This window comes from Pseudohaliea sp. (assembly GCF_040217025.1).
In the GTDB taxonomy this organism is placed as follows: Bacteria; Pseudomonadota; Gammaproteobacteria; order Pseudomonadales; family Halieaceae; genus Pseudohaliea.
The window spans coordinates 507,314-564,644 of sequence record NZ_JAVJOA010000010.1 but is presented as its reverse complement, the minus strand read 5'-3'; the positions used below and the strand labels follow the sequence as shown (position 1 = coordinate 564,644).

Below are 57,331 nucleotides of genomic sequence, written 5' to 3'. Positions count from 1 at the left end.
GCCTGAGGCCCTAGATGCGCTGCTGCTCGTGCAGCTCGCCGTAGTGGTTCCAGTAGTCCTCCTCGGCGGCCGCGATAACCTTGAGGGCTTCTTCCCGCCCGTACACGTGGTCGACCTTGATGTCGATTTCCTTGCCGGGGACCATCTTGTAGGTGGCGAAGTAGTGCTGCAGGCGCTCGACCTTGATCGGCGGCAGGTCGGAGATATCCTGGGCGTTGCCCCAGATGTTGTCGCCTTCGAGGATGGCGATGATCTTGTCGTCGGCCTCGCCGCCGTCGATCATCTGGATGCCGCCGACGACGCGCGCGTTGAGCACGATGTCGGCGCGGTTGATGTGCCGCTCCGAGTAGACGCAGATGTCCAGGGGGTCGTGATCGGCCTCAGTCACGCCGGGACAGCGCTTGGCCACTTCCTCGGCGCAGTAGGTGCGCGGGATGAACCCGTAGAGTGCCGGCGGGCTGGAGGTGGTGCGCTGGGGCCGGTCCACCACGAGAAAGCCGGAGCTCTTGTCGAGCTCGTACTTGACCACGTCCGTGGGCAGCATCTCGACGTAAACCTGCACGACGTCCTCCGGCGCCTCTTCCATGCGCGCATAGAGTCCGTGCCAGGGGTGGCGGCGCCAGCGGTTGAATTTCTCGTTCCTGTACATGCGTGCCTCGTCAGCGGTCGTCGGAAAAGGCGCGGATTGTACCGGGTGCCTGCGGAAAAATCTCCCTGCTCAGGCGTCGAAGCGCGCTTTCAGCCGCCGCGGCGCGAGCTTGAGCTTCAGCTTCGGGTAACGGGGCAGTCCGCCGGCATAGGGCGGGTAGGCCTCGCCCTGGATGAGCGGCGCGAGGTAGTCCCGGGCGGCGGCGGTGATACCGAAGCCATCGCGGCTGATATAGCTGCGGGGCATCTTCTTCTCGCGGTTGGCGACCTTCGCCAGCGGCGCCTCGCCGATGGACCAGCGGTAGCGCTTGCCCGTGCCGCGGACGATCGCCGGCATCACCGCGTTGTGGCCGGCGAGCGCGAATTCCACGGCGGCCTTGCCCACGGCGTAGGCCTGGTCGAGGTCGGTCTGCGAGGCGATATGGCGGGCGGCCCGCTGCAGGTAGTCCGCGACGGCCCAGTGGTGCTTGTAGCCGAGCTGGCTGCGGACCATGTCGGCGAGGGTCGGTGCGACGCCGCCGAGCTGGGCGTGACCGAAGGCGTCGCGGGTGCCGGCATCGGCCAGGAACGTGCCGTCGGCGTACTGGGCGCCCTCGGAGGCGACCACGACGCAGTAGCCTACTTTCTTCACCGTCGCGTCCACCTTCGCCAGGAAGCGCTCGCGGTCGAAGGCGATCTCGGGGAACAGGATCACGTGCGGTGCTTCCGCCGGGCCCTCGCCCGCCAGCCCCGCCGCAGCGGCTATCCACCCTGCGTGGCGGCCCATGACCTCGAGGATGAAGACCTTGGTCGAGGTCTCGCACATGGAGGCGACGTCCATGGCGGCTTCGCGGGTAGAGACGGCCACGTACTTGGCGACGGAGCCGAAGCCCGGGCTGTTGTCAGTCAGCGGCAGGTCGTTGTCGATGGTCTTGGGGACATGGATGGCCTGGACCGGGTAGCCCATCGCCTCGCCGAGCTGTGACACCTTGAGGCAGGTGTCCGCGGAATCGCCGCCACCGTTGTAGAAAAAGTAGCCGATGTCGTGGGCGTGAAAGACCTCGATCAGGCGCTCGTACTCGGCGCGGTTCTCCTCGATGGACTTCATCTTGTGGCGGCAGGAGCCGAAGGCGCCGGCCGGTGTATGCATGAGGCCGCGGATCGCCGCCGCGGTCTCGGCGCCCGTGTCGATGAGTTCTTCCCGCAGGGCGCCGATGATGCCGTTGCGGCCGGCGTAGACCTTGCCGATCGCGCCGCGGTTGGCGCGGGCCGTCTCGATGACCCCGCAGGCGGAGGCATTGATGACCGGCGTGACACCGCCGGACTGGGCATAGAAGGCGTTCCGGCGAGGCGCTTTCCCCGCCCCGGACCGGGTCTGTTTTCGGGGTTTCTTCTGAGCCTTGCTCTGGGCCTTGGTCTGGGCCTTGCTCTGGGCCATGGGACACTCCCGACGCTGCGCGAGGCAACGAGGATACGCCATTCGCGGGGACCTGTGCACCGCGCCGTGCGTGCTACCATGCGCCGCATTTCCCGGAGACCCTCCCGTGGCGCAGCACCTCCACATTCTCGGCATTTGCGGTACCTTCATGGGCGGGCTCGCACAGCTCGCCGCGGCCCGCGGTTTCCGCGTGACCGGGTCCGACGGCAATGTCTATCCGCCGATGAGCACCCAGCTCGAGGCGGCGGGGATCGGTCTCATGGAGGGCTATGCGCCCGGGCACCTCGACCCGGCGCCCGACCTCGTGGTGATCGGCAATGCCCTGTCCCGGGGTAACCCGGCCGTGGAAGCGGTGCTTGCCCGCGGCCTCGACTACTGCTCCGGCCCGGAGTGGCTCGCCCGCGAGGTGCTCCGCGGGCGCTGGGTCCTGGGCGTCGCGGGGACGCACGGCAAGACCACGACCAGCAGCCTCCTCGCCTGGATCCTCGAGGACGCGGGGCTTTCCCCGGGTTTTCTCATCGGCGGCGTACCCGGCAATTTCGGTGTCTCCGCCCGCGAGGGCGCCGGCGACTGCTTCGTGGTCGAGGCCGACGAGTACGACACGGCGTTCTTCGACAAGCGCTCCAAGTTCGTTCACTACCGGCCGAAGACCCTGGTGCTCGGCAATCTCGAGTTCGACCACGCGGATATCTTCCCGGACCTGGCCGCTATCCAGCGCCAGTTCCACCACCTCGTGCGCTGCGTGCCCGGCAACGGGCGTATCCTGCGGCCGACGGACTCGGCCGCGCTCGACGCGGTGGAGGCCATGGGCTGCTGGACCCCGGTAGAGCGCTGGTCCCTTGCCGGCCCGGGGGAAGAGCCGGCGGCGGCCGACTGGCAGGGGCGGATGCAGACGGCGGACGGGACGCGCTTCTCCCTGCGCGGCCCCGCGGGCGAGGCGGGCGCCGCCGACTGGGTGCTGCCGGGGCGGCACAACGCGAACAACGCGCTGGCGGCGGTCGCCGCCGCGGCCCACGCGGGCGTGACACCCGAGCGGGCCCTGGCCGCCCTGGCCCGCTTCCGGGGTGTAAAGCGCCGCCTGGAGCTGCTCGGGGAGGTCGCCGGCGTGAAGCTCTACGATGATTTCGCTCACCACCCGACGGCAATCGCTGCGACCCTCGGCGCCCTGCGTGCCCGCGGCTGCACCGGCCGGGTGCTTGCACTCGTGGAACCGCGCTCGAATACCATGCGTATGGGAAGACACCGGGAAGCGCTCGCCGCTTCCGTCGCGGGGGCCGATCGCGTCTACTGGTACCAGCCGCCGGGCATGGACTGGTCCCTGGAGGACGTGGCCGCCGCGGGCACTGCACCGGCTTCCGTCTGCGACGACGTGGAACGCCTCGTGGCGACCGTTGTCGGAGAAGCCCAGCAAGGAGACCAGATCGTGATCATGAGCAACGGCAGCTTTGCCGGCATCCACCAGCGCCTGCTCGGCGCCCTGCGCGCGGCGCGCGGCGAATGAGCCAGCTTCTCCTGGCGCTTTACGAGCGTCTCGTCCTGCGCCACCCGGTCATCGTGATGCTGCTGCTCGCGCTGCTCACGGCCGGCGCCGTCTCGCAGCTCGGCAAGCTGCGCATCGACGCGTCCGCCGACTCGCTGCTGCTGCAGGGCGATCCGTCCCTGGAGTTCTTCCGCGAGGTGTCGAAGCGCTATTCGTCGGAGGACTTCCTGCTCCTGACCTGGCAGCCCGATGCGCCGCTGTTCGCCGACGCCTCCCTCGACCCCTTGAAGCGCATGGCCGACGAGCTTCGCGAGCTGCCCGGCGTTTCGTCCGTGGTCACGGTCTGGGACGTGCCCCTGCTCGAGACGCGTCCCCTCAGCCTCTCGGCGGTGACCTCTGGTGATCCGCTGCCCAGCCTGCGGGACCCGACCGTCGACCGAGAGGCGGCGCTGGCGGAGTTCACCAGCAGCCCCATCTACGCGGATCTCCTTGTCGGCCGCGACGGGGAGGTTACGGCGGTGCAGGTCAATCTCGAGCGCGATGAGCGCTATTTCGAGCTGCTCCGGGAGCGCGAGGCGCTGCGCGAGAAGAAAGACGCGCTCACGGCGCAGGAAGCCGCGCGCCTTGCCGAGGTCGAGGCAGCGTTCAAGGCACACAGTGCGCTGCTCCTCGAGCAGCAGAGCGAGCTGGTCGCCTCGGTCCGCGCCATTGCCGACCGCTACCGCGAGCACGCCCGCATCTTCGTGGGCGGTGTGCCCATGATCGCCGCGGACATGGTCGACTTCGTGCGCAGCGACCTCGTCGTGTTCGGCAGCGCGATCATCGTGGTGATGCTGTTCGTCCTCGCCGTCGTTTTCCGCCGCGTGCGCTGGACCCTCATTCCGCTGCTGACCTGCAGCGTCACCGTGACGTTCATGCTCGGCCTGCTCGCTGTGCTCGACTGGCGCATGACCGTGATCTCCTCCAACTTCGTCGCGGTGCTGCTCATCGTCACCCTCGCCATCGCCATCCACCTGGTGGTGCGCTACCGGGAGCTGCACGCGCTGCAGCCCGAGGGCGACCCGCGCCAGCGCGTCCGCGACACCGTGCGCCTGATGTTCGTGCCCTGCGCCTACACGGCGCTCACGACCATGGTCGCCTTCGTGTCGCTGGTCGTTTCCGACATCAAGCCGGTCATCGATTTCGGCTGGATGATGACCCTCGGCATCGCCGTGGCCTTCCTCGTTTGCTTCACGCTGCTGCCGTCGCTGGTGCTGCTCTGGCCGAAGGGCCGCCCGGTGCGCCACACCGGCGCCGACGCGCCGCTCACGCTGCACTTCGCGCGCTTTGCGGACCGGCACGGGCGCTCGGTGCTGTGGACCAGCGCCGCGCTCATCCTGGTCGTCGTGGCCGGGGTGTCCCAGCTGCGGGTGGAGAACCGCTTCATCGACTACTTCAAGGAAACCACCGAGATCTACCAGGGCATGGAGCTGCTGGACTCCCGGCTCGGCGGCACGATTCCCCTGGACATCGTGCTCTCCGCGCCCGATGCGACCGCACCTCTGCCCGGCCTTGCCGCGGGCGGCGAAGGCGGGGGTGACCCGGTGGCGGCAGACGATCCCTTCGCCGAGGATGCGCCCGGCTTCGACAGCGCGCCGCAGGCGCGCAGGGCCGCCGAAGCCCTCGCGGCGGACGACCCGTTTGCCCAGGACGACCCGTTCGCCGCGGAAGACCCCTTTGCCAGCGACGGCGACCCCTTCGCGGGGGGCGGCGAGTCGTTCGAACCGAGCTACTGGTTCAGCCTCGAGGGCATGCGCACCATCGATGCCGCGCATGAGCTGGTGGCGTCGCGGGAGGAGACCGGGAAGGTCCTGTCCCTGGCGACCACCTTCAGCGTCGTGCGCGATCTCCTTGGCGAGGACATCGGCAGCGTCGAGCTGGCCCTCGTGCAGCGCAGTTTCCCGGACGACGTGGCCCGCCAGCTCGTCGACCCCTACTTCGACGCGGAGCGGGAGGAAGCGCGGATCACGGTGCGGGTGAAGGAAACCAGCAAGACACTGCGCCGGGACCAGCTGCTGCGCGAGCTGTCGGCGGACCTCGCGGACCTCGATGCGCTGTCCGCTGACGATGTCCGCCTGACCGGCATGCTGGTGCTCTACAACAACGTGCTGCAGAGCCTGTTCCGCTCGCAGATCCTCACCCTCGGCGCGGTGTTCCTCGCCATCCTGGTGATGTTCTGGGTACTGTTCCGCTCTTTCTCACTGGCCATGGTGGCACTCGCGCCGAACCTGCTGGCGGCCACGCTGGTGCTCGGTATCATGGGGTTAGTGGGTATCCCGCTGGACATCATGACCATCACCATCGCGGCGATCGTTGTCGGTATCGGGGTGGACGACTGTGTGCACTACGTCTACCGCTTCCGGGAAGAGTTCAACCAGGACCGGGACTACCTCGCCGCCATGTACCGCAGCCACGGCAGTATCGGCCGTGCCATGTACTACACGACCATCACCATCGTCATCGGTTTCTCCATGCTGACCCTGTCGAATTTCACGCCCAGTATCTACTTCGGCCTGCTCACGGTCTTGGCGATGACCGCGGCGGTGCTCGGTGCACTGCTGCTCCTGCCGCGGCTGATCATCCTCTTCCGCCCCCTCGGGCCGGAGGGGCAGTGATGGAGTGCCGTCCCCGCTGCGGCGCCTGCTGTATCGCACCGGCGATCACGCAGCCCTTCCACGGCATGCCGGCGGGCAAGCCTGCCGGCGTGCGCTGCGTGCACCTGCAGGCGGATCTGCGCTGTGCGCTGTTCGGCCGGCCGGAGCGGCCGGCCTGCTGCGAGCGCTTCCTGGCCGAGCCGGCGTTCTGCGGCGAAACCCGCGAGGAGGCACTGCTGATCCTCGCCGAGCTGGAAGCCGAGAGCCTCCCCGCATGAGCGAGCGCACGGAAATCCCCCTCTTTCCCCTGTCGTCGGTGCTGGTCCCCTACGGCCGCATGGCGCTGCAGATCTTCGAGCAGCGCTATCTCGACCTCGTGCGCAGCTGCATGCGCGAGGGCACGGGTTTCGGGGTGGTCTGGCTGCGCGCCGGCCGCGAGGTCGCCGGCGGCGCCGCGGAACTGGGTGCCTACGGCACCTACGCCCGCATCGTCGACTGGGACCAGCTCCCGAACGGGCTCCTCGGCCTCACCATCGAGGGCGGTGAACGCTTCGACCTGCACCGGCACTGGCGCCTGGCCAACGAGTTGAACATGGGTGAGGTCACGCTCGGTCCGCCGCCGCAGCCGGTGCCCATGAGCGGGCGCTGGGAGGGGCTCGCGCGGCTCCTCGCAGGGCTGGAGGCGCACCCCCACGTCCAGCGCCTCGCCCTGCCCGTGGACCCTGGCAACGCGGCGCAGGTCGCGGGCACGCTGCTGCAGCTGCTGCCGGTGGAGGAGAGAGAGAAGTACCGCCTGCTGGGTCTCGCGTCGGCGGAGGACCTGCTGGCGGAACTCGACCGCCTGCTCAACGAGATCAGCGGCGAGGACTGACTACTCGCCGGGCCCCGGCGGCGGCCAGCCGCCGAGCGCCTGCCAGCGGTTGACGATCGTGCAGAACAGTTCCGCGGTGCGCTCCGCGTCGTAGGCGGCGGAGTGCGCTTCGCTGTTGTCGAAGGCGATGCCGGCGCCGGCGCAGGCCTTGGCGAGCACCGTCTGCCCGAAGGCCAGGCCCGCCAGGGTCGCCGTGTCGAAGTAGGAGAAGGGGTGGAAGGGGTTGCGCTTGAGCTCGCAGCGCTCGACGGCGGCGTTGACGAAACCGGCGTCGAAGTGCGCGTTGTGGGCGACGAGAATCGCCCGGTTGCAGCCCTGCTCGCGCAGCTCCCGGCGGACAGCCAGGAACAGGTCGCCGAGGGCCTCGCGCTCGTCGATGGCCTCCCGGAACGGGTGCCAGGGATCGATGCCCGTGAAGTCGAGGGAGGCCTGCTCGATGTTGGCGCCTTCGAAGGGCTTCACGTGGTGGCTGATGGTGCGGTGAGCGGTGAGCGTCCCATCCGGCGCCATGCGCAGCAGCGTCGCCGCGAGTTCCAGGATCGCATCGGTGGCGGCGTTGAAGCCGCCGGTCTCGATATCGACGACGACAGGCAGGAAACCGCGGAACCGGCGAGCGATGGGCGAGGCCGTCTCGTCGCTCATGCGACCTGCCAGGGCAGGGTTTCCCCGGCCCGCAGCGGGACCAGGACATCCTCACCGAGGGGCAGCGACGCGGGCACCGGCCGCTCGCCACGGGTGAGCGTGACCGTTTCCTCGTTCACCGGCAGCCCGTAGAACGCCGGTCCGTGCAGCGAGGCAAAACCCTCGAGGCGCTCCAGCGCACCGAGGCTGTCAAAGACCTCGGCATAGAGCTCCAGGGCCGCATGGGCCGTGTAGACACCGGCGCAGCCACAGGGCGATTCCTTCGCCGCGCGCGTGTGCGGGGCCGAGTCCGTGCCCAGGAAAAAGCGCGGGTTGCCGCTGGTGGCCGCCTTGCGCAGCGCTTCCTGGTGCCGGGCGCGCTTGAGGATCGGCAGGCAGTAGTAGTGGGGGCGGATGCCGCCCACCAGCATGTCGTTGCGATTAAGGAGCAGGTGGTGCGCCGTGATGGTGGCCGCCACCCCGTCGCGGGCCTCGCTCACGAAAGCGACCGAGTCCGCGGTGGTGATGTGCTCCAGGACGACCCTGAGGGCCGGGAAGCGGTCGACGATCGGCGCCAGGTGCCGGTCGATGAAGACCCGTTCACGGTCGAAGATGTCGATGTCCGGGTCGGTGACCTCCCCGTGCACCAGCAGCGGCAGGTCCGCCGTCTCCATGGCCTCGAGCACCGGGTAGAGTGCGTCGAGGGCTGCGACGCCCGCGTCGGAGTTCGTGGTGGCGCCGGCGGGGTAGAGCTTCACCCCGTGGACGATGGGGCTGTCCGCGGCGCGGCGGATCTCGTCGCTGCTCGTGCCATCGGTCAGGTAGAGCGTCATGAGCGGCTCGAAACGCCGCGGCAGCTCCGCCATCGCGGCCTCGATACGCCCGCGATAGGCCTCGGCGAGGGCTACCGTGGTGACCGGCGGCGTCAGGTTGGGCATGACGATGGCGCGGCCCATGTAGCGGGCCATGTCCCGGCAGGTTTGCGGCAGGGCATCGTCGTCGCGGAGATGGACGTGCCAGTCGTCCGGGCGGCGGAGGGTGAGGGTGGTCACAGCAGGGGCTTCGCGGTCTGGGGACACAGCGCGATGCTACCGCAAAGGTCACGGGTCGGAAACTCGCGACCGCCGTGCTCACTGGGCATGAAACCTCCGCGGCGGTACACTGCGCGCGGTTTTTCGAGGAAGGACGGGGCGCATGGCAGACATCAACAAGGTAGTGCTCGCCTATTCCGGGGGGCTGGACACCTCCGTGATCGTGCGCTGGCTGCAGGAGCACTACGGCTGCGAGGTGGTGACCTTCACCGCCGACATCGGCCAGGGCGAGGAGGTCTCGCCGGCCCGGGCCAAGGCCGAGGCCCTGGGCGTCAGGGAGATCTACATTGACGACCTGCGCGAGGAGTTCGCCCGCGACTTCGTCTTCCCCATGTTCCGCGCCAACACCGTCTACGAGGGCGAGTACCTGCTGGGCACGTCCATCGCCCGGCCGCTCATCGCCAAGCGCCTCATCGAGATCGCCAACGACACCGGCGCCGATGCCATCTCCCACGGCGCAACGGGCAAGGGCAACGACCAGGTCCGCTTCGAGCTCGGTGCCTACGCACTCAAGCCGGGCATCCGCGTTATCGCCCCCTGGCGGGAGTGGGACCTGGGCTCCCGCGAATCGCTCATGGCCTACTGCCAACAGCACGACATCCCCGTCGACTTCGCCAGCCAGAAAAAGAAGTCGCCGTACTCCATGGACGCCAACCTCCTGCACATCTCCTACGAGGGTGGTGTGCTCGAAGACCCCTGGACCGAGTGCGAGGAGGACATGTGGCGCTGGAGCGTCAGCCCCGAGGCCGCCCCGGACGAGCCTACCTACCTCGAGCTCGGCTACCGCGGCGGTGACATCGTCGCCATCGACGGCGAGGAACTCACCCCGGCGCAGGTCATCGAGCGCCTCAATGCCGTCGGCGGCGCCAACGGTATCGGCCGCCTCGACATCGTTGAGAACCGCTACGTGGGCATGAAGTCGCGCGGCTGCTACGAGACGCCCGGCGGCACGATCATGCTGCGCGCGCACCGGGCCATCGAATCCCTGACCCTGGACCGGGAAGTGGCGCACCTGAAGGACGAGCTGATGCCACGCTACGCCGAGCTGATCTACAACGGCTACTGGTGGTCGCCGGAGCGGCAGATGCTGCAGGCGGCGATCGACCAGTCCCAGGCCCATGTCAACGGCGTGGTGCGCCTGAAGCTCTACAAGGGCAACGTCATCGTCGTCGGCCGACAGTCGGCGACCGACAGCCTCTTCGACGAGCACATCGCCACCTTCGAGGAGGACGCGGGTGCCTACGACCAGGGCGACGCCGAGGGCTTCATCAAGCTCAACGCGCTGCGCCTGCGCATCGCCGCGGGCAAGGGGCGTGGCCTTGGCGGGAAGTGAGGCGGTAACTGAGTCGGTACCGGGCGCCGGCACGGAAGCGGGGGCCGAGACCGGCAGCGCCCCCGCGGAGCGCGTCGATATTGTCATCGTCGGCGCCGGCCTGTCCGGCATCGGCGCCGCGTGGCACCTGCAGGATCAGTGCCCGGGGCTCGACTACCGGATCCTGGAGGCCCGGGACGCCATCGGCGGCACCTGGGATCTCTTCCGCTACCCGGGCATCCGTTCCGACAGCGACATGCACACCCTGGGCTACAAGTTCCGGCCCTGGCGCGATGGCAAAGCCATTGCCGACGGCCCGGCCATCCGCGCCTATGTGCGCGACACCGCGCGCGAGGGCGGTATCGACCGCCATATCCGCTTCCGCCAGCGCCTGCGGGAAGCCCACTGGGACAGCGCGGCCGCCGAGTGGCGCCTGGTCATCGAGGACGGCGAGGCCGGCAGCACGCGGGAACTGCGCACGGGGTTCCTGCTCATGTGCGCCGGCTACTACCGCTACGATCGCGCCCACACTCCGGCGTACCCCGGGCGCGAAGCCTATCGCGGCACCTTCATCCACCCGCAGTTCTGGCCCGAGGATCTCGACTACCGAGGCAAGCGCGTGGTGGTGATCGGCTCCGGTGCCACGGCCATGACCCTGGTGCCCGCGCTCGCGGAGCAGGCCCGGGAGGTAGTGATGCTGCAGCGTTCGCCAACCTGGGTGATCTCGCGCCCCGCGCGCGACCGCCTGGCGAACGCGCTGCGCGCGCTGCTGCCGGATACCTGGGCCTACGCCCTTACGCGCTGGAAGAATACCGCCCTGCAGCAGTGGTTCTATCACCGCACCCGGGTCGCGCCGGGGAAGGTCGGGCGCGTGCTTCTGCGCCGCGTCCGCCGGGCCCTCGGGCCCGACTACGACGTGGAGCGTCACTTCACGCCCAGCTACGACCCGTGGGACCAGCGCCTCTGCCTGGTGCCGGACGGCGACCTGTTCGACGCCCTCAGGGGCGGGCGCGCCCGGGTGGTAACGGACACGATCGAGCGCCTCACGGAGCACGGCATCCGGCTCGCGTCCGGCGAAGAACTCCCGGCGGACATCATCGTGAGTGCCACCGGCCTGGAAGTGGAGGTGCTGGGCGGCGTGGCCTTCAGCGTCGACGGTGACCCGGTGGACTTCGCCCGCAGCTGGACCTACAAGGGCATCATGTGCAGCGGCGTGCCCAACCTGGTCTCCGTCTTCGGCTACATCAATGCCTCCTGGACGCTGCGGGCCGATCTCACCGCCGAGTGGACCTGCCGCCTGCTCAACTACCTGCGGGAGCACGACCTCGCGGCGGCGACCCCGACCGTGCCGGCGGCGCTCGCCGACATGCCGGACCGGGACTGGATCGATGACTTCTCACCGGGCTACCTGCGCCGGGTGATGCACCGCTTCCCGCGCCAGGGTGACCGCGCGCCGTGGGTCAACCCGCAGGACTACCGGGCGGACCGGAAGCTTTTCCTCGAGGCGCCCATCGACGACGGCGCGCTGGTGTTCAGCTTCGCGAAGGCGGGGCACCGCCGGGCAGCCTGACCGGGCCTTTACCGCCGCCTGCAGCATGCTTGCGGCATCGACCGCTAGCCCCGGGCCTCAGGGCCCGTCAGGGTCATCGTCCTCGATATCGTCGTCCTCGATGCCGTCGTCGTCCTCGATATCGTCATCATCCTCTACATCGTCGTCTTCGATATCATCATCATCCTCTACATCGTCGTCTTCGAGGTCATCCTCGTCTTCGCCGATGTCGTCGTCGCCGTCGTCCACGCCACCCTCGTCATCGATGGTGTCGTCGTCATCCATACCCGGGTCGTCTCCATCCTCGACCGTATCATCGCCGTCGTCCTCGCTGTCGTCGTCATCGGCCTCCAGCAGGTTGCCGTCGAGGTCGAAGGTCAGCTCGATGCCATTCACCAGGATGACGGTGTACTCGTCCTCCTCGCGGAAGGCTGCCGCGATGTCCTTGCCGGGGTAGTTTGCGCTGATGAAGTCGACGATGACGGGCGGCAGCTCGCCGGGGGCCACCGGCGCCTCGTCGTCGTCGCGGAAGTCGCGGTCCCCGTCGAGGACCGCGGCGAACTCGAACTCGACTTCCTCGGCATTGCCGTCGTTGTCCTCGTCGTCGACTTTCACCAGGGCGCCGGTGTCCAGGTTGGCGTAGAAGGCCGCCGGCTCGATGTCGTCATCCACCGCGTTCTCGAAGTCGGCGCCGGCCGTGGTGAAGGTCACCCCGAGCAGGGTCAGGCTGCTGCCCTCCACGAAAGCTTCGACCGGGGCCTGCAGCAGGCGCTCGTCGTCGTCCTCGTCGCGGTCGATGCGGGTGGCCAGGAGGCGGGCGCCATCCTGCACCGCCTCGGCCTCGATGTAGTCGCCACTGCGCAGGTCGCCGATCGTGAGGAAAGGCAGGTCGTCGCGGTCGTCGTCGAACAGCGTGCGGCTGTCGGTGCTGAGCTCGACGGTTCCGCCGGCAAAGCCCAGGGTCACGGTGCCCGCCGTTGCATCGACGGCTGTTGCCGGTGCCTCGAGCTTGATGCGGCCGCGCCGTGCCTGGACCTGGCCCGCGATCAGCGTGCTGCCGTCCCAGTCGCCGTCGATCTCGACCACGGCGCCGTCGCGGAGGACCAGCCCGGACGGTTCACGCGCCGCGCCCGTTGCATCGACGGGCACGCCGCCGACGCTGAAGCTGCCGTCGTCGACGTAGGCGGTGATCGCACCCTCTACGCGCGCGGCCTCGCCGGCGGTAAAACGCGCGCCGGGGTCGTCCTCGCCACTGACGCGCTGCGCGACCAGCGTGCCGCCCTCGAGCGTGCCGCGGACCTCGACGCGCTGGCCGTTGGCGAGCGCGCCGCCGGGCAGGTCTTCCAGGGTCGCATTGCCCGCATCCACGGCGCGATCGCCGAGGAAGAACGCGCTGCCCGAGAGGCCGGAAACCACCCCTTTCAGCGTGACCGTGTCCTGCCCCGGGAGGAAGTCGTCGTCGCGATCGATGCGCGTTGCCCGGAGGCGGCCGTCGGCCTCCTCGTAGCCGGAGACCTCCACCACGTCGCCGACGGCGAGGGTAGCGAAGGAGACGTCTTCGAAGACCGTGCCCGTGCGCTCGGCGATGACCCGGCGGCCGAGGATCGTCAGCTGCAGCGTGGTGCCGTCAGCGTTGGCCTCGAGGCTGTCCACCGGCCCCTTCAGCTCGGCCTCGAACACGACGCGCTCGGCCGTGCCGTTGCTGCCATCGTCGTCCACGGTGCCCGTGACCGTGACCACCATGCCGAGGCCGAGGTCGGTCTCGCCGGCGCTCTCGCCGTTGACGGTGATCTCCGCCTCGTCGACCTCGAAGCGCACGCCGTTGACGAAGATGCTGCCCGTGCCGCTGATCGTGCCGCTGCTGGTGAGGCCGGTACCGCCGATGCCGCCGCCCCCGCCCCCACCCGAGGGCGGTGGGTCGGCCGCGGCGAAATCACCGCCACCGCCGCCTCCACCGCCACCGCAGGCGGTAACCAGGACAAGGAAGGTCGCATAGGCGGCCAGGCGCAGGGGGGCGGCGATCATCGTTCCGGATCCTCGTCGATCTCGTCGTCGTAGTAATAAATGCCGACGGCGACGTAGCGGGCGCGCTCGTCCTCGTCGGCGTCGGGGTCCACCTGGTGCTCGGAAAGCCATTTGTGATACGTCTCCAGCAGCCCCTGGGATTGCTCGGCGGACAGGGCCCGGAAGGCGGGCAGGGCACTTTCGCGGACGCTGCTGTTGGAGACCTTGCGCTGAAAGACGCGCCGGGCCTTATCGCTGCGGATGTTGTGGCCGATGGTACTCACCAGTTCGCCGACGTCCTTGCCCAGGATCTCGATGTGCTCCACTGGCGTCTGCGTCGGTAGGTAGGCACGCTCCCGGAGGATCACGCGGTCCCCCTCCACGGCGGCGGTATTGCTGGCCTCGAGGATCGTCAGCATGGCGCCGGGGGGGATGTCGCCGCTGTAGTCCTTCACCAGGGCGGCGAAGCTGTGCAGTCCCTCCTGCGGCAGGGCCGCCGGTTCGCCGCGCTCATCCAGGAAGCGAGGGTCCACCAGCCAGCCGCTGACCACGCGGATCGCGCGGTTGTAGCGGCGGGCCCGGTCGCTGCCGCCCGCCAGGTCGAGCTCGTGGACCCGCTTCGCCTCCTTGCGCGTGAGCCCCGTGAGCGCGGATACGGCGGAAATGCTGGGGCGCTTGCCCAAGGCCTCGAGGTGGCGCAGCCCCTCGTCGGTGTAGGCCTTGCGCGCGAGCTCGGCGAAGGTACCGTAGGCCATGCCGTGGCGCAGCAGGATGCGGACCAGGGGTCTGAGCATCCGGTAGACGGCATGTCGCAGCGCACTTGTGAGTTCATCAGACATGTTGGGAATTTAATCCCAATCACTGCGGTCGTCAAGCGGTCCTTCACCGGTCGTCCCGATGCCACCGGGGCAGCAGCAACGGGCCTGCGCGGGGCGATTTCCGGGCCTGTGTCGGTGTCTGATCGACGCGCCCGATCAATATTATCACTATTTACCGTTTCACCGATGCAGCCGGCGGCCGTATTTTATAAAGGTATCGGGCAGTCGCCCCCACCTGCGCCACGCAAGTCATTCAAACGCTGTTAAAGGAGGATTTACCCATGAGCACGCAAACGCGCGTCCCGGAAGTCACTTTCAAGTGTCGCGTCCGCGATGAGTCCATCGGCGGCGACAACCCCTACCGCTGGGAAGACAAGACCACGGCGGACATTTTCGGCGGCAAGAAGGTGGTCCTGTTCGCCCTCCCGGGCGCCTTCACGCCCACCTGTTCCTCGAACCACCTGCCGCGCTACGACGAACTGTACGATGAGTTCAAGGCGCAGGGTGTCGACGAGGTGGTGTGCCTGTCCGTGAACGACGCTTTCGTCATGTTCAAGTGGGGCAAGGAGCAGGGCAACAAGAATATCTTCCTGCTGCCCGACGGTAACGGCGAGTTCTCGCGGAAGATGGGCATGCTGGTCGACAAGTCCAACCTGGGCTTCGGCATGCGCTCCTGGCGCTATTCCATGCTGGTCAACGACGGCACGATCGAGAAGCTGTTCGTCGAGCCGGACTTCGGCGACAACTGCCCGACGGACCCCTTCGAGGTCTCCGATGCGGATACGATGCTCGCCTACCTCAAGGGCACGGAAGCCGAGGGCGTCAGCGAGCCGCGCAAGGCCTTCGTCGGCTGAGCCGACAGCGCACAAACCCCTGAAAGGTCCTTGAAGCCCCGGGGCGCGCTGGCGCCCCGGGGTTTTTTTGTGCGCGCCTCCACCCCCGGGCGTGGCTTTTACTCTGACGCGAGGATGCTACCATTCGCCCCTTCCCCGAATCCGGAACAACAGCATGATTCGACGTTTCGCCACCGCCTTTTCGCTCACCTGCCTGGTCGCGGCTTCGCCGATATCCGGCGCGGCTGAAGCTAAAGAAGCGACAGGCGAGGCTGCCGAGAAGAATCCCTTCGCCGGCCTCGCCTGGCGCAACATCGGCCCGGCCTTCATGTCCGGCCGCATCGCCGATGTCGCCTGGGACCCGACGGACCACAGCGTGTGGTACGTGGGCGTGGGCTCCGGCGGTGTGTGGAAGACGACCAATGCGGGCACCACCTGGACGCCGGTGTTTGACGACCAGCCCGTCTATTCCATCGGTTCCGTCGCTGTCGACCCGGGCAACCCGAGCCGGGTCTGGGTCGGCACCGGCGAGAACGTCGGCGGCCGTCACGTCGGCTTCGGTGACGGCATCTACCGCTCCGATGACGGCGGCAAGAGCTGGCAGAACATGGGCCTGGCCGAGTCCGAGCACATCTCTACCATCGTCGTGCACCCGGAAGACCCGGCTACGGTCTGGGTCGCCGTGCAGGGGCCGCTCTGGTCCCCCGGCGGCGAACGTGGCCTCTACATGACCACGGACGGTGGCGAGACCTGGGAGAAGACCCTGGGCGGGGGCGAGTGGACCGGGGTCACCGACTTGGTCATCGACCCGCGCAACCCGGACGTGCTCTACGCCGCTACCTGGCAGCATCACCGCACGGTGGCCGCCTACATGGGCGGCGGGCCGGAGAGCGGGCTGCATCGCTCCGAGGACGGCGGCCGCAGCTGGACGCGCCTCGCTAAGGGCCTGCCGGAAGGCAACATGGGCAAGATCGGCCTCGCCATCTCGCCCCAGGATCCGGACGTTGTCTATGCCGCCATCGAGCTCGACCGCCGCACCGGGGGTGTCTGGCGCTCCGCCGACCGCGGCGCATCCTGGGAGAAGGGCGCCGATGCGGTCGCCGGCGGCACCGGCCCGCACTACTACCAGGAGCTCTATGCCAGCCCGCACCGTTTCGACGAGCTCTACCTCGTCGGCGTGCGCGTGCAGAAGTCCACGGATGGTGGCAAGACCTTCGAGACCATGGCGACGCAGACGCAGCACAGCGATATCCACGCCATCAATTTCCACCCCGAGGATCCGGAGTACCTGATGATGGGTACGGACGGCGGCCTCTACGAGAGCTGGGACCGCGGCGAGACCTGGCGCTTCGTGGCCAACCTGCCTGTCACCCAGTACTACAAGCTGGCGCTCGATGACAGCGAGCCCTTCTACAATATCTATGGTGGCACTCAGGACAACAACACCCAGGGCGGCCCCGCGCGCACCGACAACGTGCACGGCATCCGCAATGCAGACTGGAAAGTCGTGCTCGGCGCGGACGGCCACCAGCCGGCCACGGAGCCCGGCAATCCGGACATTCTCTACGCCGAGTGGCAGCAGGGGAACCTGAACCGCGTCGACCTCACTACCGGCGAAACGGTCTACATCCAGCCGCAGCCGGCGCCCGGCGACCCGCCGGAGCGTTTCAACTGGGACTCGCCGATCCTGGTCAGCCCGCACAAGCCGACCCGTCTCTACTACGCCTCGCAGCGCGTCTGGCGCTCGGAGGACCGCGGCGACAGCTGGACGGCGGTTTCCGGCGACCTCACCCGCGACGAGAAGCGGGTCGACCTGCCGCTCATGGAGCAGACCTGGGGCTGGGATGCGCCCTGGGACCTGTTTGCCATGTCCATGTACAACACCATCACGTCCCTGGCCGAGTCGCCGCTCGTCGAGGGGCTGCTCTACGCGGGCACCGACGACGGCCTGATTGCCGTTTCCGAAGACGGTGGTGAAAACTGGCGGCGGCTGGAGGTCAGCAAGCTCCCCGGGGTACCGGAACGCGCCTTCGTCAACGATATCCGCGCCGACCTGCACGACCCGGACACGGTCTACGTCGCCCTCGACAACCACAAGTACGGGGACTTCGCGCCCTACCTGCTGGTGAGCCGGGACCGCGGCAAGAGCTGGAAGAGCATTGCCGGCGACCTCCCCGACAAGCATCTCGTCTGGCGCCTGGTGCAGGACCACGTGCGCCCGGAGCTGCTGTTCGCGGCCACGGAGTTCGGCGTTTTCTTCACCATCGACGCGGGCGGCAGCTGGCACGAGCTCGACGGCAACATGCCGACGATCCCGCTGCGTGACATCCAGATCCAGCGCCGCGAGAACGACCTGGTGGCAGCGAGCTTCGGCCGCGGCTTCTTCGTGCTCGACGACTACACGCCGCTGCGCGAGCTGAGCCCGGAGATGCTCGAGGCCGAGGCGACCCTGTTCACGCCGCGCGATGCGGACTGGTACCACGAGCGCGGTGTGCTCGGTTCCACCCGCCGGGGCAGCCAGGGCGATGCGCTCTACGTCGCCGACAACCCGCCCTTCGGCGCGGTGCTGACCTACCACCTCGCGGAGGGTTTCAAGAGCCGCGAGGCGAAGCGCCAGGCCGCGGAGAAGGCCCGCCGGGAGGCCGGCAAGGCGATCACCTTCCCCGCCTGGGAGGCGCTCGAGGCCGAGCGCCGCGAGGCGGCCCCCGCGCTCGAACTGGTTATCCGCGACGCCGGCGGTACGGTGATCCGCCGGGTGCCGGCGCCCGCGGAGAAAGGCTTCCACCGCGTGGCCTGGGACCTCCGCCACCCCTACCGGGGTTCCATCGAGACCCCGGAGAACTGGCAGGGGCTGCCGCCGAAGGGCTTCCTGGTGGCGCCCGGCGAGTACAGCGCCGAGCTGGTCCTCGAGGAAAACGGGGAGACCCGCGCGCTGGCCGGACCGGTCAGCTTCGCCGTGGAGCGGCTCTACGAGGGGGCGCTCGAGGGCGCGCCCATGGCGGAAGTGCACGCGTTCTGGCAGGAGGTTGCCGCCGTGGAAGGCCAGCTGAGCGCCGCGCGCTACGCTCTCGAAGATGCCGTCGAGACCGTCGAGGCGATGCAGACCGCGCTGGCGAAGACGCCCGCGGCCCCCGGCGAACTCGACGCGAAGCTGCACGACCTGCGCCGGCGTCTCTACGACCTCGACCAGGGGCTCAACGGCCATCGTTCGAAGCAGGCCATCGGCGCCGACGAGGTGCACCGGGTCGGCAACTGGCTGTCCCACGCCAAGATGGGTGTGAGCGGCTCCAGCTACGGGCCGACACCGGCGCACCGGCAGTCCCTCGGCTACGCCCGCGAGGCCCTGGCGCCGCTGCGCGAGCAGCTCAACGGCATCCTCGACACGGAGCTGCCCGCCCTGCGCGCGGCGCTCCTGGAGGCCGGCGCTCCCTGGAGCACCGGCCAGGTCGTCCCGGCCGGGGAGTGACCGGTAACCGCCGCCGCCGGCACGCCAGCGGGGTGCGCTGGCTGGCCCTTGCCGGTCTCTGCGCGGCGGCGGCTTCCCCGGTTGCCGCGAAGAGCGCACCGGCAGCGCCGGTGCTCGAGGTCGTGGCGGTGACCGCGCAGCGCCTCGCCTCCCCGGCCCGCAGCGCCAGCGTTGCGGTGAGCCGCCGGGTTCCGGCCGCCGCCAGCGAAACCGCCCCGGTGCTGCCGTCGGACCTGTTCCGCGGCATGCCCGGTACCTTCGTCCAGCAGACCACCCCGGGGCAGGGGATTCCCATCGTCCGCGGCCTCAAGGGCAGCCAGGTACTGCACCTCGTGGACGGCTTCCGCCTGAACAATGCGTTCTACCGCAGTTCGCCGAACCAGTACCTGGGCCTGGTGCCGACGGCCGGCATCGCCAGCGTCGAGGTGGCCCGCGGCGCCGTGGCGACGCTCTACGGCAGTGACGCCATGGGCGGCGCGGTGCAGGTCGTGACCCGCCCGCCGGCTTTCGACCGGCCCCTGACGGCCTTCGGCCGTGCCGCCTGGGTGTCCAGCGACAACGGCCGCCAGGGCACCGGCGGTGTCGCCTGGGGCGACGGAGACAACGCCGTGGAACTGGCGGCGCAGTGGGTGGACATCGACGACCGGGAGACCGGGGGCGGCGAAACGGTCGTGCCCAGCGGCTACGAGAGCCGGGGCATCAATCTCATGACCCGCCACCGGCTGGCGGGTGACGGCGAGTGGCGCCTGCTGGCCCAGCACCTGGAGCAGCCCTCGACACCGCGCGTCGACGAGCTGGTGCCGGGCTACGGGCAGGACGACCCCTCGTCCTCCCTGTTCGAGTTCTCGCCGAATGTTCGCTCCTTCCTCGGCCTCGTGCTGGAACCCGCCGTGGACCGGCCCTGGGCCGACCAGGCGCGGCTGCAGGTGGGCTGGCAGCGTATCGACGATGACCGCAAGACCCGCGATTTCGGCAGCCCGCTCACGTTCACGGAGCAGAACCGCAGCGATCTGTACAGTGCGTCGCTGGTGCTGGCGAAGCGCTGGTCCGGCGCGCACCGTACCCGCTACGGGATGGACCTGACCCATGACCGGGTGCACAGCGCGCGGCAGGTTGCGGCGGGCGATCGTGAGCCGGCGGTTGTCGGCGCGCGCTTCCCGGACGGGTCGACGCTGTCGAGTGGCGCGCTATTCCTCACCCACGCCTGGACACCCGCGCCGGGGACGAGCATCGAGCTCGGCGGCCGCTACAGCCGCTACCGCGTGGAGCTCGCCGCGACGGCCGTGGATCCGGGCGCACGGCTCGAGCCCGACGACCTCAGCCTGCAGCTGGGCCTGCGCCAGGAACTGGGCGGGGGTTTCGCCCTGCTGGCGAATGTCGCCGAGGGCTTCCGCGTGCCCAACATCTTCGACCTCGGCACCCTCGGCCCGCGGCCGGGCAATCGTTTCAATGTCGCCAACAGCGGCCTCGGGCCGGAAACGGTGCTCAGTTCGGATATCGGCCTGCGCTGGGAGGGCGGGGCCGCCCGTGCGGAGCTGGTTTTCTTTCGCCTCGACTACGAGAACCGCATCACCAGCGTCGAGACCGGCGAGCTGACCCCCACGGGCCGCATCGTCGTCACCAGCGAGAACATCGGCCGCTCCCGGCTCCACGGCGCCGAGCTGGGCCTGCGCGCGCAGCTGTCGCCGCGTCTCGCCCTGGACGCCACGGCGAACTGGACCCGCGGCGAGGACCGGCCCGGTGACGGCACCACGGTACCCGGCGACCGCATTCCCCCGCTCAATGGCCGCCTCGCCCTGGCCTGGGATCCAGCGGGTCCCTGGCGCGGCCGCGCGGTACTGCAGTTCGCGGCAGAGCAGGACCGGCTCAGCCCGCGCGACGTCAGCGACCCGCGCATCGACCCGAACGGCACCGACGGCTGGGCCGCCTGGCACCTGCGCGCGGAGCGAGACCTGGGTGAGCGCTGGACCGTGACCGTCGGCCTCGACAACGTGCTCGATACCCGTTACCGGGAGCACGGCTCGGGTCTGGACGCGCCGGGCCGGGGGCTTGCCCTCGCCGTTGAAGCAGCCCTGCCGTGAGTGCAAGGTCCGCGCCGCCGACCGGGCGGGCGCTCCTCCTCGCCTGCCTGGCTGCGGTCGCCGCCGGCGGAGCGCCGCGGGCCGCCGACGACGAGGGCGCCTGGGGGCTCGTGGTCGAAAACGATGTCTTCAGCGACACCGACCGCCACTACACCAACGGCATCCGCCTCGGGCGGATCCTGCCGCGCAACGTCACGCCGGACTGGCTGCGCGATACGTCGGACCGCACCGGGCTGTTTCCGGCGGAAGCCGAGTACCGCACGGTGCTCAGCGTCGGCCAGAACATGTACACACCGCGCGACATCACCCTGGACCCGCCGGACCCGGCGGACCGGCCCTACGCCGGCTGGCTCTACGCCACCGCCGGCATCAGCGGACGCAGCGAGCGCCAGCTGAACAGCCTGGAGCTGTCCCTGGGCGTCGTCGGCCCCGCTTCCCTCGCCGGGCCGACGCAGGACTGGTTCCACCAGCTCATCGGCTCGGATGACCCGCAGGGCTGGGAGTACCAGCTCGAGAACGAACCGGCGGTGATGGCGACCTACCAGCGGCGCTGGAACATGACGCCGAGACCCGTGGGACCCTTCGAGGTCACGCTGTCGCCGCACGGCGGCTTTGCCCTGGGCAACGTGTTCACCTACGCGAACTTCGGCGCGAGCCTGCTGTTCGGGGACGATATCGCCGACCAGTTCGGTCCGCCGCGGATACAGCCGTCAGTGCCCGGGGCGGGCCTGGTGGAGGCGAGTGACCGGGGCTGGTATCTCTACGCCAGCATCGAGGCACGCGCGGTCGCGCAGAATATCTTTCTCGATGGCAATACCTTCCACGATAGCGCGAGCGTCGAGAAGCTGCCGCTGGTCGGTGACCTCCAGGTCGGTGCCGTGGCCAGCTTCCGCGGCTTCCAGCTGGCCTACACGCACGTGTTCCGCAGCGATGAGTTCGAGGGACAGCGGGACAACGCGAGCTTCGGCGCTTTCAGCGTCCTGGTGGCGTTCTAGCCGCCGTCGGCGGGAGAGCGCGGCCTCCACCGGGAGGCCGCGGCAGGGGTGGGGCGCAACGCGCTACTTCGAGGGCAGCAGGACCGCATCGATGACGTGGATCACGCCGTTCTCCGCTTCGATGTCGGTCTTGATGACTTCCGCGCCGTCGATCATTACGCGGCCGTCTTCGGTGCTGATGCTGACATCACCGCCCTGGACGGTCGTGGCGCTGGACAGCTCCACCACGTCGCTGGCGTAGACCGCGCCGGGGATGACGTGATAGGTCAGCACGGCGGTCAGCTGCGCCTTGTTGGCGGGCGCGAGGAGGCTCTCGACCGTGCCGTCGGGCAGCGCGGCGAAGGCCGCGTTCGTGGGCGCGAAGACCGTGAACGGGCCCTCGCCCTGGAGCGTCTCGACCAGGCCGGCCGCTTTCAGGGCTGCGACCAGCGTGCTGAAGTCCTCGTTGCCGGCGGCGATCTCGACGATGTCGGGGGTGGCTTCGTCGGTCGTGCCCGCGTGGTGGTCGGCAAGGGCGGGACCTGCTGCGACCAGCGCCAGCGCGGCGGCCGGTGCAAGGAGAATCCGTTTCGCGATGTTCATGGCTGTTCCTCCGATAGGTTTTTCGATGTGCGTGCGCTGCGTGTTTCGCGACACTGCCTGAAGTGGTACTCCCCGGGTGGCGCTTCGGCCCACCCGCCGGTTGCGACAAAAGATGGTCACTATTGCCGGTGCCGCAGCCACAGCGGGGTTCGCGGTAATAATCGGCGTATATACTGGGCGCCATGAACGAAGACGAACTCAGCCCGCCGCCCGGCACCGCCCCGCGTGTGGTGCGCGCTTCCGTGCGCCCCCTGCAGACGCTCGACCTGCTGTCCCGGCGCGAGATGGCCAGCCTCGCCAACGCCGACGCGTCCAGCCACGAGCTGTTCCGCCGCTGCGCCCTGGCCATCCTCAACACGGACGGCGGCACGGACGATGCCCGCGCCGTCTACGATGCCTACCGCGACTTCGCCATCGAGGTGGTGCCGGAGCCGCGGGGCCTCCAGCTGGTGCTGAGCAACGCACCGGCGCAGGCCTTTGTCGACGGCCGCATGATTGCCGGTATCCGCAGTCACCTGTTCGCGGCGCTGCGCGACATCATTTTCACGGAGCACAAGCTCGCCGAGCAGCAGGCCTTCGACCTAGCGACCCCCGACGGCATCACCGACGCCGTGTTCCGGATCCTGCGCAATGCCAACGTGGTGCGCAGCAACCTGCAGCCGCGCCTCGTGGTGTGCTGGGGCGGGCACTCGATTCCCCGGGGGGAATACGATTATTCGAAGACTGTCGGCTACTCCCTCGGGCTGCGCGGCTTCGATATCTGCACCGGTTGCGGTGCCGGCGCCATGAAGGGGCCCATGAAAGGGGCCGCCATCGCCCACGCGAAGCAGCTGAACCGCGATGGCCGCTTCATCGGTGTTTCCGAGCCGGGGATCATCGCCGCGGAATCGCCCAACGCGATCGTCAACGAGCTGGTGATCCTGCCGGACATCGAAAAACGGCTGGAAGCCTTCGTGCGCATCGCCCACGGCCTCGTCGTCTTTCCCGGTGGCGTCGGCACCGCCGAGGAAATCCTGTTCCTCCTCGGCATCAAGCTGCACCCGGACAACGCCGGCGTCGAGCTGCCGCTCATCTTCACCGGGCCCGCCGAGAGCGCCAGCTATTTCCGCGACATCGACCGCTTCCTGCGCGCCACGCTGGGGGACGAGGTCGCCGAGCACTACGAGATCATCACCGGCGATGCGCCGGCGGTGGCGCGGGCCATGAAGCGCGCCGTGAAAGAGGTGCGCCGCCAGCGCATCGAGCGCAGCGAGTCCTTCAGTTTCCACTGGAAGCTGCACATCCCGCAGGAACTGCAGCAGCCCTTCGTGCCCAGCCACGAGAACATGGCGGCCCTGGCCCTGCACCGGGACCAGCCGCGGCACGTGCTCATCGCCGAGCTGCGCCGGGCCTTCTCGGGCATCGTCGCCGGCAACGTCAAGGACTTCGGCGTGCGCGCCGTAGAGCATTACGGGCCCTTCTGCCTGTACGGCGAGGGCGACGTGGTGGCGGGACTGGGCCAGCTGCTCGAGGCCTTCGTGAGCCAGGGGCGCATGCGCATCGACCCGTCCACCTACCGGCCCTGCTTCCGCTTCGGCGGGCCGCGCCCGGAGGAAGCGGCGTCGTGACTGCCCGCCCCACCGTGGGCGTGCTCGGCGGCCTGGGTCCTGCGGCAACGGTGGATTTCATGGCCCGGCTGATCGCGTCGACGCCGGCACCGTCGGACCAGGAGCACCTCCGCCTCCTCGTCGACCACAACCCGGCTGTGCCCAACCGTCACGGTACCATCGCCGGCCGAGCGGCCGGCGTCGGCCCGGCGCTCGCGGCCATGGCCCGGGGCCTTGAGCGCGCGGGAGCCGACGTGCTGGTGATGGTGTGCAACACGGCGCACGCCTGGGAAGATGACATCCGCGCCGCGGTGACGGTGCCCTTCCTGTCCATCATCGACGCGACCGTCGATGCGCTTGACGCCGGCGGGCCCCGCCGGATCGGGGTGATGGCCGCGGACGGCTGTCTCGAGGCCGGCCTCTACCAGCGCGCGCTCGCCGCCCGGGGCTGCGAACCCGTGCTCTGGCGACCGCCCGAGCAGGCGGCGTTCATGGCCCTGGTCTACCGCATCAAGGCCGGGGAGCGCGGCGCTGAACTGACCGCTGCCATGGCGGCGCTGGCCGACAGCCTGGCGGTGCAGGGTGCCGAGGCGCTGATTGCCGCCTGCACGGAGATACCGCTGGTGCTCACCCCGGACGACGCGCCGCTCCCCGTCTTCGTGTCCACGGACCTCCTGGTGTCGCGCACCCTGGCGTTCGCCGGCATTGCGCAGGGCGCCGGCGACGGGGCGCTGGAGGAGAGCGAGAGAGACCGCTAGGCGGGTTTTGCAGCGACCGATGGATCGATGACGGACACGTCGAGGATCGGCACGGGGTGTTTCAGGAGCCCGCCGGCCTCGGCGAGGTCGTGGGCACGGCGTATCACCGCCCGGCCCGCAACGACTCGGCCGAAGGGGGCAAAGCCCTCCCCGTCCGGGTGCCGCGCTCCCCCGTAATCGAGCGACGGCTCCGCCTGCACACACACGAAGAAGCTGCCGTAGAGCTCGCCCGGCGCAAAGCGCGCGGCGGACACGGTCCAGGGTTCGTGGCGGAGGCCGCTGACCGCCGTGCTCTCGTGGACGATCCGCTGCCGCTCCTCGTCGAGGCCGCGCGCGGTCCCGAACTGCACGGCATCGATCATCGCGCCGGCGTCGGTGGCGCTTAGCTCGCTGGACAGAACGCGGAAGATGCTGCCGCCGCTGAGCCGGCCGCGGCACACCTGGTCCAGGAAATAGGCGGTGGTGACGGGGGCCTGTGCGGTGGCCAGGGCGATGCGAACGGTGCCGAGCGCCGTCTCGATGCGGAGCTCAGACACCGGCGTCAGCTCTCGTCCGACCTTTCCGGGGGCAGCAGCGCGGGTGTTCCCACCCACAGCAGCGTGGCCTCCTCGCTGCCACTGTTGCGCATGCTGTGGTCCAGCTGCGTGTTGATGTGGGTCGAATCGCCGGCGCCCAGGGTGAAGTGCTTGCCGTCGATATCCAGCTCGATTTCCCCGCTCAGGATGAAGAACAGGTCCTCCCCCTCGTCCCGGTGCACGGCCGGGAGCTCGATACCCGGCGGCACGGTCATGAGCAGGGCGCCCAGGCGCTGGTTCGGAATGTTCGCATTCATCACCCGGTACTGCACCGGCGAATCCAGTTCCAGGTAGCGCGGCTCGTCGGCCCGGCTGACCAGCGTCGCGGCAGCGGGGGGCGAGATGAAGTAGTGGATATCCGTGTCCAGCGCGCGGGCGATATTGATCAGGGAGACGATCGACGGTGTCGCCTTGCCGCGCTCGGCCTGCGACAGGAAAGCGGCGGACAATTCTGCCCGCTGCGCCAGCTCCTGCAGCGTCAGACCCTGCTCGAGGCGCTTCGCCTTGAGCAGGCCGCCGATGGAGCGGCGCACGTGGCGGCCCGTTTTCTCCGGGGTTGCCTTGTCCGCTTTCGTTTTTCCGGCTTGTCGCACGGTGGCTCCTTGGCGCCGGGGGCGCGATTCAATGTTTATAGCATATCAAAAAAGATTGACATGGTTAAAAATTTAACTCACCTTTCGAAGCAAGGGGGCCAGGCCTCCGGCGCGGGCACCGGTGCCGCCGTCGCCCGGAAAGCGAGCCCGCGACACGACAAAGCGAACGGCTTCCAGGGGAGCAAAAACCATGCACAAGCAGAGCAGCAACAGGCAGCGCCGCCTCATCGTCAGTGCCCTCGCGGCGGTGCTGACCCCGCCGGCCCTGGCCCAGGGTGCGGCCAGTGATGAACCGGTCATGCTTGAAGAGGTCATCGTCACCGCGCGGCGTCGCGAGGAAACACTGCAGGCCGCGCCCTACGCGGTGACCGCGTTTTCCGCGGAAACGCTGCAGGATGCCAACATCCAGCGCATGGAGGACTTCGTCTCCCTGACGCCCAACGTCACGCTCGCCACCTCCCAGGGCATCGGCACCAGCTTCCTCAGCATCCGCGGCCTGACCCAGGTACGCAACGGTGAGGCGCCGGTCGCCACGGTTATCGACGGCGTGCTGCAGTTCAGCGGCATCCAGTTCCGCCAGGAACTCTTCGACCTCGAGAGCGTGCAGGTGGTGAAGGGTCCCCAGGGGGCGATCTACGGCCGCAACGCCACGGGCGGCGCCATCATCATCAACACCAAGCGCCCTACCAACGAGGCGGACGGCTATGTCAGCGTGGGTACGGGGGCCGGTGACGAGTACCTCGTGGAGGGCTCCTACGGCGGTGCCATCGTCGAGAACCAGCTCTACGGACAGCTCTCCGGCCGCTACATCGACCGCGAGGGTTACCTCTACAACATCACCCGCCAGGAGAAGGCCGACCGCTTCGAGGACACGGTGGTGCGCGGCCGCCTGATCTGGGAGCCCAGCGACACGCTGAGCCTCGACTTCCGCGCCAGCATGGCACGCCACAAGGGTCGCGGCATCGGCTTCCAGTTCCAGGGCGTGGATCTCGCCGACGACAATATCACGGCCATCGGTTTCGGCACGGACACGGGTCCGATCGATGCGGACAACGTGCTGCCGGTGCGCGACAACAACCTCGACTACGGCGAGCGCGACATGGACGATTTCGCGCTCAAGGTGGACTGGGTCACCGACCTCGGTACGCTGACCGCCACCACCAGCTACACCGACCTCGAGGAGTGGTCCGATTCCGACCAGTTCCCCTACACGGCCGCGATGAGCCCGCCGGAACTGTTCGGCAATGACGGCACCCAGACCGGCTGGTTCGACATCGAGGCCTGGAGCCAGGAGGTGCGCTTCCGCTCGCCCGACGACCAGGCGCTTCGCTGGGAGATCGGCGCCTACTACCTCGACTGGGACCGCTTCGTGTCGCTGTCGACGGGTGTCGATACCGGCGCCGGCATCATCCGCCTCGAGCGCGAGCCGACCAGCGATCCCAGCAACCCGACGACCTCCTTCCTCGCCGACGACAACAGCAACGAGGCCATGGCGGTGTTCGGCCAGGTGAATGCGGACCTCGGCGAGCACTTCGAGCTCTCGACTGCGCTCCGCTACGACGAGGAAAAGCGCCAGCAGGACGTTTCGCCGCTGCAGTTCCCGGCGGGTGAGCCGGGGGCGCGCAACGAGGAAACCTTCGACATGTGGCAGCCCAAGGTCACGCTGCGCTACCGGCCCACGGACCAGCACAACCTCTATGCCACCTGGGGCCGCGGCTTCCGCAGCGGCCAGTTCAACCAGAACGGTATCTCGGACGTGGCCGAGTCCGTCGGCCTGGTCGGCATCACCGACGTGGTCGACCAGGAGGAGTCCGAGTCCTTCGAGGTCGGCTACAAGGGGCTGTTCCTGGACGACCGGCTGCGCCTCGTGGCGGCGGCCTTCAGCACCAAGGTGGAGGGGCAGCACTTTTTCTCCTTCATCGGCGCCGTGAGCGCGCAGATCCTGACCAGCATCGACGAGGTGCAGCTCTACGGCGGCGAGCTCGAGCTCAATTACCGCGTCAACCAGTACCTCGACCTGTACGCCGCCTACGGTTTCACGGACAGCGAGATCGAGGAATACGCGGTCGACCCCTCCGTGGAGGGCAATGACGCGCCCTACATCGCCGACGAGACGATCAACATCGGCGGCCAGCTGGTGGCACCGTCGCCGCTCCCGGGCATCGACCTGTTCGCGCGGGTCGACTACGAGCGCCGCGGCAGCCAGTACTGGGACGTGCAGAATTCCACCGACCGCAGCCCGCTGGACTTCCTCAGCGTGCGGCTCGGTATCGAGGATGCCGACGAGAAATGGTCCGTCCTCTGGCAGCTGCAGAATGCGCTCGACGAGGAATACAACTCCGAGTGGGTCGCCGGCGGCTTCTCGGCGGCCGCACCGGGCCGGATCTGGAACCTTCGCCTGAGGTACAACTTCTGACATGACGCGCTACCAAGTCTCTGCAGATATCGGCGGCACCTTTACCGATATCGTCATCCAGCCCTCCGACGGGCCGGCCTTCGTGAACAAGGTGCCCACGACCCGGGAAAATCCCGCCGAAGGGGTGATCAACGGCATCTCCGGTGTGATCCCGGACCTGTCGGCCATCGACTACTTCGTTCACGGGACGACGGTCGGTCTCAACGCTTTCCTCGAGCGTCGCGGGGAGCGGGTGCTGCTGCTGACCACCCGCGGCGCGCGCGACAGCTACGTGATTGCCCGGGGCAACCGCGATGCGCTGTACGACCTGCGTTACCAGAAGCCCGGGCAGCTGGTGCCACGGCGCGATGTGCACGAGATCGGCGGTCGCCTGGCCTGGGACGGCAGCGAGCTCGAGCCGCTCTGCGAGGCGGACTTCGCGCCGATCGTTGAGAAAGTTCGTCAAGAAGGGGTCAACGCGGTCGCCGTTTGCTTCCTGCACAGCTACGCCTACCCGGCGCATGAACTGCGCGCCCGGGAGATCCTCCGCGAAGCGCTGCCGGGGGTGTCGATCTCCCTGTCCCACGAGGTGGCCCGGGAGTGGCGCGAGTACGAGCGCGCTTCCTCGGCGGTCATGAACGCCTACGTGGCACCGGTGGTCGAGCGCTACCTGCTGAGCCTGGAAGAGCAGCTGCGCGAGCGCGACATGAAGGCCGGCGTCCACATCATGCAGTCCAGCGGCGGCGTGGTCACGGCGGAAAGCGCCCGGGACAAGCCGGTGTACACGCTGCTGTCCGGACCGGTCGGCGGGACCATCGCCGGGACGGCGCTTTCGGAGCGGACCGGTCGCCAGAACCTGCTCTGCGTCGACATGGGGGGCACGTCCTTCGACCTCAGCCTCGTGGTCGACGGCAAGGCGTCCACGACCCTGGAGACGGAACTCGAGGGGCTGCCGCTGCTGATGTCCATCGTCGACATCCGCACCATCGGCACCGGCGGCGGTTCGATCGCCTGGCTGGACAAGGGCGCGGTCCGCGTCGGCCCGCACAGCGCCGGGTCCGTGCCGGGCCCTGCCTGCTACGGCAACGGCGGCACGGAGCCCACGGTCACCGATGCCAACCTGTACCTTGGCCGCCTGGGCGCGCGCTCGCTGCTCTCCGGCGAGATGTCCCTGGATGCCGGCGCCACGGCGAAGGCTATCGAGACCCTGGCAGCCGGTGCCGGTATGGAGCCGGAGCCCTTCGCCGAGGGTATCCTGGCGATCTCCAACGCGGCGATGGCGGATGCCATGCGCACGATCACCGTGAGCGAGGGCGTCGACCCCCGCGACTTCACCCTCGTCGCCTTCGGCGGCGCCGGCCCCATGGCGGCGGCGTTCCTGGCGGAGGAGCTGGATATTCGCGAGGTGCTCATCCCGCGTTTTCCCGGCACCTTCTCGGCCTGGGGCATGCTGCAGACGGACCTGCGCCGGGATGTCACGCTGTCGTTCTTCCGCGCCGCAGCCGGCGTGGACAGCGAGGAGCTCGAGGGGGCCTTTGCGGCGCTGGAGTCCGAGGGGCGGGACGCGGTGCTGGAAGAGGGCATCGAGGCCGGCAAGGCCCACTGCGAGCGCTCGGCGGATATGCGCTATGCCGGGCAGGAGTACACCATCAACATCCCCCTCGAGGCGGGCATTTCGGCCGGGGAACTGGCGCGTCGCTTCCACGAGACCCACCGGCAGCGCCACGGCCACGCCAGCCCGGCGGCACCGATCGAGTTCGTGAACCTGCGCGTTGCCGCCATCGGCGCCATCGGCAAGTACCGCGGTGAAGACGCGCCGGTGCGCGACGGCGACCCGTTGGCCGGCGAGCGCGAGGCCGTCTTCCGCGGCGAGCGCCACAGCACGGCGGTGCTGCTGCGCGACCGGCTCCGCGAGGGCTTCACCTTCGACGGCCCGGCGATCGTGGAAGAGCAGAGCGCGACCACGGTGATGCCGCCGGGCTGGACGCTCACCGTCGACCCCAAGGGCAATCTCCTGCTGAAGAAAGGAGCCAGCGCATGAGCAGCATCGACCCGATCACGACGGAGATCATCCGCAACGCCTTTGTCGCCATCGCCAGCGACATGAATGCGACGCTGATCCGCAGTGCCTTCACGCCGGTGATCTACGAGGGCAAGGACTGCTCCGTGGCACTCATCGACGAGCAGGGCGAGGTGCTCGGGCAGAGCCTGGGCCTGCCCCTGTTTCTCGGCAACCTCGAGATCTGCGTGAAGATCATGGCGGAGCGCTACGGCTGGGACTACTTCCAGGAAGGCGACGTGTTCTACATGAACGACTCGTACATGACGGGCACGCACCTGAACGACTCCACGATCATCATGCCCATCTTCTGGCGCGGCGAGCGCATCGGTTTCGCTGCCTCCCGCGCGCACTGGCTGGATGTCGGCGCCAAGGACCCGGGTACGCCCGTCGACTCCCGCGAGATCTACCAGGAGGGGACCCGCTGGGGGCCGACGCGACTCTATGACCGGGGGGAACCGCGGGAGGACGTGATCGAGCTGCTGCGCCTGAACAGCCGCTTCGGCGACGCCACCATCGGGGACCTGAACGCGCAGATCGCCGCCGGGCGCACGGGCGAGCAGCGGCTGAAGGCGCTCTTCGACCGCTTCGGCGCCGAGACGGTGCGCGCGGCGCGGGACGAGATCTACGCCCAGACCGAGGCCAAGGAGCGCGAGGCCATCGCCGCGCTGCCCGACGGCGAGTACACCGCCGAGGGCACCATCGACGACGACGGGCTCGGCAACGGGCCGGTTCCGGTCCGCCTGCGCCTGACAGTCGCGGGGAACGGCATGGCAATCGACCTGGCGGGCTCCGCCGCGCAGGCCGCGGGCCCGGTCAACTGCGGCCTGACGCAGACCGTGGCCGCCGCCCGCGTGGCCTACAAGCTGCTCATCTGCTCCGATGTTTCCCCGAACGGCGGTTCCTTCCGGGCCCTGGACGTCAGCGCGCCGGAAGCCTCGATCTTCAACGCCCAGGAACCGGCGCCCTGCGGCTGGTACTTCACGCCCCTCGGCCTGCTCATCGACCTGATCGTGAAGGCCCTCGCGCCGGTAATGCCGGAGCGTGCCGCCGGCGCGCACTACGGTGACTCCATGGTCATCACCATCGCCGGCACCGACCCCCGGCAGAACCACGCCCGCTACCTCATGATCGAGCCGACCACCGGCGGCTGGGGGGCCTTCGACGGCGGCGACGGGGCGAGCTCGCTCATCAACAACGTGAACGGCAGCTTCAAGGACCTGCCGATCGAGATCTTCGAGAGCAAGTATCCTCTACGGATCCTAGAGTACAGCATCCGCCAGGACTCCGGTGGCGCCGGGCGCTACCGCGGCGGCAACGGCACCTCGCGCAAATACCGGGTGGAGGCGGAGTCCTCGCTGTGGCTCTGGTTCGAGCGTTCGGACACGCCGGCCTGGGGGCTGTTCGGCGGAGGTGACGGCGAGAAGCCGGTGGTGCGCATCGAGCGTCCCGGCGAGGCGCCCGTGGAGTGCCTAAAGATCAACGACTTCTCGCTCCCGGTCGGCACCGTCATCCATTCCCTGACCGGCGGTGGCGGCGGCTACGGCGATGCGGCGCAGCGCGACCCGGAAGCGGTTCGCAACGATCTCCTCGACGGCTTCATCTCCGAGGAGCACGCCCGGTCGGTCTACGGCTACACGGACTGAGCGGTCGCCGCGCTACCCGTTGCGCAGGGGGCGCTGTCAATCGGCGTTCAGGTTGTACTTCATGATGCTGCCGTGGCGGCCGTCCTTGTCCCGCTCGAGATCGAAGACGTCCTCGGCGGGAACCTGCATCTGCGCGCGCACGGCGGCGATGGCGTCGCGATCCTGCTGGTCCAGGGTGAAGCGGAACAGCTCGGCGTAGCGGTCCACGTGCGCCGCGTTGCGCGCGCCGATGATGACCGCGGCCACCCGGGGCTGCTCGAGCACCCAGCGCGAGGCCACGGTGGCAATCGTCGTGCCGTGGCGCCGGGCGACCGCGGCGAGGGCCTCTAGCAGTTCCTGGAACAGCGCCCAGCCGCCGGCCTCGTCGATCATCAGCTTGTACTTGACCAGTGAGCGGTTCGCCAGCGCCGTCGGCTCGGCCTCGCCCAGCCAGCGGTCGCTCAGGAAGCCGCCGGCGAGCGTGCCGTAGCACAGCAGGTGCATGCCGCGCTCGGCGCACAGGCCGGCGAGGGCTTTCTCCGGGCGCGGGTCGAGGAGCGAATACTGGACCTGGGTCGTGGTCAGCTCGATGCCGGTGTCGGCGAGTTCCCGGGTCTTCTCCGTGTTGAAGTTGGTCAGCGACAGCCGGTCGATCTTGCCCGCCCGCTGCAACTCGCCGAGCCACTGCGCCGCCTCCACCCAGCCGGGCACCGCATAGTTCCACCAGTGAAACTGCACCATGTCGAGACGCTCCTGGTTCAGTCGGCGCAGGGAGCGGTCGATGATGGTCTCCACGTCGGCGCGGGTCAGGGAGCCGAGGGCGTCGTAGTCCGGTACGTACTTGGTGTGCACGCGGACCGGCCACGGCTCCGCCCGCTCGCGGTTCGCGGCGATGAACTCGCCGATGAGCGCCTCCACGCCAGTGTAGATATCCGCGCAGTCGAAGGTGTCGATGCCGCGTTCCACGAAGGCGAACATGTCGGCCACCGGGTCGGCGGACAGGCTGTCGCTGTGCCCGTCGGACAGCTGCCAGCCGCCCTTGATGACGCGGGAGATCGTGTAGCCTTCGGCCAGGGTGAAGCGGTCGATCACTCCTTCCACGGGTTGTTCTCCGGCAGCGGTTCCACGGTGGTGTCGTCGCGGCGCACGACCTGGCGGCCGATGCGGCTGATGCGGAAGCGCGCGCCGCAATGGGGGTCCGGGCAGGCGATGACGTGGTCCGTCGCCATCCAATCGAACTCGTTCAGGGGCCGCTGCTTGGGCGGCAGCAGCGGCAGCAGCGCCGCCAGGGCGTAGAGGGAAAAGGGCTTGCCGGCATCCATGTGGATGTTCTCGCCGCGCACCTCGAAGCCGCTGCCGACTTCGTGGCTGCAGACGAAGGGCCGGTCCCCTTCGATGGTCTCGACACGCAGGTCGTAGAGCGTGAAGGTCTGCTCGCTCACGGCGCCGCGTCCCCTTTCGCGACGACCGCAAGGCGCTGGCCACCGGGGAGGGCGAGGGCGGTGCCGTCGAAGGTGGCCGCCAGGGTGGTGTCCCTGCGGTTGGTCACCTGCTCGCCGTCGCTCTCGGCCCAGCGGGTGATTGCGAGCGTGAGTGCGTCGCCGTCGCGCTCATAGGTACCGTAGCCGGTGACCGCGCGCTCCGCGTTGCCGCTGACGAGAATGAAATGGCCGTCGACGAGGGCGAAGACGCCGTGCTCGAGCGGGTAGAGGGCCGCGTCGGCGGCGTCGCCCAGGCGGCGGAAGCTCTGCACGGTGCTGGTGCCGCCGCCGAACTGGATCACCAGTTCCTCGCCGTCGCGGCGCACCGCGATGTCGTGCTCGAGCACGCCGGTGGAGGTCAGCGGCGCTTTGCTGCCGGGGTCCAGGCTCAGCGTGGGGTCCGAGGTCATGCGCAGGCCGGCGCCCCCGGGCCAGTAGGGGCCGGCATGGGCCATGGCGCCCTGGGCCTCGAAGGGCTCGCCGTTGAAGATGCTCTGCTGCAGGAACGTGCCGTCCTTGAACAGGAAGATGCCGGTGAGCGGCAGCGACTGCCCGTCGCGGGTCACCAGGTCCGTGTAGGCCCAGAGTCCCTCGACGGCCTGCATGACATCTTCCGATCCGTCGTCCGCTGCCCGTGCCGAGGGCTGCAGCGCGAGTGCAAGAAGCGCCAGGCAGAGGGCCGGCAGGGCGATGGCCTGGCGGCGGGAGCGCCTTCTGTTCATGGGGAGGTCCTCGTTTCAGTCACTGTCAGAGAGGCGGGAGCTTACCACGCTCATCCACGGGAATTGTGCCGCCGCCACGCCGGGTGGGTGTTCTTGCCGGCGCCATCGGCCTATTATCGGCGCTGGACGCGCCGCCCTCGAGGGGAGGCCGGCGCCTGCCGTTATCGGGCTTGGATTCATCGAGGGGAGAACAGGGCATGAAAGAGCATGCATTTTCAGCTGTAGCCGGACGCCGACGGATGCTGGCGGCCGCCGTACTGGCTGTAACCGCCGCGCCGGCCATGGCACAGAATGCGACGCCGCTGGAGGAAATCGTGGTCACGGCGCAGCAGCGCGAGCAGAGCCTGCAGGAGGTGCCGATCGCGATCTCGGCCTTCAACACCGAGGACATCCAGAAAAACATGTTCCGCGACGTAACCGACTTCGTCGGCCGCGTGCCCAACGCCAGCTTCATCAGCAACGGCGCCCGTTCGCGCCGGGCGATCAGCATGCGCGGGATCACCAACTTCGTGAACTCGAACCAGGCGCGACGCACCGCCACCTTCGGCTTCTACCTCGACGGCTTCAACCTCGCGACCTCGAGCATCAACCCGCCGATCATGGACATCGAGCGGATCGAGGTGCTGCGCGGCCCGCAATCCACCTATTTCGGGGCCAACGCGTTGGGCGGGGGCATCAACGTCACCTCCGTGGCGCCGAAGTCCGACGAGTTCGAGGGATCGATCATGGCGGACTACGGCCGCTTCGATACCCTCGACGTCGAGGGCACGCTGAATATCCCGCTGGTCAAGGATGTCCTCGGCGCGCGCATCAACTACAAGGACTGGAGCTCCGACGGCAACATCCGCAACATCAACCCGCAGGGCGGCGGCAACGACTTCGACTACCAGTACTGGCGCGCGTCGCTGCTGTGGACCCCGTCGGACAACCTCTCCGTGACCCTGACCGCGAGCGATGCCAGCGAGGACGTCGGCATGCGCGAAGGCGTCCCCTCCGGCGTCTTCTCCACCTTTGCGGGCGGTACGCTGTACTCGAACTTCCCGGACCGGAACGGCGACGGCCTGGCGGACCCGGATCCCGACGGCGTCGGCTTCTTCCCGGACAACCAGGACAAGGTGAATTTCAACGCGCCGCAGTCCGTGGGCACGGACTTCGAGTACTACATCGCGCGCATCGACTACGACTTCGCCAACATGCGCGCCACCAGCATCACCGGCTACATGGAGTCCGATTTCTTCCTGCAGGGTGACATCGACGGCGGCAGCGGCGACTACTTCCGGGAGTTCCGCACCATCCCCCGCGAGAGCACGACCCAGGAGTTCCGGCTGCAGAGCACCGGGGAGAGCAAGCTGAACTGGAACGTCGGTTTCTTCTACTCGGACGACGAGGGCTTCATTGACAACAAGACCTTCGTCGGCGCCGCGCAGCCCTTCGGCCTGCCCGAGGGCTTCCTCATCGACAGTGAAGAGTCGGCCGGCACCTCCGAGGTCATCGCTTTCTTCGGCCAGGCGGACTACGCGCTCACCGACCGGCTCGTGCTGACCGTCGGCGGCCGCTACAGCGAGGAGACGATCGACACCGACATCTCCGGCTTCGGCGGCGGCATTTCCCAGGAACTGCAGGTGAAGGATACCTTCGAGGATTTCTCGCCCAAGGTCTCCCTGCGCTACGACATCGACGACGACGCGTCGGTCTACGCCACGGTCGCCAAGGGCTTCAAGTCCGGCGGCGTGCAGGTGGCCCCCGTCGCCGACCTGGAAACCTACGACCCGGAGGAGCTGTGGAACTACGAGATCGGCTACAAGGCCGACCTGCTCGACCGGACCCTGCGCATCAACGCCGCGATCTTCTACATGGACTGGACCGACCTGCAGGCCGCGTTCCAGGAATCGGGTGTGGATGACGAGGGTGAGTTCTTTATCTTCGGCGGCATCGACAACGCCGACTCCGCCGAGTCCTACGGCGCCGAGCTGTCCATTACCTCGGCACCGGTTGCCGGGCTGGTCATGAACCTCAACGTCGGCTACCTCAAGGCCGAGTTCGAGGAGTTCACCGCCCTGATCGACGGCGCGGACCGCGTACTCGACGGGCAGACGATCCCGAACTCGCCGGAGTGGACCGTCTCTGCCGATGCGGAGTACAGCTTCCCGCTCAGCAGCGGCCTGGACGCCTTTGTCCGCGGCGAGTACATCTACCGCGACAGCCTGCGTTCGACCGTCGCGGCGCTGATCCAGGAGGGCTTTCCCTGGGAGGTGCCGAGCTACGACATCTTCAATCTGCGCTTCGGCATTCAGCATGAGAACTACAGTGTGACCGCTTACGTCGAGAACCTCTTCGATGACACCTACTTCACGAACGCCTACCAGAAGGCCTTCAGCGGGGGCCTGCACATCGAACCCGGCGTGCAGCGCTACGGTGTGCGGGTGCGCTATACGTTCTGAGCCGGTCGTGTCGCGCGCCCGCCGCAGCCCGGCCCCGCTAGCTGGGCTGGTCCTGGCCGCCGTCCTCCTGGGGGCGGCGCTTCCCGTGCGGGCGGGCGCCGACCAGCCGGACGACCTCGTCGCGTCCTACATCGATCGCTGGGCGACGTTCTACCCCAGCCGCGCCTATGCGCGCGGCCATGCGCCGAGTGCGGCGCGCTTCGAGCAGTTGACGCCGGAAGCGGTCGAGCAGTGGCTCGCGGTCAATCGCGCCACGGCGGCAGCCGCGCGGGAACGGCTGGCCGGGACGGGCCTCGACGCGGAGCGGCGCACGGACCTCGGGGTCCTCGCCCGGGCGGCCGAGGACGAGCTGGCGAGCTGGGCCGAGGACCGGCCGCTGCGCGCGCAGCCGGGCTGGTATGCCGAGCGGGTTTCCCAGGCCCTGACCCACCTGCTCGTGCGGGACAAGCCCGCCGGCGCGGCCCGCAGCGAAGCGGCACTGGCCCGCCTCGCGGGGGTCGAGGCGCTCTGCCGGCACGGCATCGCTGCGCTGGAAACAGGCAAGATACTACGCACGGAAGCGGCGTTGCGCACCCTTGCGGGTGCGCGGAACTTCTACGGCGAGGGCCTGCCCGCGCTCGTGGCTGACTGGCCGCGGGCGGATGAGGTCGTTGCGGCGGCGGAGCGGACGGCGGACGCGATCGCCGCCCTGGAAGTCCACCTGCGCGACACGGTGCTGCCGGTGGCCGATCCGAGCCCTGCGCTCGGCGCCTCGGTCTACTCGGCCAAGCTTTCCCGCCGCACCGGCGGTGCCTATACCCCGGCGGTGCTGCGCGCGACGGCCGGTGACGAGATCAGCCGCGTGCGCGCGCTGATGATCGACGAGGCGGCGCGCTGGCAGGCGTCCCTCACGCCGGCGCCAGCGCCGGCACTAGCCGGGGAAGCGCTCCTCGCCGCTGCGCTCGAGGCGATGGAGAATGACCGCACCCGCGACCGGGTGGCGCTCCTGGAGGAGTTCGAGACGCTCACGGCACAGGCCGAGGCCTTCGTGGAGGCCGAGGACATCGCCACCGTACCGACGCCGACGACGCTGGTCATCGATCTGTCACCGGCGCATTTCAGCGGTGCGGCGATCGGCGGGGTCTACCCGAGCGGGCCCTTCGATCCGGGGGCCGACACCCTTTTCTACGTGCCGTCGATTCCCGACAGCGCACCGGCCGAGGCTCGCGAGGGCTTCTACCGCTCCTTCAATACCCACTTCAATACCATGATCATCTCCCACGAGATGTTTCCCGGCCACTACCTGCAGTACAAGGTGGCGGTGTCCGCTGCACCGGCAGTGCGCACGCTGTTTGCCAGCGGCAGCTACACCGAGGGCTGGGGCAGCTTTTCCGAGGAACTCATGCTCGATGCGGGCTGGGCCGGTGACGCGCCGCTCACCCGCCTTGCCCACCTGCGCAAGCGGCTCGAGAACGCTACCCGCGCCTACGTGAGCGTGCAGGTGCATACCGCGGGCTGGGGCCGGGACGAGGTGCTGGCTTTCGCCCGCGACGAGGGCCTGCTGGCGCCGCAGTTTGCCGTCAACCTGTGGCAGCGGGTCGTCAACTCACCGCTGCAGATTACCGATTACATGACCGGCTACCTCGTCTTCAAGCGGCTGTACGCCGCGCAGCACGAGGCCGGCACGGCGCCGCGCCCCTGGGTCGACGCGGTGCTGCGCGCCGGCCCGCTGCCCCTGGCCCTGCTGGAGACCGAGCTCGCCCGCGTCAACGCCGCGGCGCCGGGCCGCTGACCTGAAAGGAGACCTTCCCATGCAGCCATTCCTGCTGTCACTCGTGCAATTACTCATGAGGCCGACAAGGATCCCGGGCGCCTGCCTGCTCATCGTCCTGCTCGGTACCGCCCCGGCCCACGCGGCGGTCACGGCCCTGGTCGGCGGCACCGTCGTGGACGTCGACAGCGGTGAAGCGCTGCGCGACGCGGTGGTGCTCGTGGACGGTGAGCGCATCGCCGCTATCGGCGCCAGCGGCGAGGTGGACGTACCCACCGATGCCGATGTCATCGACGTCGCCGGCCAGTGGCTCGTCCCCGGGCTCATGAACATGCATGTACACCTCGGGCTGATACTGCCCGGGAAGATGGCTGCGGAGCTTGCCGGCGAAACCGACGCGGCCCTCGCCCTGCGCATGGCCGCGGCCGCCCGGGAAATCCTGCAGGCCGGGGTCACGACCATCCGCACGCCCGGCGACTCCCGCCATGCCGAGCTCGCCCTTGACCGCTCCATCCGCAAGGGCGAGTCCCACGGCCCGCGCATTCACGCCGCCGGCGAGTCCCTGGTGATCACTGCTGGTCACGGTTCTGAGCCCGGCGTGCGCTACGCCGACGGGCCCTACGAGCTCATCAAGGCGGCCCGGGAGCAGATCAGCCTCGGCGCGAAGTGGGTGAAGATACTCATCTCCGGCGGTATCGCCACCGATGGCGGCGCGATCGCCGAGGCGCTGATGACGCCGGAGGAGATCAACGCCGTGGTCGATGCGGCGCACCGGTTCGGAGTCAAGGTCGCCGCCCACTCCGGTTCCTCCGCCGCCACCAGCGTCGCCGTGGATGCAGGGGTCGACAGCATCGAGCACGGCTATACGCTGGATCGCGAGGTGCTGCGCAAGATGCACAAGGCCGGTACCTGGCTGGTGCCGACCATCGTCGTCAGCCAGCCCGCCACGGCGCCTTTCTTCGAGCGTATCGGTTCGCCCCAGTGGTACCTCGACCGCCGCGATTCCGTGGGCAAGCTGCACTGGGAGGCGCTGAAAACGGCCATCGAGGAGGACGTGAACATTGCGCTCGGCACGGACCAGCTTCCCCACGAGCCCAACGACGGCACGACGGCAACGGTGCGCGAGGCCGAGTATTACGTCGAGGCGGGCATGACGCCCCTGGAGGCACTGCGCGCGGCGACCATCGAGCCGGCGCGGATGCTAGGCGCGGACGACGAGGTCGGCTCCCTTGCCGTGGGCAAGTACGCGGACATCGTCGCCGTCGGCGCCGACCCGCTTGCCGATATCGGCGCGCTGCGCACGATCAGCTTCGTCATGAAGGGCGGCACCGTCTACCGGGACGACGGCGCCCGCTGAGTGGTGGCCGGGTGCGTGCGGCCTGATTACCCGGCCCGGAGCGGCACGCCGTGAGCGGCCTGCTCCGGGCGCTAGGCAACTTCGTGGGTCCCGCGGCCGTGATGGCGGCGGGCACCATGGGCGCCGGGGCCATCGCATCCTTTCTCCTCGCCGGGGCCTGGTTCCGCTACGACCTGCTCTGGGTGCTGCTGCCGCTGCTGCCCCTGTTCGTGGTCTCGGCGGACAGCGCCTCGCGCATCGGTGCCCTGAGCCCGTCGACGGGCATCCTCACCCTTGTCCGCGGCCGCCTGGCACCGGCCCTCGCCTGGGTCATCCTCGCCCTCATCGTGCCGGTGCATTTCCTGGTGACCATGGGGCAGGTCTCCGTGATGGTCTCGGCGTTCAGTTCGCTGGTCGGGCTCGCGCCGGCGGGCGCGGCCGCGCGGCTGCCGGCCGCGGTCGAGGTCGTGCTCTCGGTGCTGCTGGCGGCGGGCGTGCTGTGGCTGGTGTTCTCCCGCGGCTACGAGCGCATGCAGACGGTCATGTCCTGCCTCATGGTGCTGATGTTCGTCTGCTTTCTCATCGTGGCGCTGCGCGGGCTCTCGGAGTGGCGGGCGATCCTCGCCGGTTTCGTTCCCGCCCTGCCGCCTGACCTGCCGGTGCCCGGCGAGGCGGACCCCCGGGTCGCCACCAGCTCCGTGATCGCCATGGTCGGCGCCGCCATCGCCCCGGCGGCATTGCTCGGCCTGCCCTACATGTGCGCCGACGCCGGCAGCGGCCGCGCCGAGCTCACCCGTGCCTTCTGGCAGTCGGTGCTGAACCTCGGCTTCGTCTTCGGTGCCTACGCATTCTTCGTGCTCGTCGCCGGCGCCTTCGCGCTCTACCCCATGGCCGACCACGCCAGCTTCGCGGATGTCGGCCAGGCCTCCGCCGTGCTCCGGGCCGCGCTACCCGAGCGCCTCGCCTTCCTGGGTCCGGTGATCTTCTCCCTCGGTCTGTTCACCGCCGCCATGACCACACTGGTCGTGGCCGCGCAGGTGACGATCTACTTCATGCTCGACATGGCCGGCAAACCCTGGCGCTTCACCGCCGACAACCGTCGCTATCACCGCCTGTTGACGGTGTTCGTCCTCGGCGCCGCAGCCCTCGCGCCCTTCTGGGATTTCCCGGCGCTGCTCAAGGTCATCCTGCTCATGGGCGTCAACGTCGTGGCCATCCCGCTCGTCTACGTCATCGTGCTGGCGCTCGCCAACAGCCGCGCGGTCATGGGCGAGTTTCGTGCCGAGTGGTGGCGCAACCTGTTCCTCGGGCTTGGGCTCGCGGTCTCCATCGCTCTCGCCATCGACAAGGCGCCGCTCTACTACCGCATGCTGCTCGGCTGAGCCCGGGCGCCGTCGGCGGCGCCGGGGCGCATCTTTGCTATGCTTCGCGTCGCCTCATCAACCACCTGCAGGGACGACATGGAACAGGACTGGCTCTGGGGCCTCGCCGGCGGTCTTCTCATCGGCCTCGGCGCGGCCGTGTATCTTCTCGCTAACGGGCGCATCATGGGCGCCTCCGGCATCATCGGTGGCCTCGTGGACCGCAGCGGCTGGTCTTCCTGGGCAGAGCGGGTGGTCTTCCTGGCCGGGGTGTTCCTGCTGCCGCTGCTGCTGGTGCCGCTTCTCGACCGGGAGGCGGCGACCCACCTCACCGGCAACGGCGCGGTCGTGATCGCCGCCGGCCTGCTGGTCGGTGTCGGTACGCGCATCGCCAACGGCTGTACCTCCGGACACGGTGTCTGCGGCATCTCCCGGCTGTCGCCCCGGGGCATCGTGGCGACCCTGGTCTACATCTTCGCGGGCGGCGCGACCCTGCTCGCCCTGCGCCACGGGCTGGGGGTGATCTGATGCGACTGTTCTTCGCCTTCATCGCCGGCGGGCTCTTCGGCAGCGGGCTGCTCATCTCCGGCATGACCGATACCCGCAAGGTCCAGGGCTGGCTCGACGTCTTCGGCGCCTGGGACCCGACGCTCGCCTTCGTCATGGGCGGTGCCATCGTTCCCATGGCCGTGGCCTGGCGCTTCACGCGCCGCGGCGCGCCGCTGGTGGGCGGGAGCTACCCGGCGCCGCCCGACCCTGTGCTCGACCGTCGGCTGGTCGTCGGCTCCATCCTGTTCGGCATGGGCTGGGGCCTCGCCGGCCTCTGCCCCGGGCCCTCCATCGCGTCGCTGAGCTACGGCGGCAGCGGCGGCCTCGTGTTCCTCGCCGCGATGCTCGCCGGCATGGCGGTAGCGCCCGCGGTCGTCCGCGCCCTTGGGCGTGCCCGCGCATGAGTGAGCTGTCGCCGCAGGAAACGGCGTTCCTGCGCCGCCGTGAACGTCTCCTGCGCTGCTGGCCCTGGGCCGGCGGCGGCCTGCTCTGGCTCCTCGGTTGCCTGCTGCTCTGGCTCTGGATCGAGGTGCCCTACCTGGTGAACCCGCGGGCACTGGCGCTGGCCGTGGAGGGCGGAGAGCTCCCCGAGACCACGGTGCTCATGCTGGCCACCATGCTGCCGGTGGTTTTCCTGACCCTGCTCATCGTCCTCGCCCTCGTCATTCTGATGCTGTTCGCGGTCTTCGGCCGGGAACGGCGCCTGCTGCGCCTGCTCCGGCGCGACTGCGAACAGGCAGACCCGTCATGAAACGAACCGCATCGGCCCGCGTGCTCACCCTGGCCTTCGCCCTGCTCGCCCTCTGCGCACCGGCCCAGGCGGAACCCCGCGTTCTGCCCATGCGCGAGCGCGCCGCGGTCATCGACCAGTGGCTTGCCGGGCGGGTGCAGACCGTGCTGCCCGGCCTTATGCGCCGCGCCGGGATCGACCTGTGGGTGCTGATCAGCCGCGAGTACAACGAGGACCCGGTGCTGCGCACCTTCCTGCCGGCCACCTGGCAGTCGGCGCGGCGCCGGACCATGCTGCTGATCCACGACCGCGGTAAGGGCGAGCCGCTGGAGACCCTCGCCATTGCCCGCTACGACGTCGGCCAGACTTTCCGCAAGGCCTGGGACAAGGAGCGTGACGGTGACCAGTGGGCCCGCCTGGCCGCGCTGATTGCCGAGCGCGATCCGCAGGCTATCGGGGTCAACGTCTCGGACACCTTTGCCCTGGCCGACGGTATGGCACACACGGAGTACCGGCTGTTCGAGGAGGCGCTGGCACCCGCACTGCGCGAGCGCATCGTATCCGCCGAAGCGCTGGCCATCGGCTGGCTGGAGACCCGCAGCGCGGCGGAGATGGTTGTCTACCCGCAGCTCTGCCGCATCGCCCACGAGATCATCGCGGAAGGATTCTCCGAGGCGGTCATCCAGCCCGGCGTGACCAGCACGCAGGATGTCGCCTGGTGGTACCGCGACCGCGTGCGCGAGCTCGGCCTGACGGCGTGGTTCCACCCCTCCGTGTCCGTGCAGCGGGCGGACACGCCGGAGCGGGACATGAAGGCCGAGATCGCCTCCCACGACGATGAGGCGGTGATCCGTCCGGGCGACCTGCTGCACGTCGACTTCGGCATCAGCTACCTGCGCCTGAACACGGATACGCAGCAGCACGCCTACGTGCTGCGTGCGGGGGAGACGGCCGCGCCGGAAGACCTGCAGGCCGCCTTTGCCACCGGCAACCGCTTGCAGGACATCCTCACGGGGGAGTTCGTTGCCGGGCGCAGCGGCAACGAGATCCTCGCCGCCGCGCTGTCGAAAGCTGAGGCCGAGGGCATTACCGCCTCGATCTATACGCACCCGATCGGCTACCACGGGCACGCGGCGGGCCCGACCATCGGCCTCTGGGACCAGCAGGGCGGGGTGCCCGGCCCCGGGGACTACCCGCTCTACCCGGATACGGCCTACTCGATTGAGCTGTACGCGGAATCGGACGTCCCGGCCTGGGGCAAGCGCGTGCGCATCAAGCTCGAGGAAGATGCCTTCTTTGACGGAGAGACCGTGCGCTACATCGACGGCCGCCAGCGCGCCCTGTGGCTGATCCCGCGGCAGGCCCGGCCGGGCTACTGAGCCGTTGCGGGGCCGTCAGCGGACCTTCCCGTAATCCTCGCGCACCCGGTCCAGCCGCTCCTCGACCATGGGCCAGAAATCGGCATGCGTGAACACGTGGAAGGTACCGTCCGCCATGGCGTCGACGGCGCGCCCTATCAGTGTCTCAACCGGCAGACCCTCGGCCTCGATAAGCTCGGCGAGCGGGTTCATGCCGGCCGTGCCGTCGTTGGCGCGCCCGGCGTCCGGGTGGTTGCGGTGGCTGTGGGCGATGCGGGTCTTGATCCAGGCCGGGCAGAGCACCGAGACGCCCACGTTGCTCTCCGCCAGCTCCATGCGCAGGCACTCGGAGTAGCCCACCACCCCGAACTTGGTCGCGTTGTAGGGCCCGAAGCCGGCGTTGGCGACGTGGCCGGCGAGGGAGGCCGTGTTCATGATGTGGCAGGGCTCGTCCAGGGCCTGCATGCCCGGCAGGAAGAGCTCCACGCCGTAGGCAACGCCGAGCAGGTTGACGTTCACGACCCACTGCCAGTCCCGCACCGGTGTCTGCCCGGCCGGCGAAAGGGTGCCGACGCCGGCATTGTTGAACAGGAAGTTGACCTTGCCGAAGGCCGCCAGCGTCTGCTCGGCGGCGCGGGCGTAGGCCTCCGGGTCGCCGACGTCGAGAACGATGCCGTGTGCGTCGATGCCCTCGTCCCGGAGCGTCTTCTCTGCCCCGGCGAGGGCGCCGGCCTCGATGTCGGCGAGCATGACGCGCATGCCCCGGCTGCCCAGCTCCCTCGCCATGGCGAGACCGATGCCCGAGGCGCCGCCGGTGAGAAAGCCGGTGCTGTGCGAGAAGTCTTTCACGGGTGTCTCCTGCTGCTTTTCCGCAAGGCCAGTACCCTAGCACCGACGGCGGAGCAGACCCAGCGGTCGATGCGCTGCGCGCGGCGCCCGTGACCCGGCAGGGGCGCCGGCGCGTATTACGGGCAGTTACCTCCGGAGATGAGTCTTGCTGCTTCACGCCCGCCGCCACGATGTCCCGCCGGCCTCTCCGCCGCCCGCGCCCGTGCGCTTCCCCGACCTGCGCGGGGAGTGGCGCCTGGGCCGCGAGGCCGCGCGCCTGGCGCTGGCGGGCCGTGCCTTCGCGCGGGCGCCCCACGGCCGCGGCGAGCCGGTGCTGCTCGTGCCCGGCTGGCAGGCCCCCGAGGCCAGCCTCGCGCCACTGCGGCTGCTGCTGCGCCGCAAGGGCTACGACGCCATGCCCTGGGGGCTGGGCGTCAACCGGGGGCAGGTCGAGGCCTACCTGGAGCAGCTGGTGCCCCGGCTGTTGCAGCTGGCGGACGCACACGGCGGCCCCGTCGCGCTGGTCGGCTGGAGCCTCGGCGGCGTCATCTCGCGGGAGCTGGCGCGGGAGTGCCCCGGCGCCGTGAGCTGTGTGGCAACCTTCGGCACGCCGGTCATCGGCGGTCCGACTTTCACGGTGGGTGCCCGCGCCTACGGCCCGGAGGAGTGCGAGCGCATCGCGCGGGTCACCGAGGAGCGTCTGGCCGCCGCACCGCTGGCGCTGCCGCTGGCGGTCATCTTCAGCCGCCTCGACACCATCGTCTCCTGGCCCGCCTGCATCGACCGGGTCAGCCCGCGGGCGGTGCACTACGAGGTGCAGTCGACGCACCTGTCCATGGGCATCGACCCGGCGGTCTGGACGGTCATACTCGAGCACCTGGGGCACCACGCCTCGCCCTGAACGGCGAGCCTGCCGGCGGCCGCTCCTACCAGAACACGATGAGCGTGAGCGCGGTCAGCGCGGCGACGAGGGCCGCCTGGTAGCGGAAGTCCGCGTACCAGGGCGGGTGCTCCAGCGCCGGGGTGAGGTCGCGGTGCGAGAAGGTCAGGTCGTCCACCTGGGTGCGCGCGGGCGCCGGCCCCAGCACCAGGCTGTAGCCGAAGAACAGGGCGCCGGTGAACAGGAACAGCAGGCTGGCCACGTAGAGAAAGTGCAGCGCGAAGAGGTCGAGCCGGATCAGCACGAAGGTCGCTGCGGCGATGACGTGGCCGGTGATCAGCGCGGCGAGGGCGCCGCGGCCGTTGCCCCGGGGCCAGAAGAAACCGCAGAGGAAGATCGCCACTACCGGCGAGACGATGTACGCGAACATCGACTGGATGTAGGAGAACAGCCCGGGGAAATTCTGGATCATCGGCGCCCAGACGGCAGCGACGACCATGAAGCCCAGCGTGGCCAGGGTGCCGAAGCGGCGGCCCTCCCGGGGCGTGAGCTTCTTCCCCCGGGCGGGTTCGAGGAAGTCGAGCACGAGCAGCGTCGAGGCGGAATTCAGCGCCGAGTCGACGCTGGAGAGGATCGCCGAGAGCAGCCCGGCGAGGACCAGGCCGGTGAGGCCGATCGGCAGGTACTCCTGCACCAGCGCCGGGAAGACCTTGTCCGGCGACGCGATGTCCGGCAGCAGGGTGACCGCGAAGGCGCCCGGCAGCATCATGATGAACAGGGGCGTGAGCTTGAGCAGCCCCGCCAGGATGGCGCCGCGGCGGGCGTGGGTGATGTCCCGGGCCCCGAGTACCCGCTGCACGATGTACTGGTTCAGGATCCAGTAGTAGAAGCCGAGCACGGGCACGCCGAGGATCAGCCCGGGCCAGGGCAGCACGTCGTCGCTCACGGGCTGCACGATGGACAGGTGGTTCTCCGGCAGCGCCTGCGTGGCCGCGGCCCAGGAGAAGTCGAACTGGGCGAAGGTGATGATCGCCAGCGCCGCGGTGCCGACCAGTAGGATCACCGCCTGCATGACGTCCGTGTAGACCACGGCGGCGAGCCCGCCGGCAGCCGTGTAGATGCCGCCGATGAGCGCCAGCGCGACGATGAACACCGACAGGTTGAGATCCGGGATGAACACCTGCGCCACCAGCGAGCCGGCGTAGAGGCCGGCTGCCGTATCGACGATCACCGAGAGGAAGATGGTGATAGCGGAGAAATACTTGCGCAGCGCCACGTTGAAACGCCGCTCGAGAAACTCGGGAATGGTGGAGATACCGCTGCGCAGGAAGAACGGGAAAAAGGTGAATGCCCCGAAGAGCAACAGTAGCCCGGCCATCCACTCGTAGGCCGAGGGCGCAAGGCCGGTGCGGTAAGCGTCACCGGTGAGCCCGACCAGTGTCGAGCTCGAGATGTTGGAGGCGAAGAGCGACAGTCCCACGGCACCCCAGGCCAGGCTGCGCCCGGCCAGGAACAGGTCTTCTCCGCTGCGCGTGCGCCGCGCGACGACCACGCCGATAACGACGATGGCCGCGAAGTAGGCCGCGATGACGCCGAGGTCGAGGCCCGTTAGCTGGATGTCGAGGTCGGGGATAGGCTCGCTCTCCGTCGAATCCCGCCGCAGCGGCACTTGCGACGCGCTGCAGCCTGTCTTCGCCGCCCGAGTCTAGCAAACACCTGCCGGCGGGCAACGGCCGCGTCACCGCGGCCGCCGGCTAGCCCATGTGTTTCTTCACGTAGGCCATGAACTCGTCGGCATTGGCGGCCTGGTCCGCATCGACGCGCTTCGCGATCTCGCTCCCGGCCATCATCACATCCCATTCCCTGAGGCCGGGAACGGCCGAGACGATATCCCAGTCCAGCTTCGAGGGGCCGGCCAGCCTGGGGATGGCCAGCGCGTAGCGCAGGTAGATATCGGCCAGGGTGCACTGGTCGCCGCAGAGATAGGGCGAGAAGGCGGCAAGGGCGGTCAGCCCGGTGACACCGCGCTGCAGCGCGGCGCGCACCTCCTCCAGCGTCGCTTCCGGGATCACCGCGCTGCCGAGCACCGCCGGCAGCAGGCGCCGCGCCGGCAGCTCGAGGTAGAGCTCGGAGAGCTTCATGAGCCGACGGGTTTTCGCCCGCTCCTCCGGGTCCGCGGGGTAGAGCGCCGGCTCGGGGTACTTCTCCTCGAGGTACTCGAGCAGCACCGTGGTCTCGGAGAGCACTGTGCCGGCGGCGGTGGTCATGGCCGGCACCTTGCCCAGCGGGTTGACCGCGAGCAGCGCCTCGGAGCCGGGGTAGGCGATGTGCTCCTCGAAGTCGAGGCCCTTCGCCAGCAGCGCGTGCTTGACGATGTTGTGGTAGTTGCTGAAAGGAAAACCGTGGAGTGTGATCATCGGAACGGTCCGTGTTGCCGGGGGAGCCGCCAGTATAGGCGAGCGGCCGGCGCAGCGCGTGTGGGGTCGCCCGGCCGGCGCTGCGCCCCGCCTAGTGGAAGTCCCGGGACTTCACCCCCAGCCCCTCCAGTTCGGCGGTGCAGTCGAAGAGCGCACCGGCCATCACGTGGATGACACCCTCCCGGGCTTCCACCGTGCCCTTTACCAGCAGCAGCCGCGCGTTCATGAGCGCCGCGCGAAAACGCTCCTGCACCCGGGGCCAGATCACCACGTTGGCGTTGCCGGTCTCGTCCTCGAGGGTGAGAAAGACCACCCCCGATGCCGTCCCCGGCCGCTGCCGGCAGGTGACCAGGCCGGCGATGCGCACGAAGCGGCCGCTGCCGAGGCCGGCGAGGTCCGCCTGGCGCTTGCAGCGGTCGAAGGGGGGGCGGTCGCGGAGCAGGGAAAGCGGGTGGGCGCGCAGCGTCAGCGACAGGGCGCGGTAGTCGGCCAGCACCTCCTCGGCGACGCCGGGGGCGGGCAGGGCCACGGCGTCGTCCAGGGCCGCGACCGGCTCGCTGGCCTCGTAGGCCAGCAGCGGCTTCGCGCTTTCCATGGCGAGCACCTGCCACTGCGACTGGCGCCGGTGGCCGCTGATGTGGGCGAGGGCATCGGCGCCGACCAGTGCCTGCAGGTCGCCCTTGTCGAGGCGCGCGCGCCGGCGCAGGTCCGCCACCTGGGTGAAGGGACCGTCCCGGCGCGCTTCCACAAGCCGCGTGGCGCCGTCGCGCGAGAGGCCCTTCACCAGGCGCAGGCCGAGGCGGATGGGGCCGCGGGCGGGCTGCGGGTCCTGCGCGTCCAGCGCGAGTGCGTGGTCCCACTCGCTCGCGTTCACGTCCACGGGCAGTACCAGCACGCCGTGGCGACGCGCGTCCTGGATGAGCTGCGACGGCGTGTAGAAGCCCATGGGCTGGCTGTTCAGCAGGCCGACGTAGAAGGCCGCCGGGTGGTGCCGCTTGAGCCACGCCGAAACGTAGGCGAGGAGGGCGAAGCTCGCCGAGTGCGACTCCGGGAAGCCGTAGCCGCCGAAGCCCTTGATCTGGTCGAACAGCCGCCGGGCGAAGTCCTCGTCGTAGCCGCGCGCGATCATGCCTTCCGTGAGCTTCCGCTCGAAGGTGAGCAGCTTGCTGTTCTTGCCCCAGTTGGTGATGGCCCGGCGCAGGGAGTCCGCCTCGCCGCCGGAAAAGCCCGCCGCGACCATGGCCAGGCGGATCACCTGCTCCTGGAAGATGGGCACGCCGAGGGTGCTCTCGAGCACCCCCTTGATCGCGTCATCCGGGTAGGTGACCGGCTCCAGCCCCTGCCGGCGGCGCAGGTAGGGGTGCACCATGTCGCCCTGGATCGGCCCCGGGCGGACGATGGCGATCTCGATCACCAGGTCGTAGAAGCAGGCCGGCTTCAGCCGCGGCAGCATGGTCATCTGCGCCCGCGACTCGATCTGGAACACGCCGATGGAGTCCGCCTGCTGCAGCATGCGGTAGGTGGCGGCATCCTCCCGCGGCACGTCGGCGATGCTGCGCAGGCGCGGCTGGTAGCTGCTCACCAGCTCGAGGCTCTTGCGCACCGCCGAGAGCATGCCGAGGGCGAGGATGTCGACCTTCAGAAGACCGAGGGCCTCGATGTCCTCCTTGTCCCACTGGATGACCGTGCGCTCGGGCATGCTCGCGTTCTCCACGGGCACCAGGTTCGACAGCGGCCCGCGGGAGATGACGAAGCCGCCCACGTGCTGCGACAGGTGCCGCGGGAAGCCGAGCAGCTCCTGCACCAGGCTGTAGAACAGCAGCGCCGTTCGGCCTTGCCCGGCAACACCCTGTTCCTCGAAGCGCTTTTCCAGGTCCCGGGTCTTGTCCCACCAGGCCAGGGACTTTGCCAGGTCGTCGACGAAGACCGGGTCCAGCCCCAGGGCCTTGCCGACGTCGCGCACGGCGCTGCGTGCCCGGTAGGTGATCACCGTGGCCGCGAGCGCCGCCCGGCGGCGGCCGTACTTTTCGTAGATGTACTGGATGACCTCCTCGCGGCGCTCGTGCTCGAAGTCCACGTCGATATCCGGCGGCTCGTCGCGCTCCCGGGAGATGAAGCGCTCGAACAGGAGCGACACCTGCTCCGGCGACACCTCGGTGATGTGCAGGCAGTAACAGACCACGGAGTTCGCGGCCGAGCCGCGCCCCTGGCAGAGAATGTTGCGCTCCCGGGCGAAGCGCACCACGTCGTGCACGGTGAGGAAGTAGTACTCGTACTCGAGCTCGTGGATGAGGGCGAGCTCGCCGTCGATGCGCTCGCGGATCGCCGCCGGCGTGCCCCGGGGCCAGCGCGACTGCTCGCCGGCGGCCACCAGCTCGCGCAGGTAGGTTGCCGCCGTATAGCCGGGTGGCACTAGCTCCTCCGGGTACTCGTAGCGCAGCTCGTCGAGGCTGAAGGCGCAGCGCGCGGCGATGCGCTGTGTCTCGGCCAGCAGCTCGTCGGGGTAGAGGGCGTGCAGCTGCTCGAGGCTGCGCAGGTGCTGCTGGGCGTTGGGCAGGCGCCGGCGCCCCAGCCGCTCCACCGAGGTGTTGTGGTATAGCGCCGTCATCACGTCGTGCAGCGGTTTGCGCTGCGCCGTGTGCATGCGCACATCACCGCAGGCCACCAGTGGCAGGCCGAGCTCCGCCCCCAGCCGGTTGAGGGCGAGGTAGCGCGCCACCTCGCCGTTGCCGAGGAGGTAGTGCACGCCCAGCCACACGCGGCCCGGGCAAAGGCGTGCGAGCTGCCGGCCGTAGCCGCGGGTCTCCTCGCCCGAGTCTTCCGGCAGCCAGATAAGCAGGCAGCGCTTGAGGTGAAAGATGACGTCGCGCAGCGTCGCCCGGTACTGCCCCTTGGGGCTGCGCCGCCGCGCCAGGCTGATCAGCCCCGACAGCTCGCCGTAGGCCGCCCGCGACGGCGCCAGCGCCACCAGCCGCACGCCCTCCACGAGGTTGAACTCGCTGCCCACGATCAGCGGCAAGCCGCAGGCCTTTGCTGCGACGTGAGCCTTTACTGCTCCCGCAAGCGAGCATTCATCGGTGATCGCCAGGCCGCCGTAGCCCAGGGCCGCCGCACGCTCCACCAGCTCCTGCGGGTGCGAGGCGCCGCGGAGGAAGCTGTAGCAGGTAAGGCAGTGGAGTTCGACGTAGGGCATGGGGTGAGCGGCTATTCGCCGTCCAGGGGGCTGAGTACGCCCATGGCGCCGCGGCCTAGCACGTGCGTGTAGATCTCTGTCGTCCTGACGTCGCTGTGCCCGAGCAGTTTCTGGATCGTGCGCAGGTCGTAACCCCGTTGCAGCAAGCGCGTGGCGAAGCTGTGGCGGAAGGTGTGGCATGAGACGGGCTTGTGAATGCTCGCGGCACGGCGAGCCTGCGTAACTGCCTTGCGCAGGCTCGACTCGTGCTGGTGATGCCGCCGCAGTACGCCGCTGCGCGGATCAGGACCGATGGACGAGGAGGGGAACAGAAACTGCCACGCCGTTTCCCGAGCCGCCTTCGGATACTTCTTCGCGAGTGCGTACGGCAGGTACACCTCACCAAAGCCATCCTCGATATCGCGTTGGTGCTGCCTACAGACAAATTCAATCTGCTCCTTCAGCGCGGGCTTGAGCTTTTCCGGTAGCAGCGTGGACCGATCCTTGTCCCCCTTGCCCGAACGCACCGTGATCGTGGACAGCTCAAAGTCCAGGTCCTTGACGCGCAGGTTGAGCGCCTCTGCCTGCCGCAGGCCGGCGCCGTAGAGCAACTCCACCAGCAACCGGTGAGTGCCCTGCAGGTGCTCGAGGATGCGCAGGACTTCGGTATGACCCAGCACCACCGGTAGTCGGCGTTTCGGTTGCGCCTTGTTGAAATCCAGTTGCTTCAGCTCAACGCCCAGGAAGCGCTTGTATAGATAGATGAGCGCGTTGAGCGCAATGTGCTGCGTGGCCGGGGAGCAGCCGCCCTCGTTCGCCAGGTGGCTCAGGAACTCATTGATGTGCCTGCTGGAGAGCCCGGCAGGATGCTGCTTGTCATGGAAAAGGATGAAGCGCCGAATCCAGTGGAGGTAGGTCTTCTCCGTTTTCCACGCATAGCCGCCATCGCGCATGTGTCGGCGCAGCTGGTCGAACATGCGGACAGGGGCCGCCGGCACGTTGGGTCGGATGTCGTCCATTAGAGCTTATACAATACTGTATGTATATACAGTATAGCTCCAGGCGCGGCCCCGCCAATGTGCTTTTTCAGCGGATGGATGTCAGCGCGGTAGAGGTCATCCAGACAACCCATTGAAATCGCGGAAAATTGCTCCAACACGCCTGGGCGAATCTGATGTATCGGATAGCCGTGCGGGCAGCTGTGATCTTCCGATGCTATCTTTCCAGTGTAAGCGATCAGGGAACGACGTGTTGACCAGAGGCCATGGCCGGAGTCAGGGGGTGTCGGAGGGACCGTTGTTCACTTCGTCGATGAACTCTTCGCCCTCATAGGCAAGCTCAATAGCCCGGTCGAGGCGTATCAATAGATCATTTAGCGTCTCATCCTGCCGCCGCACCAACATAGCGAGGCACTGCTCATCATCGCTGGCGGTGGCAGCGCAGGCAATGGACGCAACGGCGCCGATGGTGATGTCTCCGTTGCCGTCGATCAGAAACTCGATGTTCGGTAGTTTCGGCAGACTGTCACTCATGATGTGGCGAGCGCCGGTGCAAGGACTGGCTTTCCTATGTTCTGAGGGAGCAGCGCCTCAAGGTCTGCAACGCTCTGCGCCTTCGGCAGTTCGGTGTACACCTTCCGCAGGTAGGCATAAGGCTCCAGGCCGTTGGCCTTCGCCGTCTCGATCAGCGAGTAGAGGTTGGCACTGGCCTTCACGCCGCCGACGCTGTCACTGAACAGCCAGTTCTTCCGGCCGACGACGAACGGCCGGATCGCGTTCTCCGCCTGATTGTTGTCGATGTGCAGCCGACCATCCTGCAGATACACCTGCAGCTTGTCCCATTCGTTGCTGAGGTAGGCCAGCGCCTTCCCGGAAGCGGTCCTTGGCGGCACCTCCGGCAGGCTCTGGAGCAGCCAGGTATGCAACTGCGCCAGGATCGGCGCAGCCTTTTCCTGACGCAGCGCTTGCCGCCCCTCGGGTGGGCTGTCCTTGGCCAGTCGCTCGACCTGGTAGAGCTTCTGAATCAGCGCCAGACCCTGCTGTGCCTTGCCACCGCTGGCTTTGCCTCTGGACCGCTTGCCCTGTGCCTTCACCGCCTCATGGAACTTGCGTCGCACGTGAGCCCAGCAGCCGAGGTGGGTGAGGCCCTGGGCCAGCGTTATAGCCTTCGTAACCGTCGGTCTGCAGATAGCCTACAAAGCCATCCAGCAGTCGTTGTGGCACGGCCTGGCCGCGACCCGGGTCGTAATCGAACAGGATGACCGGGTGCTCCGGTGGGCCGCCGCGCTGCACCCAGAGGTAGGAGTTGAACTGTGCCCGACGGCCCGCTTCCTTGAGCACCTGTACGGTAGTCTCGTCCATTTGCAGCATGTCATACGCCAGGAGCTGATCGCGCAGCAGGTTGATCAGGGGCTGGACCAGCATGCCCGCCTTCACCATCCAGTGGGAAAGGGTGGAGCGAGGGAGATCGATGCCGATGCGCTGCAAAATGGTCTCCTGCCGGTACAGTGGCAGCGCGTCCTGGTATTTGGAGACCGTGATATGGGCCAGCAGACCCGGTGAGGCATTGCTCTTGGGTATCGGCTGCGGCGGCAGCGCCGCGGTCTTGATGCACTGCCCGCAGTCACAGGCATACTGCACGCGCACATGGCGAAGGACCCGGATCGTCGCCGGCACGATATCCAGCTGTTCCGAGGTGACTTCGCCGATGGCCTTGAGGGGGCGGCCGTCGTGCGGGCAGCAGCGCTCACTCTCGGGCAGTTCGTGGCGCACCTCTACACGCGGCAGCGACGCCGGCAGCGGCCTGCGCTTGCCACGACGGCGGCGATGGGCGGGGACGTCAATACCAGCGTCCTCGTCCGTAGCGGCAGCGTCATCACCTGGCGACAATGCCGACGCTGACTCGGCTTCATCGAACAGCCGGATCTGGTCCGGGGAGAGCTTCTCGCTGCGCGCAGCGAAACGCCGCGCCAGGGCGAGGTTCAGCTGCTCCTGCAGGGTAACGATGCGGTCTGATTGGCGGGCGTTCTGCTGCTCCAGCTCGGCGATGCGGGCGGCTTGTGCGGCCACCAGGTCCTGCAGGGAAGGCGCGTCTGACGGTCGCTTTGCTGAAGCGTTAGCATGGAAAGAGTTTACCCCATGCATCGCCAGACCTCTATAAATACAGCACCAAATCCGCATGCTCGGCACCTCTCCGGCGCTACAGCACGGTCGAGTAGTGCCGACGCTGGTGCGGTTGCAGCTTGAGGATATCGTAACCATCGAGCAGCCAGTTCAGCTGCTGCGTGCTCAGCGTGATGACCTCCTCATGCTCCTTGCGTGGCCAGTGAAAGCGGTCCTCTTCCAGTCGCTTCTGCCAGAGGCAGAAGCCGTTGCGCTCCCAGTAGAGGATCTTCACCCGGTCACGGCGGCGGTTGCAGAAAACAAACAGGCGCTCGACGAAGGGGTCGTGCCCCAGTTCGGCTTCGACCAGGGCGGCGAGGCCATTGATGCCCTTGCGAAAGTCGACGGCATCGCGGCAGAGAAAGACCTCGGGACCCTCATTGCCCGGGCGCATCATGGCAGTGCGGCCGCGGTCTGAATCACCAGGCGCAGGGCATCCGCATCCAGCGGCGCCGGAAAGCCAACCACGGCGCCATTGGGCAGCTGGATTTGAACGGCGAGCCCGTGAGCTGCCTGGGTACCGTCCTCTGGCCGCGTCACCCGCGCGAAGCGCGGCTTCGGGCTTGTGCGGACACCGCGCCCGCCGGGCGCCAGCGCCCCGCGGTCCACCAGGTCCTTGCGGGTTGAATACATGGCTTGCACACTCAGGCCATGCGCCGCGGCATACTCCTTGGTGAGGCGTCCCGCCGCATCGCAGCGGGCGATATGATCAAGCCAGAACTGCTGGCGCTCGGTCAGCTGGGGCCGAGGGGCTTCTTCGGTCATCTCCACGTTCATCCTCCGTGTCGGGATCGTGGAGAAATAGGCTGCAGACTTTACCGGCAGGCTGAAAGGGCGTGGTTCACGGAGCGCTTACTTTCCAGTGGCGTAACTGATTGATTTTCGGGAGTGAGACGTGATGACGGGTTCTGTGCGATTAGAGATAACCGGAACGGCGATAGGTAGACCGGTCCGGTTACTTAGCTGTTATGTGCCAAGGCGCTCCGACCAATAGCCCGGACGCCGCGACTGATGCGCGACGGCAACAACCACGACTTCGGAACTTGATTGAACGATTACAATTGAAAACGGGAATCGATGAAGTAGCAGCCGTTTGGCGCCATGTCTGCCGGCATCACCAGGGACCGGCAGAATCGGCGGCACGTCTTCTCGAAGCAGTTGCACAGCCCGCTGGAATCCATTTAATAGGCGGGTGCCAAGACCTACGTATTCTGCCTCGTACCACTTCGCGGCTTCCTCTGGTTCGCGTGCGGCCTGTGCCAATACACGAACGCCAGGCATCAGTCCCTCGAAAGCTGCTGGCGAGCCTTCTCCAAAGCTTTATCAATGTCGAGCAGTTGCGCCTTGCCGCTTTCTATCTCATTGATTCTTCTGCACAGCTCTATGTCCCAAGCGGCCGCAACATCGGCGTCTGCGGGGCCATCCAGGCTTGCAACCAAGTCACGCGCAAGCTCTGCGCGCTCACGCTCTGGCAGTGCCAGGGCGTCAACGCGAACAGCTTCAACCTCAGGTAGGCTCATGTCCATGTCCTCCAAGAGCAAGACCTTAAGCGTGCCCCACGGATCGCCACATAACAAGGCCATGTTGCGGTCAACCTTCGGTTGCCGCAAACGGCGACGTTATGCCTCAGAAGAGGTGCGATTAGTACATTGAACGACTGGATCCTCATTATTGTGCTGACGCTAATACCGGGGATCTCGATGCCGATCGGAGCATCCTTTGCCGGGCTCGAACCTATCCGGCCACGCTGGCTTGAATCTGAGGTTCGCCACAGCGTAATCGCCTTTGGTGGTGGGGCGCTTTTGGCAGCAGTCGCGTTAGTTATTGTTCCGGAGGGGATAAGAAACCTGGCTCCACTGCTGATAGTCGTATGTTTTATGAGTGGTGCCGTGGCATTCTTGTTACTCGACGTTCTCCTGGCTGCCAAGGCCACCCCGGCGAGCCAACTGGTGGCGATGTTGTCCGATTTTGTCCCTGAAGCCCTGGCTCTTGGTGCAACCGACGCTGTCTCCAAGGCTTCGGGGGTGTTGCTTGCAGGAATTATTGCGCTACAGAACCTCCCGGAAGGTTTTAACGCCTGCAGAGAAGTTACAACTTCGACCCATTATCGTGTTTCACAGGTGATTGGCGCATTCACTCTGATGGCCTTGTTAGGTCCCATTTCGGGGCTAACCGGATATTTTGTCCTGTCGGACTTTCCGGAACTTGTTTCTGCTATCTCGCTATTTGCCGCTGGCGGTATCCTGTACCTGATTTTTCAGGATATAGCGCCGGAGGCCAAACTGGAAAAGCACTGGGCACCTCCACTGGGCGCGGTAGCTGGTTTTTTATGCGGCGTTATGGGTAAAGTTGCAGTTGGCGCATGAAGGAGTAGTGATGGTGGTATGCCCCTGACTCTCTAGACAGCTGGCAGCTTCTCGAAGTACTGCTTTTCTTAGTTTATAGGCCACAACCCGTTGTTGGTTCCATGCCTCCGATTCGGATTGTAGAAGAACTCGATGCAGTTGAATATTTCGGCCCGGGCTTCATCCCGTGTTTTGAAGATACGGCGCTTGATCCTCTCGGTTTTCAGCATTGAGAAAAAGCTCTCCGCAACGGCGTTGTCGTGGCAGTTCCCTTTGCGGCTCATGCTGGCCACCCAGTCATTCTCTGCCAGGAACTTGCGCTAGTCCCAGGGTCGGCACCAGCCATTCGCGGATATCGATCACGAAATCCCCGGGAACCAGCGTGGGCCGCCGCTGCGGGTGCGCCGGAAAATGCGCCGCCAGGTACTCGGAGAGGGTCCGCGCCTGGGCCGGCGGCAGCTCAACCATGGTGGCCATCACCTTCCGCCAGCGCCCAGGAGTATCGTAGCCTGCGGATCTGGTGACGGTCGCCGTGGAATGGCAGGACGTGCAGGCGATTTCGACCAGGCTGCGGCCTTAGCCGGCGGGCAGGTCGGCGGCTGTTGTGCCGGAAAATGCAAACTGAATGGCAAGCAACATGCCGGCGACCGGCTTCAGTACCGAACTGAAAATTATCCGCATGACCCGGCTCCTTGCTGCCTGGATGAATACTCTGTATACGGGGTCCAGTGGCCAGCGTATTGCCGCCGGGTCGAAACTTCAAGTGGTGGAGAAAACGCTCTCAGTGCAAAAGTGTTTATATGGCAAA

The 57,331-nt window shown here is 68.2% G+C and carries 48 protein-coding genes and 2 pseudogenes (1 of these 50 only partly in view); 26 read left to right on the top strand and 24 right to left on the bottom strand.

Annotated elements, in window-relative coordinates; translation table 11 throughout:
• Window positions 1–6, top strand: the end of a protein-coding gene (locus RKE50_RS13950) for a M15 family metallopeptidase (RefSeq protein WP_350037297.1). The gene continues 756 nt to the left of window position 1, outside the view; only the last 6 of its 762 coding nucleotides appear in the window; its start codon lies beyond the left edge, outside the window; it ends in the stop codon at window positions 4–6.
• 4 nt (window positions 7–10) lie between these two features.
• Here RKE50_RS13950 and RKE50_RS13945 read toward each other — a convergent pair whose 3' ends face one another.
• Entirely contained in the window at window positions 11–649 is a 639-nt protein-coding gene (locus tag RKE50_RS13945; RefSeq protein WP_350037295.1) for an inorganic pyrophosphatase, read from the bottom strand.
• Between the two features lie 69 nt (window positions 650–718).
• A complete protein-coding gene (locus RKE50_RS13940; RefSeq protein ID WP_350037293.1) occupies window positions 719–2,065 on the bottom strand; it encodes a 6-phosphofructokinase in 1,347 nt (448 codons plus the stop codon).
• 148 nt (window positions 2,066–2,213) lie between these two features.
• Between RKE50_RS13940 and mpl the strand changes: the two genes are divergently transcribed.
• The 4 genes from mpl to RKE50_RS13920 are packed head-to-tail and all read left to right on the top strand — an operon-like array spanning window position 2,214 to window position 7,049.
• Window positions 2,214–3,566 carry a UDP-N-acetylmuramate:L-alanyl-gamma-D-glutamyl-meso-diaminopimelate ligase gene (gene mpl / locus RKE50_RS13935; RefSeq protein ID WP_502937897.1) on the top strand — a complete coding sequence of 451 codons (1,353 nt, stop codon included), beginning with the start codon at window positions 2,214–2,216 and terminating at the stop codon, window positions 3,564–3,566.
• Entirely contained in the window at window positions 3,563–6,199 is a 2,637-nt protein-coding gene (locus RKE50_RS13930) for an efflux RND transporter permease subunit (protein ID WP_350037289.1), read from the top strand. The genes mpl and RKE50_RS13930 overlap by 4 nt, the downstream gene beginning before the upstream one ends.
• Entirely contained in the window at window positions 6,199–6,456 is a 258-nt protein-coding gene (locus tag RKE50_RS13925) for a YkgJ family cysteine cluster protein (protein ID WP_350037287.1), read from the top strand. Before RKE50_RS13930 ends, RKE50_RS13925 begins: the two co-directional genes overlap by 1 nt.
• Window positions 6,453–7,049, top strand: coding sequence for an LON peptidase substrate-binding domain-containing protein (locus tag RKE50_RS13920; protein WP_350037285.1), 597 nt, complete (start codon window positions 6,453–6,455; stop codon window positions 7,047–7,049). The genes RKE50_RS13925 and RKE50_RS13920 overlap by 4 nt, the downstream gene beginning before the upstream one ends.
• On the opposite strand, the gene rnt is transcribed toward RKE50_RS13920, so the two are convergent.
• Window positions 7,050–7,691, bottom strand: a complete 642-nt coding sequence (gene rnt / locus RKE50_RS13915; RefSeq protein ID WP_350037283.1) for a ribonuclease T — start codon at window positions 7,689–7,691, stop codon at window positions 7,050–7,052.
• Window positions 7,688–8,722: a dihydroorotase gene (pyrC, locus tag RKE50_RS13910; protein WP_350037281.1), complete on the bottom strand. Its 1,035-nt coding sequence runs from the start codon at window positions 8,720–8,722 to the stop codon at window positions 7,688–7,690. The genes rnt and pyrC overlap by 4 nt, the downstream gene beginning before the upstream one ends.
• 142 nt (window positions 8,723–8,864) lie before the next feature.
• On the opposite strand from pyrC, the gene RKE50_RS13905 reads away from it, so the two are divergent.
• Both RKE50_RS13905 and RKE50_RS13900 read left to right on the top strand, forming a co-directional pair.
• Window positions 8,865–10,094, top strand: a complete 1,230-nt coding sequence (locus RKE50_RS13905; RefSeq protein WP_350037279.1) for an argininosuccinate synthase — start codon at window positions 8,865–8,867, stop codon at window positions 10,092–10,094.
• On the top strand, window positions 10,081–11,643 hold the full coding sequence (locus RKE50_RS13900; protein ID WP_350037277.1) for a flavin-containing monooxygenase: 1,563 nt from the start codon (window positions 10,081–10,083) through the stop codon (window positions 11,641–11,643). Before RKE50_RS13905 ends, RKE50_RS13900 begins: the two co-directional genes overlap by 14 nt.
• 57 nt (window positions 11,644–11,700) lie before the next feature.
• Here the strand turns inward: RKE50_RS13900 and RKE50_RS13895 are convergent, their stop codons facing one another.
• A complete protein-coding gene (locus RKE50_RS13895) occupies window positions 11,701–13,647 on the bottom strand; it encodes a DUF5666 domain-containing protein (protein ID WP_350037275.1) in 1,947 nt (648 codons plus the stop codon).
• Window positions 13,644–14,465 (bottom strand): DUF6502 family protein, encoded by an 822-nt coding sequence (locus tag RKE50_RS13890; RefSeq protein WP_350037273.1) that lies wholly within the window; start codon window positions 14,463–14,465, stop codon window positions 13,644–13,646. The genes RKE50_RS13895 and RKE50_RS13890 overlap by 4 nt, the downstream gene beginning before the upstream one ends.
• A gap of 260 nt (window positions 14,466–14,725) precedes the next feature.
• Between RKE50_RS13890 and RKE50_RS13885 the strand changes: the two genes are divergently transcribed.
• From RKE50_RS13885 to RKE50_RS13870, 4 genes are all read left to right on the top strand, one after another.
• On the top strand, window positions 14,726–15,298 hold the full coding sequence (locus RKE50_RS13885; RefSeq protein WP_350037271.1) for a peroxiredoxin: 573 nt from the start codon (window positions 14,726–14,728) through the stop codon (window positions 15,296–15,298).
• Window positions 15,299–15,452: 154 nt separating this feature from the next.
• Window positions 15,453–18,743: a VPS10 domain-containing protein gene (locus RKE50_RS13880; protein WP_350037269.1), complete on the top strand. Its 3,291-nt coding sequence runs from the start codon at window positions 15,453–15,455 to the stop codon at window positions 18,741–18,743.
• Window positions 18,740–20,824, top strand: coding sequence for a TonB-dependent receptor (locus RKE50_RS13875; protein ID WP_350037267.1), 2,085 nt, complete (start codon window positions 18,740–18,742; stop codon window positions 20,822–20,824). The genes RKE50_RS13880 and RKE50_RS13875 overlap by 4 nt, the downstream gene beginning before the upstream one ends.
• Window positions 20,821–21,819, top strand: coding sequence for a lipid A deacylase LpxR family protein (locus RKE50_RS13870; RefSeq protein WP_350037265.1), 999 nt, complete (start codon window positions 20,821–20,823; stop codon window positions 21,817–21,819). The genes RKE50_RS13875 and RKE50_RS13870 overlap by 4 nt, the downstream gene beginning before the upstream one ends.
• 63 nt (window positions 21,820–21,882) lie before the next feature.
• Here the strand turns inward: RKE50_RS13870 and RKE50_RS13865 are convergent, their stop codons facing one another.
• On the bottom strand, window positions 21,883–22,401 hold the full coding sequence (locus tag RKE50_RS13865; RefSeq protein WP_350037263.1) for a fasciclin domain-containing protein: 519 nt from the start codon (window positions 22,399–22,401) through the stop codon (window positions 21,883–21,885).
• A 182-nt stretch (window positions 22,402–22,583) separates the two neighbouring features.
• Between RKE50_RS13865 and ppnN the strand changes: the two genes are divergently transcribed.
• Together ppnN and cuyB are read left to right on the top strand one after the other, a co-directional pair.
• The gene (gene ppnN, locus RKE50_RS13860) at window positions 22,584–24,008 is read left to right on the top strand and encodes a nucleotide 5'-monophosphate nucleosidase PpnN (RefSeq protein WP_350037261.1); all 1,425 of its coding nucleotides are present in this window, start codon (window positions 22,584–22,586) and stop codon (window positions 24,006–24,008) included.
• The gene (gene cuyB, locus RKE50_RS13855; RefSeq protein ID WP_350037259.1) at window positions 24,005–24,745 is read left to right on the top strand and encodes a cysteate racemase; all 741 of its coding nucleotides are present in this window, start codon (window positions 24,005–24,007) and stop codon (window positions 24,743–24,745) included. Before ppnN ends, cuyB begins: the two co-directional genes overlap by 4 nt.
• Here the strand turns inward: cuyB and RKE50_RS13850 are convergent.
• Window positions 24,742–25,281 (bottom strand): peptidylprolyl isomerase, encoded by a 540-nt coding sequence (locus RKE50_RS13850; RefSeq protein ID WP_350037257.1) that lies wholly within the window; start codon window positions 25,279–25,281, stop codon window positions 24,742–24,744. The two genes, cuyB and RKE50_RS13850, sit on opposite strands and share 4 nt — an antisense overlap.
• 5 nt (window positions 25,282–25,286) lie before the next feature.
• Window positions 25,287–25,913, bottom strand: a complete 627-nt coding sequence (locus tag RKE50_RS13845; protein ID WP_350037255.1) for a helix-turn-helix domain-containing protein — start codon at window positions 25,911–25,913, stop codon at window positions 25,287–25,289.
• Between the two features lie 190 nt (window positions 25,914–26,103).
• Here RKE50_RS13845 and RKE50_RS13840 point away from each other — a divergent pair, with 190 nt between their 5' ends.
• The 3 genes from RKE50_RS13840 to RKE50_RS13830 are packed head-to-tail and all read left to right on the top strand — an operon-like array spanning window position 26,104 to window position 32,013.
• Window positions 26,104–28,329: a TonB-dependent receptor gene (locus RKE50_RS13840; RefSeq protein ID WP_350037253.1), complete on the top strand. Its 2,226-nt coding sequence runs from the start codon at window positions 26,104–26,106 to the stop codon at window positions 28,327–28,329.
• Between the two features lies 1 nt (window position 28,330).
• Window positions 28,331–30,349 carry a hydantoinase/oxoprolinase family protein gene (locus tag RKE50_RS13835; protein ID WP_350037251.1) on the top strand — a complete coding sequence of 673 codons (2,019 nt, stop codon included), beginning with the start codon at window positions 28,331–28,333 and terminating at the stop codon, window positions 30,347–30,349.
• The gene (locus RKE50_RS13830; protein ID WP_350037249.1) at window positions 30,346–32,013 is read left to right on the top strand and encodes a hydantoinase B/oxoprolinase family protein; all 1,668 of its coding nucleotides are present in this window, start codon (window positions 30,346–30,348) and stop codon (window positions 32,011–32,013) included. The genes RKE50_RS13835 and RKE50_RS13830 overlap by 4 nt, the downstream gene beginning before the upstream one ends.
• 36 nt (window positions 32,014–32,049) lie before the next feature.
• Here the strand turns inward: RKE50_RS13830 and RKE50_RS13825 are convergent, their stop codons facing one another.
• Genes RKE50_RS13825 through RKE50_RS13815 form a run of 3 tightly spaced genes read right to left on the bottom strand, consistent with a single transcriptional unit; the run spans window position 32,050 to window position 34,195 of the window.
• A complete protein-coding gene (locus tag RKE50_RS13825) occupies window positions 32,050–33,093 on the bottom strand; it encodes an aldo/keto reductase (protein WP_350037244.1) in 1,044 nt (347 codons plus the stop codon).
• The gene (locus RKE50_RS13820) at window positions 33,081–33,434 is read right to left on the bottom strand and encodes a TIGR04076 family protein (RefSeq protein ID WP_350037242.1); all 354 of its coding nucleotides are present in this window, start codon (window positions 33,432–33,434) and stop codon (window positions 33,081–33,083) included. Before RKE50_RS13820 ends, RKE50_RS13825 begins: the two co-directional genes overlap by 13 nt.
• The gene (locus tag RKE50_RS13815; RefSeq protein ID WP_350037240.1) at window positions 33,431–34,195 is read right to left on the bottom strand and encodes a hypothetical protein; all 765 of its coding nucleotides are present in this window, start codon (window positions 34,193–34,195) and stop codon (window positions 33,431–33,433) included. Before RKE50_RS13815 ends, RKE50_RS13820 begins: the two co-directional genes overlap by 4 nt.
• Before the next feature lie 239 nt (window positions 34,196–34,434).
• Between RKE50_RS13815 and RKE50_RS13810 the strand changes: the two genes are divergently transcribed.
• The 8 genes from RKE50_RS13810 to RKE50_RS13775 all read left to right on the top strand — a co-directional run bounded on the left by RKE50_RS13810 (window position 34,435) and on the right by RKE50_RS13775 (window position 43,741).
• Window positions 34,435–36,636, top strand: a complete 2,202-nt coding sequence (locus RKE50_RS13810; RefSeq protein ID WP_350037238.1) for a TonB-dependent receptor — start codon at window positions 34,435–34,437, stop codon at window positions 36,634–36,636.
• 7 nt (window positions 36,637–36,643) lie between these two features.
• Window positions 36,644–38,407 carry a DUF885 family protein gene (locus RKE50_RS13805; RefSeq protein WP_350037236.1) on the top strand — a complete coding sequence of 588 codons (1,764 nt, stop codon included), beginning with the start codon at window positions 36,644–36,646 and terminating at the stop codon, window positions 38,405–38,407.
• A gap of 19 nt (window positions 38,408–38,426) precedes the next feature.
• Complete coding sequence (locus tag RKE50_RS13800; protein WP_350037234.1) at window positions 38,427–39,743, top strand: amidohydrolase family protein; 1,317 nt, start codon at window positions 38,427–38,429, stop codon at window positions 39,741–39,743.
• A 50-nt stretch (window positions 39,744–39,793) separates the two neighbouring features.
• Window positions 39,794–41,104, top strand: a complete 1,311-nt coding sequence (locus tag RKE50_RS13795) for an NRAMP family divalent metal transporter (RefSeq protein WP_350037232.1) — start codon at window positions 39,794–39,796, stop codon at window positions 41,102–41,104.
• Between the two features lie 78 nt (window positions 41,105–41,182).
• Window positions 41,183–41,611 carry a YeeE/YedE family protein gene (locus RKE50_RS13790; protein WP_350037230.1) on the top strand — a complete coding sequence of 143 codons (429 nt, stop codon included), beginning with the start codon at window positions 41,183–41,185 and terminating at the stop codon, window positions 41,609–41,611.
• On the top strand, window positions 41,611–42,036 hold the full coding sequence (locus RKE50_RS13785) for a DUF6691 family protein (RefSeq protein ID WP_350037228.1): 426 nt from the start codon (window positions 41,611–41,613) through the stop codon (window positions 42,034–42,036). The genes RKE50_RS13790 and RKE50_RS13785 overlap by 1 nt, the downstream gene beginning before the upstream one ends.
• A complete protein-coding gene (locus RKE50_RS13780; protein ID WP_350037226.1) occupies window positions 42,033–42,383 on the top strand; it encodes a hypothetical protein in 351 nt (116 codons plus the stop codon). The genes RKE50_RS13785 and RKE50_RS13780 overlap by 4 nt, the downstream gene beginning before the upstream one ends.
• Window positions 42,380–43,741: a M24 family metallopeptidase gene (locus RKE50_RS13775; protein WP_350037224.1), complete on the top strand. Its 1,362-nt coding sequence runs from the start codon at window positions 42,380–42,382 to the stop codon at window positions 43,739–43,741. The genes RKE50_RS13780 and RKE50_RS13775 overlap by 4 nt, the downstream gene beginning before the upstream one ends.
• A gap of 15 nt (window positions 43,742–43,756) precedes the next feature.
• Here the strand turns inward: RKE50_RS13775 and RKE50_RS13770 are convergent, their stop codons facing one another.
• On the bottom strand, window positions 43,757–44,569 hold the full coding sequence (locus RKE50_RS13770) for an SDR family NAD(P)-dependent oxidoreductase (protein WP_350037222.1): 813 nt from the start codon (window positions 44,567–44,569) through the stop codon (window positions 43,757–43,759).
• Window positions 44,570–44,714: 145 nt separating this feature from the next.
• On the opposite strand from RKE50_RS13770, the gene RKE50_RS13765 reads away from it, so the two are divergent.
• A complete protein-coding gene (locus RKE50_RS13765) occupies window positions 44,715–45,449 on the top strand; it encodes an esterase/lipase family protein (RefSeq protein WP_350037221.1) in 735 nt (244 codons plus the stop codon).
• Window positions 45,450–45,474: 25 nt separating this feature from the next.
• On the opposite strand, the gene RKE50_RS13760 is transcribed toward RKE50_RS13765, so the two are convergent.
• The 9 genes and pseudogenes from RKE50_RS13760 to RKE50_RS13720 all read right to left on the bottom strand — a co-directional run bounded on the left by RKE50_RS13760 (window position 45,475) and on the right by RKE50_RS13720 (window position 55,698).
• Window positions 45,475–47,097 carry a sodium:solute symporter gene (locus RKE50_RS13760; protein ID WP_350037220.1) on the bottom strand — a complete coding sequence of 541 codons (1,623 nt, stop codon included), beginning with the start codon at window positions 47,095–47,097 and terminating at the stop codon, window positions 45,475–45,477.
• A gap of 85 nt (window positions 47,098–47,182) precedes the next feature.
• The gene (locus RKE50_RS13755) at window positions 47,183–47,845 is read right to left on the bottom strand and encodes a glutathione S-transferase family protein (protein WP_350037218.1); all 663 of its coding nucleotides are present in this window, start codon (window positions 47,843–47,845) and stop codon (window positions 47,183–47,185) included.
• 91 nt (window positions 47,846–47,936) lie between these two features.
• Window positions 47,937–51,038 (bottom strand): error-prone DNA polymerase, encoded by a 3,102-nt coding sequence (locus RKE50_RS13750; protein ID WP_350037216.1) that lies wholly within the window; start codon window positions 51,036–51,038, stop codon window positions 47,937–47,939.
• Window positions 51,039–51,049: 11 nt separating this feature from the next.
• Entirely contained in the window at window positions 51,050–52,036 is a 987-nt protein-coding gene (locus RKE50_RS13745; RefSeq protein ID WP_350037214.1) for an integron integrase, read from the bottom strand.
• A 255-nt stretch (window positions 52,037–52,291) separates the two neighbouring features.
• Window positions 52,292–52,549 (bottom strand): hypothetical protein, encoded by a 258-nt coding sequence (locus RKE50_RS13740; protein WP_350037212.1) that lies wholly within the window; start codon window positions 52,547–52,549, stop codon window positions 52,292–52,294.
• Window positions 52,546–54,160: pseudogene (gene tnpC, locus RKE50_RS13735) on the bottom strand (IS66 family transposase). Before tnpC ends, RKE50_RS13740 begins: the two are co-directional and overlap by 4 nt.
• A gap of 55 nt (window positions 54,161–54,215) precedes the next feature.
• Entirely contained in the window at window positions 54,216–54,575 is a 360-nt protein-coding gene (gene tnpB, locus RKE50_RS13730) for an IS66 family insertion sequence element accessory protein TnpB (protein ID WP_350037210.1), read from the bottom strand.
• Entirely contained in the window at window positions 54,572–54,943 is a 372-nt protein-coding gene (gene tnpA, locus RKE50_RS13725) for an IS66 family insertion sequence element accessory protein TnpA (RefSeq protein ID WP_502937896.1), read from the bottom strand. Before tnpA ends, tnpB begins: the two co-directional genes overlap by 4 nt.
• A gap of 515 nt (window positions 54,944–55,458) precedes the next feature.
• The gene (locus RKE50_RS13720) at window positions 55,459–55,698 is read right to left on the bottom strand and encodes an addiction module protein (protein WP_350037206.1); all 240 of its coding nucleotides are present in this window, start codon (window positions 55,696–55,698) and stop codon (window positions 55,459–55,461) included.
• Between the two features lie 129 nt (window positions 55,699–55,827).
• Between RKE50_RS13720 and RKE50_RS13715 the strand changes: the two genes are divergently transcribed.
• Window positions 55,828–56,544, top strand: a complete 717-nt coding sequence (locus RKE50_RS13715; protein WP_350037205.1) for a ZIP family metal transporter — start codon at window positions 55,828–55,830, stop codon at window positions 56,542–56,544.
• A gap of 68 nt (window positions 56,545–56,612) precedes the next feature.
• Here the strand turns inward: RKE50_RS13715 and RKE50_RS13710 are convergent.
• Window positions 56,613–56,837: pseudogene (locus RKE50_RS13710) on the bottom strand (IS3 family transposase); the annotation flags it as partial.
• The gene (locus RKE50_RS13705) at window positions 56,821–56,991 is read right to left on the bottom strand and encodes a hypothetical protein (RefSeq protein ID WP_350037203.1); all 171 of its coding nucleotides are present in this window, start codon (window positions 56,989–56,991) and stop codon (window positions 56,821–56,823) included. The gene RKE50_RS13705 and the pseudogene RKE50_RS13710, both read right to left, overlap by 17 nt.
• Between the last annotated feature and the right edge of the window lie 340 nt (window positions 56,992–57,331).

What these genes read in the sequence shown, in the direction of transcription:
- RKE50_RS13945 (WP_350037295.1), bottom strand. Translation starts at nt 649, where the DNA reads ATGTACAGGAACGAGAAATTCAACCGCTGGCGCCGCCACCCCTGGCAC.
- RKE50_RS13940 (WP_350037293.1), bottom strand. Translation starts at nt 2,065, where the DNA reads ATGGCCCAGAGCAAGGCCCAGACCAAGGCCCAGAGCAAGGCTCAGAAG.
- mpl (WP_502937897.1), top strand. Translation starts at nt 2,214, where the DNA reads ATGGGCGGGCTCGCACAGCTCGCCGCGGCCCGCGGTTTCCGCGTGACC.
- RKE50_RS13930 (WP_350037289.1), top strand. Translation starts at nt 3,563, where the DNA reads ATGAGCCAGCTTCTCCTGGCGCTTTACGAGCGTCTCGTCCTGCGCCAC.
- RKE50_RS13925 (WP_350037287.1), top strand. Translation starts at nt 6,199, where the DNA reads ATGGAGTGCCGTCCCCGCTGCGGCGCCTGCTGTATCGCACCGGCGATC.
- RKE50_RS13920 (WP_350037285.1), top strand. Translation starts at nt 6,453, where the DNA reads ATGAGCGAGCGCACGGAAATCCCCCTCTTTCCCCTGTCGTCGGTGCTG.
- rnt (WP_350037283.1), bottom strand. Translation starts at nt 7,691, where the DNA reads ATGAGCGACGAGACGGCCTCGCCCATCGCTCGCCGGTTCCGCGGTTTC.
- RKE50_RS13905 (WP_350037279.1), top strand. Translation starts at nt 8,865, where the DNA reads ATGGCAGACATCAACAAGGTAGTGCTCGCCTATTCCGGGGGGCTGGAC.
- RKE50_RS13895 (WP_350037275.1), bottom strand. Translation starts at nt 13,647, where the DNA reads ATGATCGCCGCCCCCCTGCGCCTGGCCGCCTATGCGACCTTCCTTGTC.
- RKE50_RS13890 (WP_350037273.1), bottom strand. Translation starts at nt 14,465, where the DNA reads ATGTCTGATGAACTCACAAGTGCGCTGCGACATGCCGTCTACCGGATG.
- RKE50_RS13885 (WP_350037271.1), top strand. Translation starts at nt 14,726, where the DNA reads ATGAGCACGCAAACGCGCGTCCCGGAAGTCACTTTCAAGTGTCGCGTC.
- RKE50_RS13880 (WP_350037269.1), top strand. Translation starts at nt 15,453, where the DNA reads ATGATTCGACGTTTCGCCACCGCCTTTTCGCTCACCTGCCTGGTCGCG.
- RKE50_RS13865 (WP_350037263.1), bottom strand. Translation starts at nt 22,401, where the DNA reads ATGAACATCGCGAAACGGATTCTCCTTGCACCGGCCGCCGCGCTGGCG.
- ppnN (WP_350037261.1), top strand. Translation starts at nt 22,584, where the DNA reads ATGAACGAAGACGAACTCAGCCCGCCGCCCGGCACCGCCCCGCGTGTG.
- RKE50_RS13840 (WP_350037253.1), top strand. Translation starts at nt 26,104, where the DNA reads ATGCACAAGCAGAGCAGCAACAGGCAGCGCCGCCTCATCGTCAGTGCC.
- RKE50_RS13835 (WP_350037251.1), top strand. Translation starts at nt 28,331, where the DNA reads ATGACGCGCTACCAAGTCTCTGCAGATATCGGCGGCACCTTTACCGAT.
- RKE50_RS13830 (WP_350037249.1), top strand. Translation starts at nt 30,346, where the DNA reads ATGAGCAGCATCGACCCGATCACGACGGAGATCATCCGCAACGCCTTT.
- RKE50_RS13815 (WP_350037240.1), bottom strand. Translation starts at nt 34,195, where the DNA reads ATGAACAGAAGGCGCTCCCGCCGCCAGGCCATCGCCCTGCCGGCCCTC.
- RKE50_RS13810 (WP_350037238.1), top strand. Translation starts at nt 34,435, where the DNA reads ATGCTGGCGGCCGCCGTACTGGCTGTAACCGCCGCGCCGGCCATGGCA.
- RKE50_RS13800 (WP_350037234.1), top strand. Translation starts at nt 38,427, where the DNA reads ATGCAGCCATTCCTGCTGTCACTCGTGCAATTACTCATGAGGCCGACA.
- RKE50_RS13790 (WP_350037230.1), top strand. Translation starts at nt 41,183, where the DNA reads ATGGAACAGGACTGGCTCTGGGGCCTCGCCGGCGGTCTTCTCATCGGC.
- RKE50_RS13785 (WP_350037228.1), top strand. Translation starts at nt 41,611, where the DNA reads ATGCGACTGTTCTTCGCCTTCATCGCCGGCGGGCTCTTCGGCAGCGGG.
- RKE50_RS13780 (WP_350037226.1), top strand. Translation starts at nt 42,033, where the DNA reads ATGAGTGAGCTGTCGCCGCAGGAAACGGCGTTCCTGCGCCGCCGTGAA.
- RKE50_RS13775 (WP_350037224.1), top strand. Translation starts at nt 42,380, where the DNA reads ATGAAACGAACCGCATCGGCCCGCGTGCTCACCCTGGCCTTCGCCCTG.
- RKE50_RS13755 (WP_350037218.1), bottom strand. Translation starts at nt 47,845, where the DNA reads ATGATCACACTCCACGGTTTTCCTTTCAGCAACTACCACAACATCGTC.
- RKE50_RS13750 (WP_350037216.1), bottom strand. Translation starts at nt 51,038, where the DNA reads ATGCCCTACGTCGAACTCCACTGCCTTACCTGCTACAGCTTCCTCCGC.
- RKE50_RS13745 (WP_350037214.1), bottom strand. Translation starts at nt 52,036, where the DNA reads ATGGACGACATCCGACCCAACGTGCCGGCGGCCCCTGTCCGCATGTTC.
- RKE50_RS13740 (WP_350037212.1), bottom strand. Translation starts at nt 52,549, where the DNA reads ATGAGTGACAGTCTGCCGAAACTACCGAACATCGAGTTTCTGATCGAC.
- tnpB (WP_350037210.1), bottom strand. Translation starts at nt 54,575, where the DNA reads ATGATGCGCCCGGGCAATGAGGGTCCCGAGGTCTTTCTCTGCCGCGAT.
- tnpA (WP_502937896.1), bottom strand. Translation starts at nt 54,943, where the DNA reads ATGACCGAAGAAGCCCCTCGGCCCCAGCTGACCGAGCGCCAGCAGTTC.
- RKE50_RS13720 (WP_350037206.1), bottom strand. Translation starts at nt 55,698, where the DNA reads ATGAGCCTACCTGAGGTTGAAGCTGTTCGCGTTGACGCCCTGGCACTG.
- RKE50_RS13705 (WP_350037203.1), bottom strand. Translation starts at nt 56,991, where the DNA reads ATGGTTGAGCTGCCGCCGGCCCAGGCGCGGACCCTCTCCGAGTACCTG.